The organism is Parabacteroides sp. FAFU027, assembly GCF_022808675.1.
GTDB lineage: Bacteria > Bacteroidota > Bacteroidia > Bacteroidales > UBA7332 > CAXXIC01.
Genome location: NZ_JAKZKV010000006.1, coordinates 57,672 through 115,342, shown reverse-complemented (window position 1 = coordinate 115,342; position 57,671 = coordinate 57,672). Strand labels below are relative to the sequence as shown.

At 41.5% G+C, this 57,671-nt stretch carries 42 protein-coding genes and 1 tRNA gene (2 of these 43 cut by a window edge); 4 read left to right on the top strand and 39 right to left on the bottom strand.

What is annotated here, in order from left to right; translation table 11 throughout:
• The 5 genes from pulA to MLE17_RS10755 form a co-directional block, all read right to left on the bottom strand.
• A protein-coding gene (pulA, locus tag MLE17_RS10775) for a type I pullulanase (protein WP_243348805.1) crosses the window boundary here: on the bottom strand, nucleotides 1-1,437 show its 5' portion. The gene continues 561 nt to the left of window position 1, outside the view; the window shows 1,437 of its 1,998 coding nt (coding positions 1-1,437); it begins with the start codon at nucleotides 1,435-1,437; its stop codon lies off the left edge, out of view.
• Between the two features lie 210 nt (nucleotides 1,438-1,647).
• Nucleotides 1,648-2,406, bottom strand: coding sequence for a LytR/AlgR family response regulator transcription factor (locus MLE17_RS10770; RefSeq protein WP_243348804.1), 759 nt, complete (start codon nucleotides 2,404-2,406; stop codon nucleotides 1,648-1,650).
• A gap of 10 nt (nucleotides 2,407-2,416) precedes the next feature.
• A complete protein-coding gene (locus tag MLE17_RS10765; protein ID WP_243348803.1) occupies nucleotides 2,417-3,487 on the bottom strand; it encodes a sensor histidine kinase in 1,071 nt (356 codons plus the stop codon).
• Nucleotides 3,484-3,849 (bottom strand): hypothetical protein, encoded by a 366-nt coding sequence (locus MLE17_RS10760; RefSeq protein WP_243348802.1) that lies wholly within the window; start codon nucleotides 3,847-3,849, stop codon nucleotides 3,484-3,486. Before MLE17_RS10760 ends, MLE17_RS10765 begins: the two co-directional genes overlap by 4 nt.
• 163 nt (nucleotides 3,850-4,012) lie before the next feature.
• A tRNA-Pro gene (locus MLE17_RS10755) sits at nucleotides 4,013-4,085 on the bottom strand.
• Nucleotides 4,086-4,298: 213 nt separating this feature from the next.
• Between MLE17_RS10755 and MLE17_RS10750 the strand changes: the two genes are divergently transcribed.
• The 4 genes from MLE17_RS10750 (at nucleotide 4,299) to MLE17_RS10735 (ending at nucleotide 10,251) form a co-directional block, all read left to right on the top strand.
• The gene (locus MLE17_RS10750; protein ID WP_243348801.1) at nucleotides 4,299-4,913 is read left to right on the top strand and encodes a porin family protein; all 615 of its coding nucleotides are present in this window, start codon (nucleotides 4,299-4,301) and stop codon (nucleotides 4,911-4,913) included.
• Between the two features lie 114 nt (nucleotides 4,914-5,027).
• Nucleotides 5,028-7,499 (top strand): primosomal protein N', encoded by a 2,472-nt coding sequence (gene priA / locus MLE17_RS10745; RefSeq protein WP_243348800.1) that lies wholly within the window; start codon nucleotides 5,028-5,030, stop codon nucleotides 7,497-7,499.
• A gap of 176 nt (nucleotides 7,500-7,675) precedes the next feature.
• Nucleotides 7,676-8,188 carry a low molecular weight protein-tyrosine-phosphatase gene (locus tag MLE17_RS10740; RefSeq protein ID WP_243348799.1) on the top strand — a complete coding sequence of 171 codons (513 nt, stop codon included), beginning with the start codon at nucleotides 7,676-7,678 and terminating at the stop codon, nucleotides 8,186-8,188.
• Nucleotides 8,189-8,253: 65 nt separating this feature from the next.
• Complete coding sequence (locus MLE17_RS10735) at nucleotides 8,254-10,251, top strand: HD family phosphohydrolase (protein ID WP_243349001.1); 1,998 nt, start codon at nucleotides 8,254-8,256, stop codon at nucleotides 10,249-10,251.
• A 690-nt stretch (nucleotides 10,252-10,941) separates the two neighbouring features.
• On the opposite strand, the gene MLE17_RS10730 is transcribed toward MLE17_RS10735, so the two are convergent.
• From MLE17_RS10730 to MLE17_RS10565, 34 genes are all read right to left on the bottom strand, one after another.
• Complete coding sequence (locus tag MLE17_RS10730; RefSeq protein WP_243348798.1) at nucleotides 10,942-13,653, bottom strand: autotransporter-associated beta strand repeat-containing protein; 2,712 nt, start codon at nucleotides 13,651-13,653, stop codon at nucleotides 10,942-10,944.
• A gap of 534 nt (nucleotides 13,654-14,187) precedes the next feature.
• Nucleotides 14,188-15,933, bottom strand: coding sequence for a RagB/SusD family nutrient uptake outer membrane protein (locus tag MLE17_RS10725; protein ID WP_243348797.1), 1,746 nt, complete (start codon nucleotides 15,931-15,933; stop codon nucleotides 14,188-14,190).
• A 115-nt stretch (nucleotides 15,934-16,048) separates the two neighbouring features.
• A complete protein-coding gene (locus tag MLE17_RS10720; RefSeq protein WP_243348796.1) occupies nucleotides 16,049-19,189 on the bottom strand; it encodes a SusC/RagA family TonB-linked outer membrane protein in 3,141 nt (1,046 codons plus the stop codon).
• A gap of 21 nt (nucleotides 19,190-19,210) precedes the next feature.
• Nucleotides 19,211-20,908 carry a fasciclin domain-containing protein gene (locus MLE17_RS10715; protein WP_243348795.1) on the bottom strand — a complete coding sequence of 566 codons (1,698 nt, stop codon included), beginning with the start codon at nucleotides 20,906-20,908 and terminating at the stop codon, nucleotides 19,211-19,213.
• Nucleotides 20,909-20,944: 36 nt separating this feature from the next.
• Nucleotides 20,945-22,762 (bottom strand): fasciclin domain-containing protein, encoded by a 1,818-nt coding sequence (locus MLE17_RS10710; RefSeq protein WP_243348794.1) that lies wholly within the window; start codon nucleotides 22,760-22,762, stop codon nucleotides 20,945-20,947.
• A gap of 90 nt (nucleotides 22,763-22,852) precedes the next feature.
• The gene (locus MLE17_RS10705) at nucleotides 22,853-24,460 is read right to left on the bottom strand and encodes a RagB/SusD family nutrient uptake outer membrane protein (protein WP_243348793.1); all 1,608 of its coding nucleotides are present in this window, start codon (nucleotides 24,458-24,460) and stop codon (nucleotides 22,853-22,855) included.
• A 12-nt stretch (nucleotides 24,461-24,472) separates the two neighbouring features.
• Nucleotides 24,473-27,775 carry a SusC/RagA family TonB-linked outer membrane protein gene (locus MLE17_RS10700; protein ID WP_243348792.1) on the bottom strand — a complete coding sequence of 1,101 codons (3,303 nt, stop codon included), beginning with the start codon at nucleotides 27,773-27,775 and terminating at the stop codon, nucleotides 24,473-24,475.
• Nucleotides 27,776-27,794: 19 nt separating this feature from the next.
• Complete coding sequence (locus MLE17_RS10695) at nucleotides 27,795-30,224, bottom strand: fasciclin domain-containing protein (RefSeq protein ID WP_243348791.1); 2,430 nt, start codon at nucleotides 30,222-30,224, stop codon at nucleotides 27,795-27,797.
• 1,497 nt (nucleotides 30,225-31,721) lie between these two features.
• Nucleotides 31,722-34,934, bottom strand: a complete 3,213-nt coding sequence (carB, locus tag MLE17_RS10690; protein WP_243348790.1) for a carbamoyl-phosphate synthase (glutamine-hydrolyzing) large subunit — start codon at nucleotides 34,932-34,934, stop codon at nucleotides 31,722-31,724.
• Nucleotides 34,935-35,201: 267 nt separating this feature from the next.
• Complete coding sequence (gene carA, locus MLE17_RS10685; protein ID WP_243348789.1) at nucleotides 35,202-36,275, bottom strand: glutamine-hydrolyzing carbamoyl-phosphate synthase small subunit; 1,074 nt, start codon at nucleotides 36,273-36,275, stop codon at nucleotides 35,202-35,204.
• Nucleotides 36,276-36,734: 459 nt separating this feature from the next.
• Complete coding sequence (locus MLE17_RS10680) at nucleotides 36,735-38,060, bottom strand: ATP-binding protein (RefSeq protein WP_243348788.1); 1,326 nt, start codon at nucleotides 38,058-38,060, stop codon at nucleotides 36,735-36,737.
• Nucleotides 38,061-38,719: 659 nt separating this feature from the next.
• Nucleotides 38,720-39,373: an exopolysaccharide biosynthesis polyprenyl glycosylphosphotransferase gene (locus MLE17_RS10675; RefSeq protein WP_243348787.1), complete on the bottom strand. Its 654-nt coding sequence runs from the start codon at nucleotides 39,371-39,373 to the stop codon at nucleotides 38,720-38,722.
• Nucleotides 39,374-39,943: 570 nt separating this feature from the next.
• Nucleotides 39,944-40,669 carry a WecB/TagA/CpsF family glycosyltransferase gene (locus tag MLE17_RS10670; RefSeq protein ID WP_243348786.1) on the bottom strand — a complete coding sequence of 242 codons (726 nt, stop codon included), beginning with the start codon at nucleotides 40,667-40,669 and terminating at the stop codon, nucleotides 39,944-39,946.
• A 21-nt stretch (nucleotides 40,670-40,690) separates the two neighbouring features.
• The gene (locus tag MLE17_RS10665; RefSeq protein WP_243348785.1) at nucleotides 40,691-41,227 is read right to left on the bottom strand and encodes an acyltransferase; all 537 of its coding nucleotides are present in this window, start codon (nucleotides 41,225-41,227) and stop codon (nucleotides 40,691-40,693) included.
• Nucleotides 41,224-42,201: a glycosyltransferase family 2 protein gene (locus MLE17_RS10660; RefSeq protein WP_243348784.1), complete on the bottom strand. Its 978-nt coding sequence runs from the start codon at nucleotides 42,199-42,201 to the stop codon at nucleotides 41,224-41,226. The genes MLE17_RS10665 and MLE17_RS10660 overlap by 4 nt, the downstream gene beginning before the upstream one ends.
• Entirely contained in the window at nucleotides 42,198-43,037 is an 840-nt protein-coding gene (locus MLE17_RS10655) for a glycosyltransferase family 2 protein (protein WP_243348783.1), read from the bottom strand. Before MLE17_RS10655 ends, MLE17_RS10660 begins: the two co-directional genes overlap by 4 nt.
• Nucleotides 43,038-43,064: 27 nt before the next feature.
• Nucleotides 43,065-44,378: a hypothetical protein gene (locus MLE17_RS10650; protein WP_243348782.1), complete on the bottom strand. Its 1,314-nt coding sequence runs from the start codon at nucleotides 44,376-44,378 to the stop codon at nucleotides 43,065-43,067.
• Complete coding sequence (locus MLE17_RS10645) at nucleotides 44,375-45,496, bottom strand: glycosyltransferase family 4 protein (protein ID WP_243348781.1); 1,122 nt, start codon at nucleotides 45,494-45,496, stop codon at nucleotides 44,375-44,377. Before MLE17_RS10645 ends, MLE17_RS10650 begins: the two co-directional genes overlap by 4 nt.
• Nucleotides 45,489-46,172, bottom strand: coding sequence for an acyltransferase (locus MLE17_RS10640; protein ID WP_243348780.1), 684 nt, complete (start codon nucleotides 46,170-46,172; stop codon nucleotides 45,489-45,491). The genes MLE17_RS10645 and MLE17_RS10640 overlap by 8 nt, the downstream gene beginning before the upstream one ends.
• Nucleotides 46,173-46,200: 28 nt before the next feature.
• Nucleotides 46,201-47,157 (bottom strand): hypothetical protein, encoded by a 957-nt coding sequence (locus MLE17_RS10635; protein ID WP_243348779.1) that lies wholly within the window; start codon nucleotides 47,155-47,157, stop codon nucleotides 46,201-46,203.
• Nucleotides 47,158-47,182: 25 nt separating this feature from the next.
• The gene (locus tag MLE17_RS10630) at nucleotides 47,183-48,103 is read right to left on the bottom strand and encodes a glycosyltransferase (RefSeq protein WP_243348778.1); all 921 of its coding nucleotides are present in this window, start codon (nucleotides 48,101-48,103) and stop codon (nucleotides 47,183-47,185) included.
• 120 nt (nucleotides 48,104-48,223) lie between these two features.
• Nucleotides 48,224-49,708, bottom strand: coding sequence for an O-antigen translocase (locus tag MLE17_RS10625; protein WP_243348777.1), 1,485 nt, complete (start codon nucleotides 49,706-49,708; stop codon nucleotides 48,224-48,226).
• Nucleotides 49,705-50,160 (bottom strand): acyltransferase, encoded by a 456-nt coding sequence (locus MLE17_RS10620; RefSeq protein WP_243348776.1) that lies wholly within the window; start codon nucleotides 50,158-50,160, stop codon nucleotides 49,705-49,707. The genes MLE17_RS10625 and MLE17_RS10620 overlap by 4 nt, the downstream gene beginning before the upstream one ends.
• Nucleotides 50,161-50,342: 182 nt before the next feature.
• Nucleotides 50,343-51,476 (bottom strand): DegT/DnrJ/EryC1/StrS family aminotransferase, encoded by a 1,134-nt coding sequence (locus tag MLE17_RS10615; RefSeq protein ID WP_243348775.1) that lies wholly within the window; start codon nucleotides 51,474-51,476, stop codon nucleotides 50,343-50,345.
• The gene (locus MLE17_RS10610; RefSeq protein ID WP_243348774.1) at nucleotides 51,469-52,500 is read right to left on the bottom strand and encodes a 3-oxoacyl-ACP synthase III family protein; all 1,032 of its coding nucleotides are present in this window, start codon (nucleotides 52,498-52,500) and stop codon (nucleotides 51,469-51,471) included. Before MLE17_RS10610 ends, MLE17_RS10615 begins: the two co-directional genes overlap by 8 nt.
• Nucleotides 52,497-52,727, bottom strand: a complete 231-nt coding sequence (locus MLE17_RS10605) for an acyl carrier protein (RefSeq protein ID WP_243348773.1) — start codon at nucleotides 52,725-52,727, stop codon at nucleotides 52,497-52,499. The genes MLE17_RS10610 and MLE17_RS10605 overlap by 4 nt, the downstream gene beginning before the upstream one ends.
• A complete protein-coding gene (locus MLE17_RS10600; protein WP_243348772.1) occupies nucleotides 52,717-53,253 on the bottom strand; it encodes a GNAT family N-acetyltransferase in 537 nt (178 codons plus the stop codon). Before MLE17_RS10600 ends, MLE17_RS10605 begins: the two co-directional genes overlap by 11 nt.
• On the bottom strand, nucleotides 53,246-53,698 hold the full coding sequence (locus MLE17_RS10595; protein ID WP_243348771.1) for a sugar 3,4-ketoisomerase: 453 nt from the start codon (nucleotides 53,696-53,698) through the stop codon (nucleotides 53,246-53,248). The genes MLE17_RS10600 and MLE17_RS10595 overlap by 8 nt, the downstream gene beginning before the upstream one ends.
• The gene (locus MLE17_RS10590; RefSeq protein WP_243348770.1) at nucleotides 53,670-54,074 is read right to left on the bottom strand and encodes a sugar 3,4-ketoisomerase; all 405 of its coding nucleotides are present in this window, start codon (nucleotides 54,072-54,074) and stop codon (nucleotides 53,670-53,672) included. Before MLE17_RS10590 ends, MLE17_RS10595 begins: the two co-directional genes overlap by 29 nt.
• Before the next feature lie 32 nt (nucleotides 54,075-54,106).
• Nucleotides 54,107-55,498 (bottom strand): nucleotide sugar dehydrogenase, encoded by a 1,392-nt coding sequence (locus tag MLE17_RS10585; RefSeq protein WP_243348769.1) that lies wholly within the window; start codon nucleotides 55,496-55,498, stop codon nucleotides 54,107-54,109.
• Between the two features lie 206 nt (nucleotides 55,499-55,704).
• On the bottom strand, nucleotides 55,705-56,124 hold the full coding sequence (locus tag MLE17_RS10580; RefSeq protein WP_243348768.1) for a winged helix-turn-helix domain-containing protein: 420 nt from the start codon (nucleotides 56,122-56,124) through the stop codon (nucleotides 55,705-55,707).
• Nucleotides 56,125-56,372: 248 nt separating this feature from the next.
• Nucleotides 56,373-56,648 (bottom strand): winged helix-turn-helix domain-containing protein, encoded by a 276-nt coding sequence (locus MLE17_RS10575; protein ID WP_243348767.1) that lies wholly within the window; start codon nucleotides 56,646-56,648, stop codon nucleotides 56,373-56,375.
• Between the two features lie 286 nt (nucleotides 56,649-56,934).
• Nucleotides 56,935-57,111, bottom strand: a complete 177-nt coding sequence (locus MLE17_RS10570) for an HTH domain-containing protein (protein ID WP_243348766.1) — start codon at nucleotides 57,109-57,111, stop codon at nucleotides 56,935-56,937.
• A gap of 209 nt (nucleotides 57,112-57,320) precedes the next feature.
• Nucleotides 57,321-57,671, bottom strand: the 3' end of a protein-coding gene (locus tag MLE17_RS10565) for an ATP-binding protein (RefSeq protein WP_243348765.1). The gene runs 1,068 nt beyond the window's last position; 351 of the gene's 1,419 nt are visible here — the last part of the coding sequence; its start codon lies off the right edge, out of view — the gene reads right to left on this strand; the stop codon is at nucleotides 57,321-57,323.

The following is a 57,671-nucleotide window of genomic DNA, read 5'->3' as shown; positions in this document are numbered from 1 at the left end:
GCACATATCGTCGTGACAGGAGACGTAGTTGATAACCTCATCGGGATTATTGGCATAAGGGGCTTGGGAATAGTTGACGTGAGAGTAATTCACCTGCGGATGTTGCGTAGCCCCCGTGATCCCAAACTTCAGACTCTCTTCCAGTCCGGATGTCCCGCCCACAAAACCGGGAGCCTTAGCATCGTTCCAACTGCCTTTTATGGCATCACGTAAGTCATCACTGAAGACGGCGATGCGCGGAAACTGCAAGCCATTCTTCTTCACTGCACGCAAAGACTCATCCAGCGGAGAAGCTCCGGCAGTCCATCCCTCTCCATACATGTAGATGGTCGGATCAATTTTATCCAGCTCTTTGCGGATTTGGTTCATTGTTTCGATATCATGAATGCCCATCAAGTCGAAGCGGAAACCATCCACATGATACTCCTTTGCCCAATACTTCACCGATTCGATCATAAACTGGCGCATCATCGGCTGTTCGGAAGCCGTCTCATTGCCACATCCGGAGGCATTGGAATAACTGCCGTCTTTGTTTTTCCGGTAAAAGTAGCCCGGTGCAGTCAGTGTAAAATTGGATTCATCAGTCACGAAAGTATGGTTATAGACCACATCCAGGATCACCCGGATCCCATTCCGGTGAAGAGCCTGTACCATTTGCTTAAACTCACGGATACGTGTCGCAGGATCAGCGGGATGAGTCGAGTAGGAACCTTCCGGCACATTGTAGTTTTTGGGATCATAGCCCCAGTTGTAACGGTTATCGCTCAGGCGGGTCTCATCTATCGACCCAAAATCATAAGACGGAAGCAGATGCACATGGGTTATTCCCAGCTCTTTCAGGTGATCGATTCCGGTAGAGAGACCTTCCGCATTCTTTGTTCCGTTTTCGGTTAAAGCCAGAAACTTACCTTTATGCTGAATGCCCGAATTGGGTGCAACCGAGAAGTCCCGGTGGTGCATCTCATAGATTACGATGTCTGTATGGTGTGTCAGAGATGGACGGACATCATTTGTCCAACCTTCGGGATCAGTGCTTTTGAGGTCTATGACAGCGGCCCGGATGCCGTTGACACCCACCGCTTTTGCCCATATACCGGGAGTCTCTTTCAGCCATTTCCCTTTATGTTGAATCTGGAAAGTATAGTATTTGCCTTTCAAATCCCCTTTTTCCATAGCAGTCCACATCCCCTGCAGCCCTTTTTTCATGAAAATGGTCTGAATTGGACGAAGATCGGTATCGTTGTTGTAGAGATTTATTTTCACTTTAGCGGCAGTCGGAGCCCAAAGGGTAAATATTGATCCAAGGGAAGAGTAGTTCAGCTCCGAATGATGGGATAATGCCGGAGTAAATTCGTCCGGAAGAGATTTTGCCCAGATAGAAACGGTGACAAAGATGAGCAGAAAAACCAAAACGGTTTCAAGGATATAGTTTCTCATGTCAGACGCGGAATTAAGGTTAGTTTCAGGTCTGACAAATTTCTAAATCTTTATCCCTTAATCAAATGGAATAGTGATGAAGTGAAGAATTGAAAGGATGAATTGGAAATGAGCAAATGTGGGAATTGGCAGATTTGAGAATCTGAAGATCAGAAAATGAGAGGAGCAGTCTCACCTCTACTTCAATAAGCCGTAAATGTTGAAGAGAAACTACAACTCCCCTTCGAGCCACGACAGGAAAAGCGGAATCTTCACCCGGCTCACCAGTATCTGTTCGGAAGTGGGAGGATTTAGCGTCACCTTCAGGCGGCTGTTGAAATACTTGGAGACAGACTTCACCGACTGGATATTGGCAATCACCCCGCGCGTCATCCGGAAGAAATCTTTTGGGTTTAGTAACGGTTCAATGGCATCCAGCGTGAAATCGGCAATGTAACGTTTACCTTCATGAGTGACAATGAAGGTCGCTTTTTCTTCCGATTGAAAATAGGCCACTTCAGAAGCATTGATCAGCAGTATCTTGTCGCCCAGCTTGATAGTAAAGCGTTGTTTGTACTCTTTGGTGGCTTTTCCCTGAAGCAGATTTTCCAGAAGACTCAAATCGAGCGCCGGTTTCAGAGTTGCCTTTTTGGCTTTGTTGACCGCTTCGATCAGCTCGTTTTGGTCGATAGGTTTGAGCAGGTAGTCGATACTGTTTACCTTAAATGCCTTTATCGCGTATTCGTTATAAGCCGTGGTGATGATCACCGGCGCATTGACCTTCACCTGTTTGAAGATCTCGAAGCACTGACCATCAGAAAGCTCCACATCCATAAAAATGATATCCACGGAGTTGTTCTTCAACCACTCTACAGATGAAGTCACAGAATCAAGCCGGTTGACAATCTCCATTTCAGGGAAATGAGTGTTCAGCAGTCTTTCAAGCTGGATTTGAGCCGGTTTTTCGTCTTCGATAATTAATATGTTCATGGTCTATGGTTTACGATTCGCTGGCGATCAATGGTAATTTTACTTCAAAAATATCTTCGTTTTTGACAATGACAATGGGCTTCTTGAAAATGGTATCGTACTGGCCTTTAATGCTTTTCAACCCAACGCCGTTAGAGGTAACTTCCGAAATCCGGAGCTGGATGTTATTGCTTATGCAAATAAAATCTTCCGTGGTATAGATCCGGATTTTCAGAGGCTTGTCACTGCTTACGATGTTGTGTTTGGTGGCGTTTTCAATGGCAATCTGAATGCTACAGGGAATAATCAGGCTGTCGAGCGCCCAGTGATCAATCTCAAAACTGATCTGCAATCCGGTATCGAAACGCTCTTTCAGCAAATCGGCATACATCGTGGCAAAGTCAATTTCCTCTTGTACAGAAACGACAGGATCAGCCTCTTTGTTCAGCAAATAACGATACACCCCGGCTAGCTTTTTGACAAAGTTGCTGGCGCGCTGGGCATCAGTCTGCACCAGATAATCCAGGACATTGAGGCTGTTAAAGAGGAAATGCGGATTAAGCTGCCGTTTGAGCTGGTCGTATTGGAAGCTGGCTTTTTTTCGCTTCTGAATCTCAGCGTCCAATGCCTTTTTGTGCGATTTCCTGTAGTAGAATATAATGTCGCATACTCCGATAATCACCGCGTTGACCATCAATGCCACAAAGAAAATAGCCCCCACATAGCCGCTGACAAACAGGTCATTCACGGAGAAATTCTTCCTCAACTGTAATCCGCAAAGAAACAGGGTTGCCATCGAGGAGAGAACGACTACGGCAAGCAGCGTCATCACGATCCGCTTCACCGTATTTTCTCCATAGCTGTAGCGTTTCCCGATATATTGGACCGCCAGGAAATCAGCGCCCACCATCAGCAGCGTTAATGGGTATTCTTTAAATATGGAGTTGAGCAAATCGCCGATATTATAGTGATAGTCGGCCTGCAGATAGGAAACTATTTCCACATACAATATCCGGAAAAGCAGTACCACGCCGGCCAGAATAGCCAGCTCCTTCCAGGTAGTGCGAGACTTTGTACTTGCTGCCGAACGTTCTTCTTTCATTTTGATTTGCTTTTTCTGACTATTAGAAAGGTAAGCCATCCCAGAATCTCTGTAACCAGCAACGTGGTAATGACCTGAGAGAGAACTACAGAATGAGGTAGGAGCACCAGCATAACATCTGCTCCCAGCGTTCCCAGATAAAATCCGGCCAGACAACTAATCAAAGCTATGGCAGCAGTAACATCAAGCGGAGTATCATTGATACGGGTAAGCATGACGATCATCAGGATGGTGAGAATACTCAACAGCCAGCCCGGATCAGCACTAAATGTACGGAACAAAGCAGTGGAAAGCACATGGGCGGCGGCGAATCCATGGATAATCAGATTTGCCCACTGTTGCTGGGAAAATGAGATCTTCATTATACAGAATTAAGGTTTTCAGATCGTGCGATTTTAGAAACGCACATGTGACGGTAAAAGTAATATTTTTCCCGATATAAATAATTGATTGGAAAGAATCTGTTTGAAGAAATCCCGGTGAGATGAAAAACAAAAAGCCGGTTCATAAAGAACCGGCTTACTGTCGGGGTGACAAGATTCGAACTTGCGACCTCGTCGTCCCGAACGACGCACGCTACCAACTGCGCTACACCCCGCTTGCATACAGTATTGCAAATCTATAAATAATTCGTGAAAATGAAATTGATTTGCCAAAAAAAGTTCTCAACCCTTTTGCCTGTACCTTTATCCAAAAGAAATTCAAACCATTGAATGAGTAAAATTGGGTTAATCATTTTCCGAAAATGCAGCACATTCCTTTTACTTTGTATCTTCAATTCTGTTAGAATAACCCTCAAAGTACACAGTTTATGAAAAAATCAATTGTATTGGCTGTCCTGGTTATCATTTCAGCCTTATCCTTATCGAGTAATGCTCAGGTCCGGTTCGGGATTAAAGCCGGATTGAACACCGGAAGCAACATTGCTGATGCGGCCAGCGATGCATCCATTTTAAGTAAAGAAGACAATTATAATGGCTTCCTCATAGGACCTACAGCCGAATTCCCCATTCCGTTGACCGGAGCGTCCATTGACCTGTCGGCGCTCTATTCGCAGAAAGGGATTGCCTTCAAGGACTTTGGCAAAGCGAGCGTCTCTTACCTCGATATTCCGGTCAACTTTAAGTACAAATTCGGCAGCCCGAAAATACTTGCCCTATATCTGGCAGCGGGTCCTTACGTGAGCTATGCGTTTTCCGGAAAATTCACCAATGATGAATTTAGCAATATTGACTACAAGAAACTGGATGTCGGAGCAAATGCCGGATTTGGAGTACAACTCCTCAACAACATCCAGGCAGGAGCCAATTACAGCTTCGGATTGGCTAAAAATGTGGCACAGGTATCAACTGATGGCGTTAACTTCAACAACGTCGATTATAAAAACGGACTTTGGTCCATCACGCTGACCTATTTCCTGAAGTAAATTTCATTTAGATAAATGACGCGTAGTAGGAGGATATTCTCCGGCTACGCGTTTTTTTGTTTGATACCGTGGCCGACTGATTTTTCGTACCTTTGTCCGGATTTAAATGAAGTTATGGATTTATCGCCACGATTTGTAGATGTAATACTCCCTTTGCCCCTGCCAAGGTACTTTTCGTACTCGTTGCCGCAGGAATTTGTCGATGCCGTGCAACCCGGTTGCCGGTTGATTGTACCGTTTGGCAAAAGGAAATTCTACACCGCCATTACCGTGCGCATCCATAACGAGGCTCCGCTGGATTACGAGACCAAAGAGGTGGTTTCCCTGCTGGACGAAAAACCGATCCTGCGCGAACCTCAACTGAAATTCTGGGAATGGATTGCCTCCTACTACCTTTGCGCTGTGGGCGACGTTTACAAAGCCGCCCTGCCTGCCGGACTGAAACTGGAGAGCGAGACCAGACTGATGCTCAATCCGGACATCGTGCCCGAATCGCTCACCCTGACCGAGAAAGAGATTCAAGTACTGGATAAACTTCCTGCCGAGGAAAAGGTGACGATTCTCGACCTGGAACGGGAGACCGGCATTCGCAACCTCACCCCTGTCCTCAAATCGCTGTTGGACAAAGAGGCGATTATCATCAGCGAAGAGCTGAAAGAGAGCTTCCGCCCCAAAACGGAGAACTTTGTGCGCCTGACCATTCCGGCTGATGACCAGGAACGTCTTCGTCCCGTTTTTGATGAACTTTCCAGGGCGCCCAAGCAGCTAAACCTGCTACTTCACTACCTCGACATTACCCATTATCTTCAGGAAAAACAGGCAATTGAGATATCGAGAAAAGATTTATTGGAAAAGGCCAATGCAACACCTTCAGTATTAAAAGCATTGACCGATAAAGGCATTTTCGAAATCTATCAAAAAGAAATCGGTCGTCTCGCCAGCTACGAGCGCGACACCGTCGATGCTTTTATCCTCAACGAAGCGCAGCAAGAGGCTTTCAACCAGATCAATCAACAATTTACCGATAAAAGCACGGTCCTGCTGCATGGAGTTACCTCCTGCGGTAAGACGGAAATCTATATTCACCTCATCGAAGCCCAGCTGCAACAGGGCAAACAGGTGCTTTACCTATTGCCTGAGATCGCCCTCACCACGCAGCTGACTGACCGGTTGAAGCGCGTGTTTGGCGATAAACTGGGCATTTACCATTCGAAATTTTCCGACAACGAGCGGGTAGAAATCTGGAATAACCTCCTCAACCGGAAAGGATATCAGGTCATTCTGGGAGTGCGTTCCTCGGTGTTTCTTCCCTTTAGTAATCTGGGGCTGATCATCGTGGACGAAGAGCACGAGAACACCTATAAACAACAAGACCCGGCACCCCGTTACCATGCCCGCAATGCAGCGATTGTATTGGCTGCAATGCACGGGGCTAAGACGCTCTTAGGTACTGCCACTCCTTCCATCGAGACTTATTTCAATGCCCAAACCGGCAAATACGGGTTGGTGGAACTATTCCAGCGCTACGAAGGGCTACAACTTCCCGCAATCGAAGCGGTGGATACAAAAGATCTGCGCCGTAAGAAGCTGATGAAATCGACCTTCTCCCCCACCCTGATTGACAAAATCAACGAGGCGTTGGAGAGAAATGAGCAGGTCATCCTGTTTCAGAACCGCCGCGGCTTTGCCCCAATGGTGGAATGTCAGCTATGCGCGTGGGTGCCCAAATGCAAACATTGTGACGTGAGCCTCACCTATCACAAACGGTTGAATCAGCTCACCTGCCACTATTGCGGATATACTTACCAAATTCCCCGCTCCTGTCCCGCTTGCGGCCACCACTCCTTAGAGATGCGCGGCTTTGGCACGGAGAAGATTGAAGATGAAATCAGGGAACTGTTTCCGCAAGCCGGAGTGGGCCGCATGGATTTTGATACCACCCGCAGCCGGAAGGCTTATGAGCAGATTATCCGCGACTTTGAGACCCGCAAAACGCATATCCTGATTGGCACACAGATGATCTCGAAAGGACTGGACTTTGATAACGTCAGCGTGGTGGGTATCCTCAGCGCCGATACCATGATGAACTTCCCCGATTTCCGTTCGCACGAGCGGGCTTACCAGCTCATGACACAGGTCAGCGGCCGCGCCGGTAGGAAAAATAAGCGAGGATTGGTGATTCTGCAAAGTTCGGAACCCGGCCATCCGGTCATTCGCCAGGTGATTGACGGGAATTATCGTGCCATGTACGAAACCCAACTGGCCGAGCGCCATCTGTTTCGTTATCCGCCCTTCTTCCGGCTGATATACATTTACCTGAAACATAAAAATGAAACCCTCCTTTCGGAAATGGCGTCCGAAATGGGTGAACGCCTGCGCGCTGTATTCGGGCCACGCGTATTGGGGCCGGATTCTCCTCCTGTAGCGCGGATTCAGACCTTCTACATTCGTAAGATTATATTGAAAATTGAGAATCAGGCCAACCTTCAGCGGGTCAAAGATCACCTTCAACACATTCGGACAGAAATGACCTCAGATGAGCGTTTCAAGTCCCTGATGGTCTATTATGATGTGGACCCGATGTAATCATTTTATCAAAACTCTATCCTTTTCTGTCAATCCCCTCTTCAATATTTGATCAAAACGATAGTTATTCGCCTGAAAATTATATTTTTGCAGACTTTTATCGCTATTTCAGACCTTTGATTCAACATTAAACTTAATAGGTGTTTAGGTTGTTTTAGAATTACAACTCGCTATAAATGAACAAGAAAGCGTTTAACGAAACTATTGATATAGAGCCAATAAGAATCCTGTTTGTCTGTCTGGGAAATATCTGCCGCTCTCCCGCTGCCGACGGCATTATGCAAAAACTGGTGGAAGATGCAGGACTGGACAATCTCATCACGATCGACTCTGCCGGAACCTATGGCGGTCATGCCGGTGATCTTCCCGATGCACGTATGCGCCATCACGCCCGCCGACGCGGTTATGAACTGCACCACCGCTCCCGCAAGGTAAGATCTGATGACTTCGAAGATTTTGACCTTATTCTCGCTATGGATGATGCCAATTACGACAATCTCTTCCGGATGGCTCCAAGCCCTGAAGCACGACAGAAAATCCGCCGCATGACTGACTTTTCCCAAAGACTACTGGTGGATCATGTGCCGGATCCTTATTACGAAGGCGCTAATGGTTTCGAACGGGTGCTTGACATTCTCGAAGATGCCTGCTCAGGGCTGCTGAGCGCTATTAAAGACTCCAAACTATGACACGTTCCGAAACTGCCATTTATACCAGAAGACAGAAGATTAAACTCATCGCAGTCAGACTCATCATGTTCCTGACTGCCGTACTGGTTATAGCCTACTTCTTTCCCCGGGAAGGGAAATTCAAATATCAGTTTCAGGCCGGTAAACCGTGGAAATATGGTTTGCTGACAGCCTCCTTTACTTTTCCCGTTTACAAAACCGACGAACAGGTAAAACGGGAACAGGACAGCCTGTTAAAGGATTTTCGGCCTTACTACAAAGTAAACATGACGACCTCCGATGCCGAGAAGTCAAGGCTTTTCAATGATTATAACACGACCCTGAACACCAAAATCAACAGCGCCCACCTGAAATACATTGAAAATGCGCTGATTCACATTTACATGACAGGAGTGGTTTCTGCCAATGACCTGAACAGGCTTCAGTCGGAGAATATCACAGAGATTCGTGCCGTGGAAAGCAATACGAGCAAGGAACGGGCTCTTTCCACCCTCTTTACGGTAAAAACGGCTTACGAATATATCATCAACAATGCACCGGGCTATCTGGATAAGACTTCCCTTCAGGAGTGCGGCCTCAACAACTACCTGATTGAGAACCTGACCTATGATGAAAAGACCTCGGAACGGGTAAAAAAAGAGATGATCAGCACCCTCTCGCTTACTTCGGGCGTTGTGCAAGCCGGAGAACGAATCATCGACCGCGGTGAAATCATCAGCGACCATACCTACAACATCCTGCGCTCGCTCAAAATAGAATACGAACAGCGTTCGGGTACCGTACAACAAACCAGTTGGGAAATCATCGGTGAAGTGATCCTGATCTCCAGCCTCTTTACCTTCATGTTTCTTTATCTGTTTTTGTTCCGTTACCAGACCTTCGAAAAGCTGCGACTGCTGTTCTTTATCTTACTGATGATAACCGGCATGGCAATCATCACAGCGCTGAATGCCCAATACAAGCTATTTAGCATTTATGTGATTCCGTTTGCCATAGTACCAATCATTGTCCGTACCTTCTTCGATTCACGGACGGCTTTGTTCACCCACTTCATTACAGTGTTGATCTGTGCCTTTATGGCGCCTTTTCCGTTTGAATTCATGCTGTTGCAGATCACAGTGGGTATGACTGCCGTCTCCACATTGAAAGACCTTACACAACGCTCTCAGCTGGTCCAAAGCTCGGTATTGACCACTCTCACCTATCTTTTGATCTATCTGGGATATGCACTGATCCAGGAAGGTAACTGGGAGAAGCTGAACTGGCACATGTTTATCTACTTTCTGGTAAATGGACTGTTGCTGCTGTTTGCTTACCTGTTGATTTACATTTTTGAGAAAATATTCGGATTCGTATCACACGTGACGTTGGTGGAGTTATCCAATATCAATTCGCCGTTCCTGCGCAAGTTTTCGGAAGAGTGCCCCGGCACATTCCACCACTCGCTTCAGGTCTCCAATCTGGCCGTGGAAGCAGCTATGAGGGTAAATGCCAACACTCAGCTTATCCGTACCGCCGCTCTCTATCATGATATTGGGAAAATGGAGAATCCCGTCTTCTTCACCGAAAACCAGACGGGGGTAAACCCGCACGACAAACTGGAAATCGAGCAAAGTGTACAGATCATCATCAATCACGTGAAAGATGGTGCCCGTACAGCTCAAAAGCTGGGACTGCCGGAGCAGATTATAGACTTTATCTACACTCACCATGGGACAAGCCGAGCGAAGTATTTCTATAATTCGTTTAAGAACAAATACCCCGACCGCGAGATTGACGAGTCGCTCTTTACCTATCCAGGACCGAATCCGTTTAGCAAGGAGACAGCCATCCTGATGATGGCCGATGCCGTCGAGGCCTCTACCCGAAGCATCACTGAGTTTACGGAAGAAACTATTACCTGCATGGTGGAAAAGGTCATCAACAGTCAGATTCAGGACGGTTTGTTCAAGAATGCACCAATCACCTTGCGTGACATCGAGACCATCAAGCAGCTCTTTATCGAAAAGCTACAGACCTATTACCACACCCGGATCAGTTACCCGGATTTGAAGAAAGAGTAAAAGAACTCTATTTATATACACGACAGGCTCGGCTCTATTGAAAGAACCGGGCCTGTTTGTTTTAATCTATTTTGAAGAAGATCTCCCTGCGCGCCTTGTCCACAAACTTCCTGAGAAACGAATCTGTTACAAGACGTTTTTTAGCGCTTCCCTGCACTTTTATATCAATATAACACTGACTCTCGTTTCCGGCCTGATCGCTTCATATATCGCAAAGAAATGACATCTCGGCTAATGCTCAGGTTAAACATAAATGCCCGCATTCGTATAACCAAAGTCAGTCGCCTAATATTGACAAACTATATTCGGGGATTGAATGCCCTTCCAGTAATATTGAATTTCCTTCCTGGTGTATTGAATATATTTCCAGTAATATTGATATATTATCCTGATATATTGAAATAGCTTCCTGTAATATTGAATATAATATCACGTGAATTAAAATATATTCTTGTTATATCGAATATCTATCTTGATATATTGAAATTTACTACATATGAATTGAATGCCTTTCTAATGGAATTGAATGCCTTTCTAAGGGAATTGAATGCCGTTCTAAAGGAATTGAATGCCTTTCCAGAAATATTGATTTTCTGTTAAGCTACGGATCAAATTAAAAAAGGGATGCCGCATACACGACATCCCTTGATTTATTATTAGAATCTAACTCTATGTAGTCAATTCAGTAGATTAAAAGTTAGCCACTTTCAATTTAACGTTACCTTTAGCAGTCTTCACAACTACCATGTATAGGCCTTGTGGCAATTTAACTGAAGAACTTACCTGAACACCTGAAGTATTGAATACTTTGTAAGTGTCACCAGCTTGCAATCCTGAGATTTGCAACATACCTTCAGTGAAGTAAGCTTTGATTGAAGTAGCCTGGATATCTTTAACTGCAGATGTTCCCGCCGTTTTTGCTACCACATATCCTGCTACACCATCAGCATTGGCATCAGTAAATAGCTCAGAAATATCCCATTTTGACTCATCAATACTAAAATTACCCACGAAAGTGGTAGCATAGTTTACTATATCTTCTGATGGGAATACAGCAAATTTATCTCCTACATTATAAGATCCTTTTGGTGCAATTTCAAGTGTAGCTCCAGGCTCAGCTGACAATACATTGACTTTAAGTGCAGCATCAGTTGCATTGGTGACCTTAGCAACTAGTTTTCCTGTACCTTGAATCAACATTTGGAGAGGACAGTTAAATGCTGCTACATCTACTTCCAAAACTCCGCTTACATGAGCATCACCTTGTGACATACCAGAAACATATTGCATAACGCCTAACTCATCAAGTTGTTTTGCACCTGCTATAACCGCTTTTGCACCTTCTGCGATAATCAACGTGTCTGATGATTGAGTCATTTTTCCCTTCATAATCAATGTACCAGCAGATACACGGGTATTACCTTTGTATGTCAGATTTCCAGATAAGGTCAATGTACCGGTTCCAACTTTCTCAACATGTACTGAGTCCAATGTTGAAGCGTTCTGATACTGGCTTTCATTAATAGTACCTTGAAATTCAGTATCATTATTTAAGCCCCCTATTTTCCAATAAGTTGCAGATTTAACAGTACTTATAGTGTTAGTCAATGCACCCAGAACGGCTTTTTTATGTCCGGATAATGCTCCAATAACACCTGATGTTGTGCTAGTACTGGTACCATTCACCTGCACAAGGCTATCAATAACCAGTTCTCTGGTTGCAAGTGCGGTTAAACCGGTTCCATAAACCTGCATCAACTGGTTAGAAGTCATACCGGACTGAGCTACCATAGTAATCTTTTGACCTGTCCATTCACTCAAATCAGCATTAAACTCGTTACGAGGACCGTAAGCAATCAGTTTCAACTCACCGGCACCGGTTACTTTACCACCGATACCCTGATAGTTAAGGTTGGTACCTGCAACAGACAAAGTCATGCCATCGGCAATATTTACCTCATTGTTCAATTTATTAGAAGCACCTGGTAGCGCAATAATTGCATTATTCTGAATAAATACTTTTGCAGAACCAAATCCACCTGAAGCCAGTCTTGTATAACCACCTTTCACATATACATTACCTGACAAAAGGTTCGCATTCTGAATCTGAATAGAGTCAGTTGAAGCAAGGTTCAGGTTAAGATTACCGGTTGTTTTTACCGATCCAACACCTGTAAACACAACACGACCATTATTGATGGTCCAGTTTTTGTCCATCATGTTGATTACAGTAGCAATTTGAACTGTCTGAGTAGTATCGGCGCCGTTGAAGATTACATCACGGCCATTCTGATAAGCAGTTGTAGCATTTGTTGAAGTTACAAAGTTTGCATCTGTTTCATTCCAGCTTGCAGTTTTTGATTTAGCAGCCCAGGTCAATGGACCATCATAAGATGGAGATTTTTTAAAGTGCAAATTAATTGAAGATCCGCCTGCTGCACAGATCGTTGACAATGATGTAGTATTGGCAGCATCATATACATAATATGATCCGTTTGCATCAAAACTCACGAAATCTTCAGCAGCTGCTGTATAACTCTGTCCGATCGGCAAAGATACTTGTCTTGTCTTTACAACATTACCATCCGCATCTACAGCATTTACATTTACGTTAGCATCTCCGATATAAGGTTTAACCTGAGTAATAGCAATATCATCCAGGAATCCCCAGATATAGCTTGTTGAAAACGTACCACCTGATGATCCGATAGTATTAATCAACCATGAAAAGTCTGATGCTGTTCCATCAATAAAAGGCTTACTACTTACAACAGCGGCAGCAGTCCCCGGAACAAAGTCAGGTGTAGCACCCGGAGTATAAGTTCCTTTTACAGCATTTACTGTGTAAGTCTTGGTATCAAAGTGGAGAACAACATCGATTTTAAACGCACCTTCTGTAGTAGATAATACCAATACATTGGCAGTCGGGATCGAGAAGTTTTTAGTAGAGTCACCCAACGTAACAAATTTCAAAGGCATTACCGGTCTCCATTGGCTACTTGTACGGTCACCTCCAACTCCGAAAATCGGTTTTTTATTGGAATCACAGAAATACAAATAAGTACCTGTTGAAGTTACAGTTCCCTGGTTCTTGTAAATAAACGAAATCGCAATACTGTCAGGTGAAGTAATAGGAGTCGTTACTACTTGTTTGTACATGGTACGACCCGCATTCTTGGCAATACTGGTGTTACCACCGCGTAACTCAAGGTTTTGATTGGTAGCGTTGACATTGAAACCGCCGGGATATGCAGCAGCGCCTGTAGCATCTACAGTGCCCCAATCGCCAGCCGCAACTGTCGAGAAATTCTGAGAGTAATGGTTAAACAGGAAGGTTCCCTGTGCCATTGCCATTCCCACAGAGATGGCTGAAGCCATCAGAAAAGTAATCATCTTTTTCATAGGAAATTGTTTTTGATTGATATAGTTTGGTTTATAAAAGATTGTTTTAATGGGTATTTACAGACACCTTTGCCCGTTGATTTTTGAGGTTCTGTTCTTCATCCGTATTAGCGCTTAGAGTAAGGGGCCTTGTATACTCTGTATGGAAATAACCAACTTGACCTGAAATCCACAAGAGATTACTAAGCTCTTTTTTAAAACTAAGAGTTCAACTCTTTGGCGAAAATAATACATCCCGGCGCCCTAACGAATGTCTTTTTGTACATATACATAGATTACAATACAGGAACCGTAATTTTCTCCCGAAAAGAACTATCCAACATTCAACCAGCTATTCACACCGGCATTTTAAGATGAAAATTCCCTCTTATATGCGGGTAATAGCTGCATTACATGAGAATATATCCAATAAAAAAGGACATCTTTCCAATGTTGCATCCGAAAGTGTCCATATAGAAATAGGGAATGACTGGAATGAGCCCGAACAAAATTTCAGGGCAGTGTCAGGGGATTTACCTGACACTGCCTGATCATTTATTTAAATGAATAGGGTAAATACCATTTATCTTCCGAAGAATAATCAGGTGCAGCACCTTTGTACTTCTTGTTCAACATCGTTTGAAGATAAGCTGTACCATCTTCACCATTCCGGTTCATGCGGCGGGCCACACGGGTCAGATCACTCCAGCGGGAACCTTCATAAGCACACTCCAGTGCATATTCGTCAACGATTACTTTCTCCATAAACTTAACAGAGTCAGCTGCGCTGGTCAGTCCTGTCGGAAACGATTTTGTCTTCAAAGCAGCACGTCCGCGGATACCGTTAAAATCACGCCATGGGTCACGGATATAGGGTACATCCATCATTCTGGCAGCAAAATAGAAAGGTTCCGGATAGTAGTTGTCAGGTCCCCAACCGGTACGTCTGTTTTTCTGGTTCCATACATTTTCAGGAATATCAGTCGGACGGGTCCATGAGTAGATAGAGAAACCTGTATTTACAATGGCATAGGCCAGTTTAGGATATCCGGCGCGGTTGGCTGCTTCGGCGTATCTCAGTAAAAGCTCTCCGGCACGATACAACCACCATCTTCCTGATTGCACATAAGGCTTGGTGGCGTCATAGCTGTACAAATACTTCTGCACTACGGTATCTCCGTTTACAACAGCGTAAGAAGATTCCGGTCCGCGTGAATCGTATGGGAAAGAGTTGCTTTGAACTTCACTGTTCCATTTACCAATAGAGGCAGAAGATGGCTTAAGCAAATACTGACCTTTACCCTGGTTGCCAAAGAGACGGATAAACGGATAGGTTGGCTGGAAACTTTCGTCATAACTTACGGTCCAGATCAACTCGTTAGCAGCATCACGATCTTCAGCTGTACGGGAGAACATCTCTTTCCAGCGGTTCAGCAGTGAATTTGCATCATCCGGGTGATTGTCCTGATAGAATATCTGGAAACGGAACACCGATGATGTTGCCCAGGTACTACAACGATATTTCACGTTATCACCTGTCGATTCGTTAGTAGCCAGTACTTCACGGTAGTGAGTCGCAGCCTTCACGTAGTCACCCTGGGATTCACCTCTCCACATATACAGGTCACCCAGAATCAGGTGTTTCTTTGCAAAGAAGTTATTCAGGTTATAACCATCCAGGGTGTATTTTACCAAATCAGAATTTACATAGTCTTCTTTTGTAGGTAAGCTTTCCATTTCGGTAATGAGTGAATCCAGCAAATTATCGAATGAGGTTAGTTCCATCGACTGAGCCTTTTTTACATCATCGAGAGTAATGGTCGGATCAGTGATATAAGGCACATTACCATACTGGATTCCCAGTTGAAGATAAAGCCAGCAACGCAGTGCATCCACATCGGAATAAAGCTCGTTAAACTGATCTTTGGTCAGCTTGCTATCCTTTTGCATGATCTTGAAGTTAGCCAGAGCATCGTTACAGTTCTGAATCACTTTGTAGAAAGCAGTCGGATCAGCATAAGTGTTGCTTTTGGAAGGCGTATTAGAATTGATCTCCTGAAGGTCTTTGTTTGAATTAGGGGTAAGATCAACCAGATCACCACGCAACTCATTCAATACAACGACCTGCTCAGCCAGTCCCATAAATTGTCCGTAGATACCTAAGACAGCATTATTCGCGTCAGCGACAGTTTTGTAGTGATTTTTGTATTCTAATGTTTCTTCCAGCTCGGTATCGACACACGAAGTAAAACCAAGAGCAAGAAGCAGAATACCCGGAAGGATATATTTTTTTAGTTTCATACGTCAGTATTTATTTTGTTTTGGCTACATATGGAACTCGCATACAATGTCATACTCTTTGATGAACATTTGTTCATGCTCGTTTCATACCAAATATTCGATTTTAGTTATAACATTATAATCCGATCTTAACACCTACGTAGAATGATCTGGCCAAAGGAGTATTGAAGCAGTCAACTCCATAACCGAGCGGGTTTCCTGAGAGGCTGAACTCCGGATCATAACCTTTGTATTTGGTAATAGTGCAAAGATTCTCAACTACAGCGTACACCTGCAATCCGTCAAGGAAAGAGAGCTTCTTCACCGGAACGTCATAACTGAATGTTACGTTTTTAAGTTTCACATAAGAACCATCTTCAACGAAACGGTCAGAGAATCGACTGTTCTGCATGGGATCGCCATATACTGCTTTTGGCATATCAGTTACCTGTCCTTCTACTTTCCAACGGTTCAATACCGCCTGAGTCTGATTATCAAATGTCTTTATAGATTCAAGCACCTGGCGGGTATAGTTGTAAACCTCATTGCCCAATGAATAGGTAAATAGTGCCGATACATTGAATTTTTTCCACTTAACGCTGGTATTTAAACCTCCATAAATATCCGGATTAGGATCACCAATCACAGTCATGTCATTTGCGTCGATAAGATTATCGCTTCCGCTCAGATTCTTGAATCTCACATCTCCGGCAGTGAATGGAGTCTTCACCGCACCTACCATAGTATATAACTGATTAGCTGAAGCCTGAGCTGACGTAGCATAAACTCCTTCGGTCTTATATCCGTAGAAAACACCCAGAGGTTGTCCTACTTTTGTCTGGACATAACCGGCTCCCACTGATGTCAGGTAAGCATCTCCGTCCAGTTTGGTAATCTTATTTTTATAGTGAGAAACAGTCAGTCCCATATCCCATTTCACAGGACCATTCAACAGACGACCGTTAAATGTAAGATCAATACCGCGATTGGTCATCTCGCCACCATTTGAGATATAGGTCTGGAATCCTGCTAAAGGTGAAAGTTTAGAATTTGTAATCATGTCGCTTACACGGGTGTGATACAAATCGACACTCATGCTTGCTCGTTCGTTCAACACAGCAAGGTCAAAACCTAAAGCGAATTTGTTATGACGCTCCGGACGCAAATTAGTATTGATGATATTACCACGAACAAGACCATAATTACCAAGCATATTTTGAGGAACGTAATAATAGCGGGCTGTATAGTTGCCGATATCATCATTACCTGAAGCATAATATCCGGCACGCAACTTCATCATATCCACAGCCGAAGCATCTTTCATGAATCCTTCAGAAGAGATCAACCACGCTCCGGATACCGATGGGTAAACCTGATATTGTCCGACACCTGATCCATATCTTGAAGAAGCGTCAGCAGAAGCCGTAGCATTCAGGAAATAGCGGTCTTTGATTGAATAATCCGCTGAAGCGAAGTAAGATAACCAGTTCCAGGTTCCCAAAGAACCACCTACCTGACGCAATGCGCTCAAACCGTAACTGATTGATCGATAGTAGTTGCTTGAAGAGTTGTAGCCTTTACCCCAGTCATCTTCCGCTTTGCTGGTCATGTATCTGAAACCGGCATTAACGTTCAGATTCTGATCCTCTTTAACATTGGTATTAAAGTTCAATTTGGTTTCATTGGTAAGGCTGAATAGTCTCTCTACGCGGTGTTGTTGTTTGTTGGTAACAACCGAAATCGGAAGCTCTTCATATACGATACCTTCTGATGGAAGGAAAACGCGTTCACGGTCTTTGTTGTAGTTAAGACCCGACATAGATGAAAATTTGAGACTCTTCAGGATCTGATAATCGATAGTAAAGTTACCAAGGAATCCGTAGTTAGAGTTGATCTGTGTAGCGTCCTGCATTTTTACAGGATTTGAATTTCCGAACATATCCACATCCTCGGTATTCGGAGAACGCAAACCTTCCTGGTTATAAACATAAGGAGAAGTAAACGGAGACTTAACCAAAGAGGTATAAATCGGATTCACCGTACTTACTGCGCCCTGAGATGCCAGATTCTTTGATCCATATACAAAACTCATTCCGGTACGTACCTTCAGGTCTTTGGTAAATTTGATCTCACTGTTTACACGGGCGTTAAAGCGCGAGTAATCCGTACCTTTTACCAGACCTTCATTTAATAAATACCCCAGAGAGATTGCGTAGATCGCAGTTTCGTCACCTCCGGTAACATTCATGGTGTATTTATTCTTGATTCCTTGCTGGAAAAGTTCTTTCTGCCAGTTTGTATTCTGGTTGTATTTGTAATAATCCTCATTACCTTCATATCCCCAGTTGTAAAGTACCGGTTTGGTCTGGTTTACAAAGGCCAGGTTTTGAATGTCTGTTGCACTGTATTTACCGGTGCTTTTGTACATATCGATCAGATAACTTTTCTGCTGGGCAGCCGAAAGCAGCGGCAACTCAGTCGGTCTGAGGTTGATGCCTGTTTGAGCCTGCATTTTAATCTGAGTGGCCTGATCTTTAGAGCGAAGGGTCTCAATCAGGATAACACCATTCGCACCTTTTACTCCATAAATGGTGGTTGCATCTTTGATTACGGAAATACGTTGGATATCACGTACATCAATCGTTCCCATAGGAGTAGCAATGTAACCGTCAATCAAAGAGATTCCGTTTGAATGGTTCTCTACCACCATACCGTCCACCACTAAAAGCGGTTGGTTATTGGTATAGATAGAATTAAATCCCTGCAGGAAGAAATTCAACCCTGCACCTTCCATTCCGGAACGGGTTAAACCGTTGAGCCCGGCAACATTTCCCTGTAGTAGTTGATCAGCCGAAGAGACCGGTCTGAGCGAGAAATCCTGATCAAGGGTCTTTACCGCCGAAGTGAGTCTGCTATTGTTGACTTCTCCCATTGGAGTGAGTGCATTTTTAAATACAGAGGCATATCCTTCCTCGAAGAGCGCCACATTTACATTCTTGTTGCCTTTCAAAGCCAATCTTTTACCCTGATAAGCAGGACGTGTGATGGTCAGTTCATCAAAACAACTCTTGACTTTGACAACAAACAAGCCGGAATCATTGGTCATAGCAGCGCTATATCCCTCGACTGAGACATTAGCTCCAGCCAACGGAGTTCCGGTAGAAGCATCAGTAATCTTACCCGTTATCTTCAACTCTCCTTTCTGAGCCCGGACCGGCATTATTGCTACAAACATAGCAGCAACAAGCGTAAGCAATATATGAGGTAGTTTCATCATATTTATCTGAATTATTTTCTATTAATCGTTTACGTCAACCTTTGGTACAAAGCGGATATAGTCCAGGAACATCAATCCACCGGTATCGGTACCAGATACCATTCCGGTTGCAGTGTTGGTCACAAAGAATGTTGCCAAACCGGCTCTAGGGCATTCGATTATACCGTCATAGTTCGCCACGGAAGTACTGATATATTGTGTTGCGGCATCTGTAAGCATACGGTACTTGCGAAGTTTAGTTTCGTACGGTTTTCCGGTAGCCGGATTAATCTTACCGGCAACGGTCATTCCATACAGGCAACATTCACCGGCAAACTGGTTATTTACCCCCAGTGTATTATTTTTAATCTCACCGTTGCTTGCTCTGTATAAGGACGGATATGACGGATATGAAACGTACATTTTTTGCTCTACATGAAGCGAGTCGTTGCTCATGCCCGGATAGACGCCTATATGAGATGAATAATCACTGTGAGCAACCCAGTACACATCATAGTTTGCCGAATAAAGTCTGGCTTTGTACTCCAGATAGAAGTTGGTTGCAGTAGAAACGGTTGCACTACTGTTGGTACGCAATCCCGGGTAATAGAAGTTCCATGAAGTAGAAACACCGGTACCATTAACCACTCCGGTAATGGCTTGTGTGGTGCGGCTTGAAACCATCACATCCTTACCTCCGCTTGCCCATGGACGTGAGCGTACTGAAACATAACTGAGGTTGTATGTACCAGAGTAATCTTCGCCCTGAACGGTAAACTCTTTGATTTTGTTGTTGTAGATTTTAATATCAACCCCTTTCATCACACGAACCGTACCATTAGATGCTTTATACTCAGAAACAACAGAAGCCTTTGAAAAGTCAACATTTACACCCGAAACGGCTTTCGACACAGCATTGGTAGGATCATTTCCTTTGAAGATAAGATCGGAGTAGATCTCATCGAAAACCAGTGAGTCGGTTTCAGTTTCAGTCTTTTGCTGCATATATTTCGCGTACTTCTGTGATAATTGGTTATAATTATCGGCAGTCAGTACGACCAATGTATAAGAAGAATCTTCATTCTGAATCTTCACACGGTCCAACAGGTGATTTTGAGTTACCCATACCGTATCATAGACCGGCTTATTATTTTTGTAGCCTGTCTGAATACTGCGATCCATATCCATCACTTTTTTAGTCTGGCCCATTATTGAATCCACCTGAGGGTATGTGCCTTTCTGCAAAGAGCTGACATACTCAAATAGATTCAGGGTTGACTGCACGGCATTATCCACTTTATGAAGGATGCCGTTATCACACAACAGGTCTCGAACGGTTGCATCGATATTAACAACTTTAAGATCCAGCTTTTTGCCATTCAACATGGTTACATTATCCATTTTGGATAATTCGGCAGAGCTGTAACTGTAAAACGCGATATGGTTCTTTACCAACGACTTCTTTTCTTCAGGAGTAGCATTGGCATAGGATGCCAACGCTTCATTCGAAGGAGCTAAAACGGTTACCTCAACCGCTCCGGTCAAAATGGTATCGTAGCCGGTAGCTACGACCATTTGATAAAATGTGGATAAATCAGCTCTGTTTTTCAAAGCGCTTAATACAGAACCTTCCAGTCTTGTACCCTTGGATTCCAGATGATCATCCCATACATTACATGAGGCAAGAATCATCGCAAGAAACGCCAGAGGAAAAATTATTTTATTGAATACCTTATTCATAATGTCCGTAATAATATTTATTAGCAATCAGGAATATCAGGGAGCAGGTGTCTCTACGGGAGCAGGCTCTGCTTCGTAAGGATAAATCTGCCAGTACGGGGTATCTTTGTTTACAAGTGTACCGTCGGCTGAAATCATTGGCCATACCTGATCTTCATCTTCCGGAATCAGCTGAATCATATCAAAGTAGTTACCGTCACCTTTACTTGTTGTCAACGCATCCAGACGCAATGTATGACGACCGGTAGATGTTACTTTGATCGTTCCGAGAAGCTTGCTACAGAATACGCTGGTAGTATATTTCGGAGTATAGGTTTTCCAGCCCTGCTGCACCTGTTTGTCAAAGTCCAGTTTACCGTTTGTTGTATTTTTTCCTTCTGCATTTGATCCATCGGTAGTTGGCATTGGCATATAATCCTCCAGGTTAAATACGGTTGGTAGAACCTGGTCATCCTCACCGTCCTGTTTGAATGTTGTACGGAAAGTACCCGGATTGGCACGACGCCAGCAGAACCATACTTTGTATTTACCGGTAATAAGCAATGGGAGTTTGATCTCCATCCAGCTCAATACGCCCGGGTCAAGACGGAATGTCAACTGGTCTCCGTTTACCCACTGACCTTTAACGCCACCCCAGCCGCCTACATAGTAGGTTACTTTTGGAGCGCCTTTTCCACCCCATCTCATTTCACTCAGTTCACCATCGGAAAATGGCACGGAAGTACCTACCTTACGATATCCTTTCAGCGCTTTGATCTCAGGCTGATCGGCAAAGTCCCAATACACGCGGTATGGCTTGCGTTTTTTCACCTCAAGCTGACCTAAAGCTTCCTGTACAACACCATTTGAGCACAATACATCGGTACAAACACCGGTTCTGTCCAACTGAATTCCTTTTTCATTCAACTGACCGATAATGAATTCATTGATCAGGATTGAATCCTTACTCATCTTAAATGATAATACCTGTTTAGGAGCCATTGTCGATAAAGCAGATGATATCAGGAAGTCGCGGATATATGTACGCTGTGGAATACAGTGATACTGAATAAATTGTAACAACAAACTGTCTGTATTGGTGATTTCCGGAGTATTCTTACGAAGACGGTTGATCAAAGAGTCTTTTGAATTGATTCCTAATGCTGCAAATACACTATTCTTCTGCATGATAAAAGTGTATTTATTGGAATCGTTAGCCAATACCTGATCGAAGTGGGTATCTTTTACCAATTGCTTCATGAACGAATAATCGGCATCCGGCAATGCATCGATTGTACCTGCAACGGTAGTATTAGGTTTAATCAATACCTTATCCAATGTATGAAGGATACCATTTCCGAGGCGTTCATCTCTGTCAATAATGGTTGCAGAACGGTTCACCAGGTATGAGATATTGCCATTAGTTTGAGTCGTAGTATGAGTCAGCAGATATTCTTTTTGAATATTCTGTGCGCTCAGACGACCTTCGGCAAAATCAGAGGTTGAAATTGTATCGTTTACCACATGGTAACCCACAATAGCAGCCGCCTCTTGTTTGGTGAGGTTCTCTAATGTTTTGCCGGTTTTCTGGAGGTAATCCTGTACTGCACTATTATCAGGTGCAAATACAGTATATGTACCATAGGCGTGCAACATACCTCTGTAGTCTGCTTTATCGACAATTTTCAGGAAATCAGTCAGATTATTGTTGGCATCAGCCATATACTCATCCAACATCTGCGTATCGGCTGTTCGGAATGTCTTATTATCCATTGGATTGGTACATGCCGCAAATGCAAGCAATATACCAAATGACAGAAGCGAAATGAAGCTTCGGGTAATTGATTTATTTATTGGTGTTCTCATAGCTTTCATACGTCATTATTTATTTTGTTTTTGCTACGTATGGAACTCGCATGCAATGTCATACTCTTTGATGAATATTTGTTCATGCTCGTTTCATTTTCATTTACTTGATTTTCCATCATCATAGAATGCATTTTGAACTAACTTCGGATTGGTCTCCAACTCACCCGAATAGATTGGCAAATAATGGCTGAGCTTATTTTTGTATTTAGTCTGCAAGGTGACCACCTTTTCTGACGGAGCGCTGTATTGAGCAAGCTCTGTCAGATAATCGAGGTGTTTGTAACTGTTTCGTTTTGCATTACGAAGAACATCAAACCAGCGTTTCCCTTCATAAGCCAGTTCGCGGGCTTTTTCATTCATCACAAATCGCTCAAGTGTAGCGCCATCAATTGATGAAGCGCCGGCAAGCAAATCTGTTCCGTCAGTCGCATTGGCTCTGTCACGAACAATTTTCAGAGCGTCATAGGCCTCTTTCAGTTTATCCTGGTCATTGGTATTTATCCCGATTTGAGTCAATGCCTCAGCTTTCATCAGATAAATTTCAGGAAGTCGGTATAAGATATAGTGATTCGTCATTTCTGACTGGATACGCTCTGTACCGTTAATTCTGGCTTTACCCATGTATTTCCAGATGTAACCTTTGCTTTGCGCCATCGACTCACGAATATCCGAGAAGTTATGATTGATCTGGCTTGGAGTATAGATCATTTCTGACAGGACATCTGTCTTTGCAGCGACATACCCTACCGCCTGGCTCATCATCGCGTAAAACGGATTGTAAGCCTGGTCGTTAAATTGCAGTTCGAAAATACTTTCTGAACTGTTTCCGTTAACATATACTGACTGGAACATCGCTGAAGCGTCATTTTCACTGGCAATGTAAATGGTATCATTTAGCTCAGGTGTTGTACCTTCGATAACGACCTCTTCACGGCCTACAGGATACAGGCTAAACTGTCCCGAATTGATTACTTCATCACAAAGTGCATTACATTCGGCGTATTGCTCATTCCATAAGTAGATATCAGCCAGGAGCGATTCTGCCATCCAACGGGTAACTTTACCTTTATTCAAAGCCTGATTGGTATTTGAATATTTGTAAGGCACATTATCCATTACCGCATTCAGGTCTTTGATAAGCTCGGGAATGATCTCCTCCTGAGTATTTTTAGCAACACTCATTGTTTTGGAGTTATCCACATAAGCATCTCTGATAAAAGGCACATCACCGAAAGTGCGTACAAGATAGAAGTACATCAGTGAACGGATCACTACTGCCTGCGCTTCATACTCTTTCAGCATTTGCGGGGTGAATGATTCGTCATTTACCTGTGCATCAGGAGCAAACTTCAGCAATGTATTACACTGGTTGATTGTTTTGTAGAATGATGACCACTTACAAAGCGGATTAGCGGCAGAAATCTCACCATCCATAATCTGATCCAGGTTAATAAGGCTTACACGGGGACTTGATGTGATCATGTCTGCTCTCATCTCGCCCCACAAAAACATTTTACTAACCAGATCCGTATTCAACATGGAAGAATAAATACCGGTCATAAATGATGATACATCCTCTTTGGTTTTCCAGTAATCCTGACGGGGTACACCGTCAGTCGGTTTGAGATCTAACCAGTCGCTACATCCGGGGGTAGCGATCAGGGTCAAAAGCAGTAAACAATATATATAAATTTTGTTCCTCATAATATGCTATTCTTAGAATGAAACGTTAACACCTAAAGTGAAATTCTTTGTACGCGGAGTACGTGAAGTATCATAACCCAACTTGAACGGATCACTTCCGCCGACTGATACCTCCGGATCCATACCTGTGTAGTTAGTCCAGGTGTAGAGGTTCTGAACTGTCAACCATAAATTACAGTCACTGATAAATGTTCTTTTCAGCACTTTCTTATCTAAGTTATATTTTACGGTCAATGATTTCCAGCGCAGGAATGATCCATCCTCTACGTATCGGTCAGAACCAAGATAGTTGTATCCACCTTTATAGTAAGCTCTTGGCAAAAGGTCAGCCGGTGCATCTGATTCATTCTCATACGAGTGTCTCCAGCGTTTAAGAGTCGCAGTACTCTGATTATCGAATCCGTTCATACTCTCCAGAGACATCTTGGTTGAGTTAACCACGTCGTTTCCATATCTGAAGTTGAAGAATGCATTTACAGTCAGATTCTTATACCGGATACCGGGACCGAAACCTCCGGTCAACAACGGGTTGGCATTTCCCAGATACACAATATCCTGATAGTCAATATTACCATCGTGGTTGATATCCCCATATTTAGCATCCCCCGGTTGGAACTGATAACCGATAGAAGGATATGCAAATCTCATCTGCACAGGCACCCGGTTACCATTGTTGTCATAGGTATAAATCTTATTACCGTTAGCATCACGTGCAATGGTCTGGTCCTGATTCAGGTAAACACCTTTATAACGGTAACCGTAGAAAGAACCCAGAGGCTGGTTGATCTCAAGTCTCTGCAAATAGTTCCCATTATTGGTACTGGTTCCGCTCTCCATAGGATATTGCTCGGAAATACTACGGATATAGTTCATATTTCGGGCCACGTTGAAGTTCATCGAAATAGAGAGATCTTTTGTTTTATAAGGTATAGTGTTGATTGACAACTCCCATCCCTGGTTATCCATCACCCCGGCATTCATATCCACAGAAGAGAAACCGGTAGAAGTCGGGATATCCAGTCCGTAGAAGAATAAATCGCTGGTACGTTTCTTATAAAGCTCAAGGTCAATATTGATACGATTCTGGAACGCGGCAAAGTTTAACCCCACGTTTTTCTGGATCGATTTCTCCCAGCGAAGGTTAACCAACTCAAGGCTTCCCGGGTAAGTACCTTGTTCTCCGAGGTAGGAGTAGTTATACAGGTTGTATGCACTGATGTATGCAAAGTCATATTTGGGTTGGTTACCGTTTACACCATAACTGGCACGGAAACTTAACTCATCAAGCCATTTGCTGGACCATTTCATGAAAGGTTCGCCTGAAAAACGATAACGGACAGAGACACTTGGGAATGTTCCGAAACGGTATGCGCTACCAAACTTAGAGCTACCGTCAGTACGGATGCTACCATTAACGATATAACGGTCCAGCAGGCTATACTGAGCATTCAGGAAGATTGACGCCGATCTGTTTTCAGTAGAGCTTGAGTAAATACCAAGATTTGCATCATTGGCTACACGTGCTGCTATAGACGGGTCCTGAAGGTATGGACTTGCACCGTTACCGGTAGTCGCTTTGTAACTCTGGGCAATCTTGTCATAAGTATTGATACCCAACAGTCCCTGAAGGGTGTGCATTTTACCAATCTCAGGAGTATAGATCAACTTCTGGAATGTCTGGAGAATAAATGCCTCACTGTCAATATCATCCGAACGGTTTACACTCACCTCGTTCCATGGACGGCCAGTAGCTGTCTGAGGTAAGAATGCTTTGGTTTTGTCATTCATCACGTCCAAACCGACATCAAACTGATATCTCAGTGACTCTAAAGGAAAGTAAATCAATGAAAGGTTTGAAGTAACACGGTCACTCAGCAATTTGAATTTACCTTCGTTGGCCATTGCTACCGGGTTATAAACTCCGCCGCCTGTACTCCAGTAACCTTGCGGTGTAGTCAGTGGTGAGAAATAGTTCCCGGTCAGATTACCTACTTCATCGTATTCGTAAATACTCATGTTTGGCATTTTGGTGAATGCCATCGTACTAACGTCGGTATTACTTTTCAGATATGAAATATAATTCCGGTTATTGGTACCGTGTGTATATGACATGCTTCCCTGGAACTTGATCTTTGAGGAAACGTTGTAGTCAATATTCAAACGGGAAGAGATACGCTGATAGTCAGTTCCGATAACGGTACCGTTCTGATCGTAGTAGCCTAAGGATACACGGTATTGAGCTTTCTCGCCACCACCACTGATTGATACGTTATGATCCTGGGTTTTACCCACCTGAGTCACAGATTTATACCAATCCGTGTTTTGTCCATAGTTATAGAAATAGTACGGCTGATTTACATCATAAGCAAATTCAGGGTAGTTGATCGGGCTGTATGAAATACCGGAGTTCAGCAATTCCTCCTGGATAAGAGTAGAATACTGGTCTCCCGAAAGAGTTGGAATACCTTTCGGTCTTTCATCCAATGAACCTTTAAAAGTATAAGAGACACGTGGCTTACTGATTGCTCCGCGTTTAGTGGTAATCAAAAGCACACCGTTTGCTGCACGTGAACCGTAAATAGCGGTAGCGGCCGCATCTTTCAATACGGTAATTTCTTTGATATCGTCCGGCGCAATATTCAACATCTGAGAGTATGCCTCTTCATCGGCTGTGGCAAAGTCAAAATCGGCAGAGATCGTTGTCTCGTATGGGAATCCGTCCACAACGATCAAGGGTTGAGATGATCCGTTGATAGAGGTGGTACCACGAATACGAATCGACATACCTGCACCCGGAGTACCGGAGTTTGCCACGATATCCATACCGGCCACACGTCCCTGCAAGGCATCGTCAATCCCGGCAACGGCAAGATCTTCAAGCTCTTTAGCGTCAATCTTGGTGGCCGATACGGTAAGGTCCCGTTCCGCGATATTCATCATACCGGTATTCATCTTCTTCTTACCGACAACGACCGCTTCTTTCAACTGAACAGACTCTTCGTTAAGAGCAATATTGATCAATGTCTGCTGACCGATAGGAACTACTTTCTTCTTAAATCCTGAATATGAGACTTCAAGTGTACAGCCCGGAGTAAGATTTACCACCAAACTGTAGTTACCGTCCATATCTGTCTGGGCGCCGGAGATCAGACGTCCGTCTTTATTCTTGATAATAACATTAGCAACAGGCAGAGGCATCTTATCCTGCGCAGATGTCACTTTACCACGAAACATGGTTCGGCCCTGTGCATGTAAGACACATGGCATAAGGACTATGCTTATCAATAAGAGATACTTATATATAAAATTTCTCATGGGAAATTGTTTTCTTTAGTTACTTGACTATCTTAAACCAAGGGTAGTTATTTACAGCATGAATGACTGCACGCGGCCCCATAAAGTTGCTGTAGTAGGGTGTATTCACATTCAATCGCGTACGGTTAATGGTTACAGTCTGATCAATTTTTGTAATTCCAATGCCACCATCAACCAATGTCTTATCACCAAGAGTAATATCCTTGGGAATGAAAGTCATAGTAAGATCATCATTCTTTTTGATGGTCATATAGGTTTTCTCCTGCAACAAGCCCAGTTCAGGCGCATTAGCCCTCATCATGGTGGATAAAGTCATTTCTCTGGTATTTGCAGGAGTTGAAGGAATTATATACTTCTCTCCGTCATCCGGCAATACTGTTCCCGAAAGGAAACATGATTGAACGAATTCCTGTGCAGTACGGAAAGCGGTAGGATTAGTTGCTACAACGGAAGAGGTATCCGGAAGCACAATGCCAAACTTGTTGATAATTGCATTTTTAGCCTGGTTCAATATTGCATCGGTCGGGATAAGAATGGTATAGTAGTTTCCCTCTGGGATACCGGTTAGTTTTCCATCCGTTGTATTCAGAAGGGCTCTGGTCATATAGCTCAGGAATATTTTACCCTGACCGGTGGTTTTTACATAGCGGGCAACGAAATTATACAAAGACTCATCGTTCCAGCCTGCATTAGCTGAGGGCTGAGTGGTGCGTGGACTGTATTGCAGGAGCTTATCCCCCTTATATACGACACCATTATTAAATTCACCCACCTTGGTAAGTGTGACGAAATCTTTGTTATCGAGGAAGTTTCCTACTCCTTGTACCTGATTGTTTTTATATCGGATCACATCGCCATATTCGTTTACGGCATAACCGTAACCGTCATATTGAGTTGGGATTTTTGATGTTACAAACTCAGGCAAAGAAGTATTCAGTTCACTATTCTTAATACGACGGAAGATACCCATGCGAATGATTCGTTTCAAACGGTCTTCAGCTCCATTTGCAATGTATCTGTTACTAAACGTATTAGCCACATTGTCATAAGAAAAACCGTCTGCTTTTAGCTGGTCATCTGTAGGAAGTATAATGGTGTAGTTCTCCTCAATATATCCGGTAAGAGGCGATTTCATCAAATCCTCCATCAGGGTGCTAAAATAGAACTTTTTCATCGCATAATTCAGAAGCTGATAATTCGGGTTCAAAAGGATTTCTGAAAATACGGTCTCGAAATATTTACTTTTTACCACATCATTAGTCTGGTACAAAATACCATTACTAGCCAGGGTTGATGATACAACACCTGCCTGGTCAAAGGTTTTACCGCGGCTACCTTCTCCATTAAGGAATTCGCCATTGGCATTCTGACCTGTTGCATAACCTGATGGCCAGATCAGTTCGTCCTTCATGTGAGCTTGCAGGAAGTCTGTAATGACCTCTTTGGGCAGCTCATTCAGGGTTTTGTAACCTCTGTTCAGAATCTTAGTCGAGAAATAGTTATCGATCGCCTGTTTACTTGGCACAATCATGGTGTAACCACCCTGCTCAACGCCAAGGGTTGAACCTGAGGAACTTCCATAAAGCTCCTGGTTAGGCTGGAAAGGCAGACCGGTATAAAACTTCGCATACAGATTGGTAATATTCTTTTCAGGATACAGCTTTTTATATTCTTCAGTAAGAGTGTTGCTTTCCTGGTATTGTACGTAATAAGAAGTTCCGTCATAAGAGAAATCAAGCAAATTTTTCATGCTAGAAAATCCGTCTTTGTTTTCTTTCAACAGTTCGTCAATGTTCTTCAAAACATAAGGCACTGAATCCAATACATGGATGATACCATTTTCAGCATAGATATCTTTTTCCACAACACCGGCATTCTGAATACGGATAGAATCAAAAGAGGCATTGGGATAAAAATGCGCATAATCCGCTCTTCCATCTCCAAGGCTATTGGTTCTGAAGTATTTAGATGTCAGTACAGGAATAAAGCGGAACGGGGTCATGATATTTCCGGTAGTTGTACTTAAATCAGCCACCCAGGAATCTACTCCGTTTACTTTTTCCTGATAAATCGTTTTATAATAGGAAGTTCTTCTTTTTATGTACTCACCAGCTATTCCGCCAAGCGTATTGGAGTCGTATTTATTGTAGATCATGGTATAACCCACAATTTTTTTCAACTCATCAACAGGAATATCGGCAACTGTTGCATAATTGTTTTTCTGCATAAATGCCTTGAAGGCATTGTCATTCGGTGCAAAAACAGTGTAATTGCCGGCTCCTTTCAGAACTTTAGCGTAAGGTGTCTTGTCAATACATTCGAGATACAAAGAAAAATTGCCCTTTTCTTTCAGAATGTCATAGACAGGAGCCTCGAGCCAGTCCGGACGATCGTAATAGTCATCTTTGTTTGAGCAGGATATGGCCAACAAAGAGAGCAATACACTCATGAATAATATACATGTGTGCGATGCAATTCCTATTCGATTCTTCTTTTTAAGAAAACCGGCAGATGTGTTTTGGAAAATCTCCCTTTTCATTTTCAAAATTGGTGTAGAATAGAACATAAATAATTAAGTATATAAGTAAGGTTAAACTCTATTTTCCGGTAAGAAAACTGGAGGATAGCCATGGTTTTAGATTGAACAAGGCAAAGATAGAGTGCCACAAAAATCTGAAAATAGAAACTTATACAAATAGCTGTCTTATCGTACAACTCTGGTCCAAACCCTGAAACATCTGACAGTTACACCTCTGGATATCCATTTATTAGAGCTTGTATAAACTACCATCTCAATTTATCAGACACAGAGAAAATCGCCCGGATACGCAACAAAATCACCACAACTATTTCACCACTGAGGCCTTCAGACTTTGGCCATTTCAGCATAGCACAACTCCTACCATGCGAAAATACGACAAGCTATTCCCTTGCCCGATGTTATTTCGTACAAATACATAGAGAATCATACAAGCCTAAAACATTTCACACAACATGGTTAATTTAACAACCAGCAGGTTAAATCAACATCTTAAACAACAGGAAGCTCATAAAAGCGGTACAACGGGAAATCAGGGCTCCGCCAGGTCATTTAATAAATAAAGGGGAATAAAAAGTGGACAAAAAGACAAAGAAGAGTGGACAAAACAACAGGGCTCCCAAGCAGAGAGAATGATTTTACCTCCCGACAACATTTAGTCGGAATTCATCACCTCGACAAATACCCATAATAAAGAAAGAAGACTCTTCCTTATATAAAAATGTGTCGGTAAAGTTTAAACAGACTCTAAGCATACGAGAAGGTCTTATTGTCTGCCTCCAATAAGGATCTGGAGAAATTTTCAATTCTCAGCAGCTTAAAACGGGCAAATCAAATCAGCAGGACAACCATAACCGGTTAATTTACAAGGAAGAACTAACCCAGAAGAAAAACATTAAGAAAGGATAGGAAATGGAAGAATCCGGAGAAGCAGAACCATTTGGCGGTTCAATATTGATCCACAATAATATCTCTCCATTTATCACCACGAAGGACCCACAAAACCTAACAGGTGAGGTGTCAAAAATACAGAGCATTTATAGAGATAAATTCGTCCCTAAAATCAATACGTTAAATCCGTTCTCAAATGTTGATGTTGTCTCCCGATAGCTATCGGGACCGCACTTGATGCGGGATCTCTCAATCAGATAATGACAGTATTACGAGCAAAACGCAATATTCTGCGATTTTGAGATCCCGTGTCAGGCACGGGATGACAGTGCGAAGTTTCGTTCACTTATAGAAAATAGAACGAAGTTGTTTTTATCAACACCTTTGATTTTTGACACCTCACCTAACAGGTTTCGAAAACCTGTTAGGTTTCTCTTTACCCCGCTCCAACACCAACAAAAAAGGGTGACCGTTTGGCCACCCTTAATGTATATACCGCGTTTAAGCGCGTTTTATTTACTTGTATTCACACCAGCTCTTGATCTGGATGTCATCCATGCTCATGTTGCAGAACGCATGAATAAAGGCAGAAGCAAGGCGCGGGTTAGTGATCAACGGAATGTTAAGGTCGATCGCTGCACGACGCACTTTATAACCACGGCTAAGCTCGCGGGAAGTCAGGTTTTTAGGAACATTCACCACAAAGTCAATTTGTTTGCTTTGCAGCATATCCATTACCTGAGGATCTCCCTCCTCACCCGGCCAGTGTACCAGTTTGGATGGAACATCATTATCGGTCAGGTATTTGTGGGTACCGTTTGTTGCGTAGATTTGGTATCCTTTCTCTGCCAGTAACTTCGCACTTGGAAGCAATGAAGCTTTTTGTTGTGCATCACCAGTTGACAGAAGAACTGATTTCTCAGGAATGCGGTAACCTACTGACAACATAGATTTCAATACCGCTTCGTAAGTATCATCCCCGATACAACCTACCTCACCGGTAGAAGCCATATCCACACCCAATACCGGGTCAGCCTTTTGCAGGCGGGTGAATGAGAACTGAGAAGCCTTGATACCTACATAATCCAGGTCGAATGCACTGTGGTTAGGCGTTTCGTAAGGAATACCCATCATCACTTTGGCAGCCAGTTCGATAAAGTTATATTTCAATACCTTAGAAACGAATGGGAAGCTTCGTGAAGCACGAAGGTTACACTCGATCACTTTGATATCGTTGTCTTTTGCCAGGAACTGCATGTTGAACGGACCGGTGATATTCAGCTCTTTAGCGATCTGACGTGCAATGCGTTTGATGCGACGTACAGTTTCCACATACAATTTTTGCGGAGGGAACTGGATAGTTGCGTCACCTGAGTGAACACCGGCGTATTCCACGTGCTCTGAGATAGCGTAAAGAACCATTTCGCCTTTATCGGCTACTGCATCGATCTCGATCTCTTTCGCGTTTTCGATGAACTCACTTACCACTACCGGATGTTTCTTCGATACGTTAGCTGCCAACTGAAGGAACTGTTTCAGTTCGCTGTCGTTTGAGCAAACGTTCATCGCTGCACCTGAAAGTACGTAAGAAGGACGAACCAATACCGGATAGCCAACTTCGCTGACAAAGCTGTCAATATCATCCATGCTGCTCAGCTCTTTCCAGCGTGGCTGGTCGATACCGAGGCGGTCACACATGCTTGAGAATTTATGCCGGTCTTCAGCGTTGTCGATGCTTTGTGCAGAAGTTCCAAGGATAGGAACATTGTTTGCATCCAGACGCATAGCCAGGTTGTTAGGAATCTGTCCGCCGGTAGAAAGAATCACACCGTGTGGGTTTTCCAGTTCGATGATGTCCATCACACGCTCGTATGAAAGCTCATCGAAGTATAGGCGGTCACACATATCGTAGTCGGTCGAAACCGTCTCGGGGTTGTAGTTGATCATAACCGAACGCCAGCCTTCCTTACGGATAGTCAGCAGGGCATTTACCGAACACCAGTCAAACTCTACCGAGCTACCGATACGGTAAGCTCCCGAGCCCAATACGATTACCGAACGGTGGTCGCCCAGGTATTTCATATCGTTGGCAGTACCGTTGTAGGTCAGGTACAGGTAGTTGGTTTGTGCAGGATATTCAGCAGCCAGCGTGTCGATTTGTTTTACAACAGGAGTAATGCCCAGGCTCTTACGGTAGTCACGAACTGCATTCAATGAAACATCTTCGTCACCTTTACCTACGATCAAACGGCCGATCTGGAAGTCAGAGAACCCTTGTTGTTTAGCGTGGCGAAGCAAGTTTGCAGGAAGAGATTCGATTTTGTCAAATGTTTCCAGCTCATTGGCCGTTGTGAAGATGTTGTATAGTTTTTGCAGGAACCAACGGTCAATACGAGTCAACTCGTGGATTTGGTCGATGGTGTATCCTTTGTAGAATGCGTCAGAAATCGCGAAGATACGCTTGTCGGTCGGCTCTTTCAGCTCTTTGTCGATGTTCTCGACTTTCAGCTCTTTGTTCGCCACGAAACCGTGCATACCCTGACCGATCATACGCAGACCTTTCTGGATCGCCTCTTCGAAGGTACGGCCGATAGCCATAACCTCACCTACCGATTTCATGCTACTGCCGATCTCACGGTCAACGCCCTGGAATTTAGCAAGGTCCCAACGGGGCAGTTTACATACGATATAGTCAAGCGCAGGCTCGAAAAGTGCGGTAGTTGATTTGGTAACAGAGTTTTTCAGGTCAAACAGTCCGTACCCGAGCGCCAGTTTGGCAGCCACGAATGCGAGCGGATAACCGGTAGCTTTGGAAGCCAAGGCAGAAGAACGGCTCAGACGGGCATTTACCTCGATCACGCGATAGTCTTCTGAGTATGGATCAAATGCATACTGAACGTTACATTCGCCTACGATACCGATGTGGCGGATGATGCGAATAGCCAGTTCGCGAAGTTTGTGATATTCTGCGTTGGTTAGTGTTTGAGATGGAGCAACAACGATAGACTCACCGGTGTGGATACCGAGCGGGTCGAAGTTCTCCATGTTACAAACGGTGATACAGTTGTCGTATTTGTCACGAACCACCTCGTACTCTACCTCTTTCCAGCCTTTGAGTGATTTTTCCACTAATACCTGAGGAGAGAATGCGAATGCTTTTTCGCAGAGAACATTAAGTTCTTCTTCGTTGTCGCAGAAACCGCTACCGAGACCACCCAGTGCATAAGCGGCACGTACGATGATAGGATAACCGAGTTCTTTGGCAGCACGACGAGCGTCTTCGATGTTTTCAACCGCCTCACTTTTGATGGTCTTAACGTCGATCTGGTCCAGTTTTTTTACGAAAAGCTCACGGTCTTCCGTGTCCATGATAGCCTGTACCGGAGTACCCAGAACTTTCAGGTTGTATTTTTCGAGAATACCACTGGTGTACAGTTGCACACCACAGTTCAGCGCAGTCTGTCCACCAAAAGCGAGCAGAAGACCATCCGGATTCTCTTTCTTAATTACTTTTTCTACGAAGAAGGGAGTGACAGGTAGGAAGTAAATCTTGTCTGCAATACCTTCCGATGTTTGTACGGTTGCGATGTTCGGGTTGATCAAAACGGTGTAGATACCCTCTTCACGCAATGCCTTTAACGCCTGCGAACCAGAGTAGTCAAACTCACCGGCTTCACCGATTTTCAATGCTCCCGAACCGAGAATAAGAACTTTTTTAATCTCTTTCATTGAGTATTATATAGTGCTGTTGTTTATTCGTTTTGTTTAGTTATTCGAAAGTGAATGACAACTTTCGGCATTTAAGAGAGTACCCCAATAAACAGTCAATTTAGAAGCTTTCTTCTCTTAAGTTACAATTGCCCCAAGCCCCTAAAGGGGATGTCAGGAAGTGCAAATAAGCTCCGAAATACCACTCTTCAAAGTCCCCTTTAGGGGATTAGGGGCAGGAAGAACGATGCGACTAATTTTGAGATATCCTCCTGAGAGTTCTGATTATTATTTTATCAGATTCACGAAATCGTCGAACAGAAACTCGGTATCAGTCGGACCACTTGCTGCTTCCGGGTGGAACTGACAAGAGAAGTACGGTTTGGTTTTGTGTTTGATACCTTCGTTGGTGCCGTCGTTCATGTTGGTGAACAATGGTTCCCAGTCGCTGCCCAGTGTCGCGTTATCCACCGCGAAACCGTGGTTCTGGCTGGTTACATAGCAACGGTTGGTACCTTCCATGCGTACCGGCTGGTTGTGGCTGCGGTGACCGTATTTCAGCTTGTAAGTTTTTGCGCCGCCGGCTTTCGAAAGCAATTGGTTACCCATACAGATCCCGAAGATCGGTTTGCCGGTTTCCATAAATTTGCGGATGTTCTCAACAGTTGTGTCACAGAAGTCGGGGTTACCCGGTCCGTTAGAGACAAAGAGTCCGTCAAACTCCAGCGTATTGAAGTCATAATCCCAGGGCACGCGGATCACGGTTACATCGCGTTTCAACAGGCAGCGGATGATATTGTGTTTCACACCGCAGTCCACAAGGCAGATTTTTTTCTTGCCGTTACCGTAAGTAATCACCTCTTTGCAGCTGGTGATCGCTACCTGGTTTTCGGTATTTGGGTTGTGGAAGTCAATTTCATTTTCGTCTTCGAAAACGATTTTTCCCAACATAGCACCTTTTTCGCGAAGGATTTTGGTCAACTCGCGGGTATCAATTCCGTAGATGCCCGGTATTTTACTTTCAATCAACCATTCGCTAAGGCTTTTGGTTGCATTCCAGTGGCTGTGCTCGAAGGAATAATCAGATACAATAAATCCGCTTACATGAATCTTTTCTGATTCGTAGAAAGCGGATAAGCCATCAACAATTTGATCAGCGGGAACACCGTAATTGCCGACAAGCGGGAACGTCGAAACTAGAATTTGCCCCGAATAAGAGGGGTCGGTCAAACTTTCGGGATAACCTACCATCGCCGTGTTGAAAACAACCTCTCCGGCAACCGGTTTTTCGTATCCAAACGATTTCCCGTGGAAGACAACTCCATTCTCTAAGACTAATGAAACAGGCTTTTCTTTACGCATTTATATACTAACTTACTCTGTTATTTAAAAATCAGGCAAAGATAAGGATAATCACGCAATTATCAGAAAAGACCAAAGGGAAATTTGTGGATATTAACAACTTGCACAGAAAGAATATCACAGAAAACCCCAATAGCGATCAGCGGCTCCACGCCGCTTGACGCGTTACCAATTCAACCTGCAATTTATATCACAGAGAACAACGGAGGTTTACACAGAGAGCCACAGAGCGATAAATATTAAACCTCTGTGCCGTTCTCTGTGTATCTCTGTGGTAAGAAACAGTACGGCTCTCTGGCGATCAGCGGCTTCATGCCGCTTGACGCATTACACGAAGCTTAGGGAATATTTCTCTAAGTAACGATATTACCCATACCATTCGTTATAGAGCCATATTTGTTGTCACATTTTGCAGTTACAAACCCTGGTAAAATGATTTTCAATAAATGACACTTAACATTAGCGGCTGTGATGATACAAATTCCCTACAGCATAAAGAGGGAATACTTCTATCTTATCATAGAACGAAAAATTCTCCTGCGACACCCGAATTCCTTTTTCACTATTTTTAGAATCCATAAAAAGGTACAAACTTTGCATACTGCCTTTTGTACCGGACTTAACTTCAATGGGTAGTATTGATAAGCCAATCCGAATCAGATAATCAACTTCAGCATTACTGTTCTTTGCTTCGCGCTGCCAATAATACAAACTCTGACGCTGGTAGCACGATGCTGATTTAATCAGCTCCAGACCAACATTCAGCTCAGCAATATTTCCTTTATTGATGGATTGAAAATCATCCTTCAGTAAAATCTCAGATAGGTTTAATCCCAGTAGTCGCTGAAAAATACCGGAATCAAAAACGATGAACTTACGTTTTTTAGGATTTACTTCCGCCCCCAGGGGGATACCATTGGCCGAACTATGGGTAATCGGAATAATTAATCCTGCCATAGTTAACAATTCAAGTGCGTCCTTAACCTGCATCCGGTTTAAATCCGGAGAGGTATTGCTATATACAAATTTTTGTCCGTTCTGCTCCACCACCGACTTAAATACTTCCCGTATCACAGATGTAGAGGCCCGCTTTTTGTATTTTGCAAAATCATCTTCATACGAATAAATCAAATCATCCAAAACACGCTGACATTTTAATAAATCATGCGCCTCCAGATAAGTAGATACAATTTTAGGCATGCCACCCAAAATCAAAAATCGCTTATATAAATCGAGAGCCTTGCGATGAACTAGCTCTGATAATGGATTTTGTGGAGACGCTTCGGCAATTGCTTTGCGCAATAATCCTGCACCGGATGCTTCTATAAATTCACCAAACGAAAAAGGATATAAAAATAGAGAACTAATGCGCCCTACTCCAAATGACGGAAGTTCTGATAATGCAAACTCAAGCAGGGAACCGGCTGCAATAACATGTAGTTCAGGATATTTCTCGTAGAAAAAACGCAACGATGATATAGCAGGCAAACAACTTTGAATCTCATCAAGAAATAAAAGTGTTTCACCGGGCACTATAGGAGTATCGTATATCACCGATAGCTGCTCACAAATTCGTTGAGGATTTAAATTTCCTGCAAAAACAGTCTTTACATCCTGATCTTGCTCAAAATTTACCTCAATAAAATTTTTGAATTGAGAGCCCAAATTTCGTATCAAGGATGATTTACCAACCTGACGGGCTCCACGAACCAACAATGGATGTCTATCCGATTCGTTTTTCCAGAGATACAATTCTGTTTCTATATCACGCTTATAGTAGGCCATATCTTTTACCGGGCTTAAACTTTAGAACTGCAAAGATATTCATTTTCGTTTTTCCAAGGCAATATCGCAATTTAAAATACGTTTTTCCAAGTCAATACCACGATTAGGAATACGTTTTTCCAAGGCAATAACACCATAATTCTTATTTAAGGGGTTCTACCGGGTTTAGTGTGAGACAATACAAAGAGCATTAATGTCAAATGTATTCAATATCTCTCCGTCTCGAATTACTGCCCCTAATTATCTCCCGATGGTCAATGACCGTTGGTTCCCCTGAAGGGGACTTTACCCACAGTATGTTTTTGACTCTCTGCGGGTTAAATGGCATTTATTTAGCGACTTATTTCATTCCCGGCACTCTCTTTAAGTCCCCTTTAGGGGAATCGGTAGATCGGCGAAGCTAATTAGGGGCGGTTGTGTAGAATTATCATTTTAATAAAGCATCCCCAGTGCCCAGTTTATATCAAGTAAAATCATACACCCACTCTAAAACCAGTAGTGCCAATAAAACAAAAAGCCACAGAGCGGTAAATATCTAACCTCCGTGGCCCTCTGTGCCGTTCTCTGTGTATCTCTGTGATAAGAAAATAACTCTGGAGCAAAGTCCTACTGTGCCCTATGTGCCTATGTGGTTCAAAAAAACTCTCACTACTCACTACTCAGTAAGCCAGCTTCTCCCCCTGCACCACATTCTTGACCGTACGGTAAATAATCTTCAGATCCAGCGCCAGCGACCAGTTCTGAATATAGAAGACATCCAACCGTACCCGACCGGCCATCTGGTGCAGCTCCCGGGTCTCACCCCGAAATCCTCTCACCTGGGCCAACCCGGTAATACCCGGCTTCACTAAGTGGCGATCCATATAGTTATCGATCAGCTCCGAGTAATCTTCCGTATGCTTAATCATATGCGGACGCGGTCCTACCACCGACATATCCCCGATCAGCACATTGATAAACTGGGGAATCTCATCAATATTGGACTTGCGCAGGAAGTCACCCACTCTCGTCTTGCGGGGATCATCCTTTGTTGCCTGGAGCTTATCCGAGGCCTTATTGACTCGCATCGAGCGGAATTTATAACACCAGAACTCTTTCCCGTTCAGCCCCGTACGGAGTTGTTTAAAAAACACCGGGCCCGGCGAAGAGAGCTTAATCGCAATCGCCACTATCAAAAAGAGCAGTGGGAATATCATCAGTAATACCACCAGGGAAAACAACACATCAAAGGTGCGCTTCACGGCCTTGTTTCTCACTTCGTCCAGCACATCCCGGTTCAGTGCAATTGCTTCAGTTTTTTTCTCTGTTTCCATTCTTAGTCAGTTAACAATATATCATTGTGCAGGAGCAAATTCCTCAATACGATTACAAAAATAAGCAATTGTAAAATTTATCGCTTCATTTACTTGCAATCCCTAACGTTTTTTCTGTAGAAATGAAATTTGTGACAGTTAGCATAACTTGATTCTTTCGTCAGTCGGGATTTGCAATCCCGGCTTCTTTTATCTCCAGGATCTGTGATCCATAATCTTAATTTCTTTACTGGCGCTTACAGGGATTTACGCACAGAAATCCGACTATATCCCGAACAGACTCTCAGGAGGTTCTTCCCCCATTACCGTTTCATCCCAGGAATAATCCGGAGCGGATCATTCAACCTCTGTCAACTAAAAAGCCATAATGGTTTCATCCACTTCAGTATCCACCACTCCATTATTCCATTGATCAAACCCTCAAAATCCGCGCTTCGAACAGATTCAAATACCACAAAGAAATCTTTCCCGGCTACCATTTTAAGATAATTGATTATTTCTTCAAATTCACTATGATCCGCTAATCATAGCATTCCAACTATAAGCAATATGCTGACGGACTTCCGGATTTTATTCATCCTTATCATGAGACAAGGTCTCCCCCACCAAATGACTGACAAATAAAGCATTTCCCACCAGATACCTTTTCCATAGCCTTCCCGGCTCGGAAGAGAAACGATGCAACCACTCCAGACCGGCATTTTGCATCCATTTGGGGGCGCGATTCTTATTCCCGGCATAAAAATCAAATACCGCACCAATACACCCAATGTGTTTTACATCCAGGTATTCCATGTGCTTCAATGCCCATTTCTCCTGCTTGGGTGCGGTCATGCCAATAAAGAGCACATCCGGCTTTACCGCATTGATTGCCTCTATCATTTCCCGGTTATCGTCATCAGAAAAATCAGGTTTATAAGGGGGAGAATAGGTCTCTATCCTCACATTGGGATATTCTTTCGCTGCACGTTCCCTTATTTTATCTAACGTGGATTCGCTGCTCCCCAGAAAAAAGGAAACCCCTCCAATATTCTGCAATCGCTTCATCTCAAATCGGAAAAGATCAGCACCAGCTATGCGCTGCACCTTTCTTTTCTGTAACATCTGGATGGACCACACCACACTGGCGCCATCTGCAATCAATACATCTGACTTTTGCAGTGCCCTGGCAAATCCGGCGTCTTTCCGACTGACATTGTAAGAGTGTGCATTGATCGTCGTGATCAATAACTTCTTATTCGGCAGATGCCGTAACGCCATCCGGTTACGAAGTGGTTTTATTTTTTTGAGTCGCATAACTAACCTATTGAAAATATTTTATCTTTTCTCTGTAATTCGCAAATGTTCTTCTAGTTGCTCTTTATCATCAAATCTATCTCGAATCTTTTTTGCGGGATTCCCTCCATAAATCGAATAGGGATCAACATCCTTTGTTACTACAGAACCTGCTGCGATAATACTACCTGTCCCAATCTTAACACCACCTAAAATTATTACTCCCAGACCAATCCACACATCATCTTCTACAGTAATCAGTTGATCTAATCCCTTCCAATCGTAATTTTCATCTCTGATTTGAGGTGATAAACGAATAGGAACGCCTAATTGTTGATAATGATGATCATAACGACCTATCAAAGAAACATGATTAGCTAAAATCACATTATTACCAATAATAGCATCACATTCTATGATGGAATATTTACCGATATAAAAATTATCTCCAATTACAAGCTGTTGTTTTGCCCATAAAAAGACTCCCCGGGCAGCATGAAAATTTTTTCCAATTTGGTATTTACGCCATTTTAGATGCTTCAGATACAAATCGCGAAAATTCTTTATTGTTTGAATCATTTCCCTGCTATTTTTTTTAAGAATTCAGATAAGACTGTTTTTCTTCCATTTTTTGAAATCAACAATTTTATTCTAATCTGAATCTTATGCCTTTTTGAAAAATAGAAAATAAATTCTCGCGTTCTGTTTTGCGATGGATTAACAAAGGGAATAAAACTGTATATTGATTTTATATCCTCTTTTTGAACTGATAAGTACGGGTTTACCCCAGAACAATGAGTTCCAGTTTCATTGTATCCGATATTTTGAACTAAAGAGTAAGTTGGATACACAGAATAATTATCACTTAGAAAGTGATTAAAAGACCAACGAACATACCAAGAATCATTTTTGTTGCCGAGAGACTCTAATAGCATTTTGGATATATCTGCACCACATTCTCTTTTGAATGATTTCAATAATGACTTGTCTCTATTAATGATATCAAACAACTCTTTCTTATTGAATAGATCAACATTCCAATATTCTTTCCATGTTGCCCATCCCCAAGGAAAAGGCCTTCTTTGAAAATACACATCAGACGATTTTTCTTTAAGAGCCAACGAAAATCCATTTATTGTTTGAACCCTTGGATACGCTTCATAAAATGCTAAGGCTTGGTTCATAAAATCTAGAAAATCGGGAGTGGTTTTCAGATCATCTTCTAATACAATAACCTTACCATATTGCACGACTATTTTTGATACTCCGTCAATAATGGACATCGCCAAGCCTTTATTTACCTCCGATTCAAAAATAGTTACAGATTTAAATCCGGAAATTTGTCTTACATAATGTCTTACCTCATTTACTTTTAGCGATGCTAGCTCACTCTTAGGACCATCAGAAAAGATAAACAACTCTGATTCTGAAGCAAGATTGTTTTTTAGAAGAGCCTCAACAGTTTGTTTAGTCTCTTCTAAGCGATTATAAACAAATAAACAAACCGGACTAATCTCTTTATTTATATTTTTTCGTGATGTTTCAGTACTCATTTCTCTGCTTTTATGTACTTATTCCAGAATCTTGGGAAAATCAATCGAATATGAATCGTCAAAAAGTTGGTTATTGCTTTCTTATAGCCATAATGCCTCTTCGCGTACTCAAAAAACTGAAACGGAACTCCACCCAATGGTGTAGTAAACACACTCAGACGCTCAATAAGAGAATATTTTGGGTTAAACCATTTAGTGAGATCATTTTTTTCACAATATGCAATAGACTCAGTTGTTACATAGGATTTAATCCCTTGCTTAGATGCCCGCATACCATAATCAAAGTCTCCCAACCCATGATGAAAAATGGGATCCAAATTACCAACAACATTAAACACAGACGCAGGAACTAATACCACATTACCATTAAAATAATCACATAATTGAGGCACTCCGTTTGGTATAAGTTTTTCCTCCGTCTTTTTATTCAAGCCACTATAAGTAACCTCGCCATCAATTTTGGTTTCACAGACTCCACAAACAATTGAGCTCTCACCTACTTTGTCTAAACAGGACATTAAAATCTGAAGCGCATCTGGTTTTAATATAGTATCATCATTCAACCACAAATAATAGTCATAATTTCCTTTAGCTGCTTCACTCCATGCCAAACACATCCCCCGATTCCAGAATAATAAGCCATTTCCTTGTATTACTTTTACATCTGGAAAGCGGGATAGTACTTCAATACTTGTACCATCTATACTACCATCATCTACCAAAAAAACATCAAAAGTATTTTCATTTGGCAAATGACAATTATGCAAAGCCTCTAGACATGCAATCGTCTTTACTTTACGGTTATGACACGTCATTAGGACGGCAATATATTTCATATTTTATTATTTTCAATATTTATATAATCAACGCCATTTCAATCGTTTCGGTGATCGTAAATCTATTTTCTCAGAATCCTCATTAACAATAATTTTACTATCAAATATTCCACGTACCCAACACCTCATTTCCGAATCAGTCATATCACGAAATGATTTTGAAAAACAGAGCCCTAAGCTTAACCAAAGAAAGAAATAATTCATATCAAAATTAGTAAATTCTTCAACCCACGAATATGCCCATCGAAATGCTATAAAAATTCCAATTAGCTTGCAGAAATAATTGTTTGATTTATTAATAGCGAGATATGAAGCAAAATAATATATCAATGTGAAAGCCACGACTCCAACAACTCCCAGATTATTAAAAACATTCAATATACCCACTTCAGAACCCATCCTACCTTTAGATCCTAAAACGGTACTTGCAAAATACTCCGATATATATCCTCCTGCTGCACTTTCACCAAACAAAAAGGTATCACGTTTTATTCCTGAGCTAATAACCTCTTTATAAAGAAATGTTCGTGTATCTGCTGTAAAATTATTATCAATCTCGTCTCCATTAGCATTTTTTGCTGCCAAGGTATAATCCCCTTTTATATACTCATTCATTTTGAAGACATTAAAAGTATCAGTAACAGCCAAAATAAAAAATAAAATGGGGATTAAAAACAACAATAGACGGAATACCCTCAGCAAATATCCCCTTATAAAGAATCTGAAATAATATAACAACATGATTCCTAAAGCTATTAAAATTCGAATCATATTGGAACGGGCTCCCATATCTGAGAAAAAAGAACAAACAAGAATTAATCCTATAATTATTTTCCATTTGCATTCTATAAGTGGAAAAAAAAGAATTAGAAAATAAATGGGCGAGACAAAACGGCCGAAACCATCAGTATTTATGGAAGTCTTAGATAAAAAGAAAATCACAAAAGAAACTGGTAATAAATATCTCACAAAAGAATAAAACATAGCCTGAGCAACCTCCTTATTTGAACCAATACAACTAACAAGTGGCAACAACATGACCAAAGCTGTACTCAATAACATTTGTTTCCAATCCCAGTAGTTTTGGGCTTCAAAAAGCACACCTCTTATTATTGCAACTACACCTAAACTCAAATAAAAGAATACAATATACCGATATTCAAAGTCTTGTTTTATATACATCTTGTAAAAGAGAACACCTACAGCAATTACAAGCAAATAAGAAAGGGACGCTGAGATATACGTCATCCCCTCCCACGAAACCACAAAAGCAGCCTGTATTAATCCGATTAGAATTATCGAATACAAAATAATGGATTTAATTGTTACCTTCACTTTCATTTACTCGTATAAAGTTCTAATACCTTCAATGCATTAGTTTTCATATTAAAATTTTTATCAACGAAAGACTTTGCACTAGTCGCAATATCTATTGAAACTTGAGGTGAAGAGTCTAAAAAAACAACTTTCTCTGCGAGTACTTTATAATCTTCCGTAATCAACAGACTATTGTTGCCATTTTTATTAAAATCTCTCAAACCCGGAACATCATATAAAATAGACGGGATTCCACACCCCATTGCTTCAATTGTTGTTATAGGAATCCCCTCAAATTTACTAGGCATGATATATATATCAGAGGCAATTAAGAATTTTCTCACATCAGGTTGATTGCCATAAAATTGAATATTCTTATCAACACCTAATTCAACCGCCAAATTAACCTCCTCATACTCAGACACACCTTGCCCCAGATGAAGATACATACAATTAGGATTATGTAACAAAATTAAAGGCATAGCCTTAATAATCTCAGAATGTTGCTTAACAGGACTGCACCCACCCACAGAAACAAGTACTAAAGCATCTTTTGCAATTCCCAATTCTTGACGAACTTTATCTTTTTCGTTAACTAATACAGGAAAAAAGCGATTGCAGTTATACCAATTATAAATTTTAGTCGTATTGTTGTGATAGAAGTTTTTTTCATGATCATACACAGAATCACTAATTGTCTGAAACTTGCACTTAAAAATGCATTTCGCAGACCAACGTAAAAACAAATGATATAAATAGGTGATCTTTTTAGTTGGGAATACATTGTGAAAAGTATAAACAGATCTGAGACCAGCGATCCAGGCACAAAGCGCACCACCCCATCGCAACCTAGATGAATGAATGTGTACAACATCATACCCACCTTGCTTTAGCAATCTAACGAGCTTTATATAAAATCCAATTCGAGCAATATAATGCTTTAAACATGGTGCAGCAATATGCAAAACAGAATAGCCAGCATCTTTAAAATAGGGTGCATATTCTCCCAAATTGGGGCCAGTTGCTAACGCAGTTAATTCTACATTTTTCTCCTGGAAGAGTTTCGCTGCATCAACATACATGATTTCAGCACCTGAGAATTTTAACTCATGAAATATATGGATTACCTTCAATTTATTCATGTTCATATTTTAAAGACCATGTCACATTTTCTTTCAAACAACGTACAGGATTACCCGCAACAAGATTCTTTGAGTCTACATCATTTACAATCAAACTATTCATCCCAACAATTGCGCCATCACCAATATTCACTCCCTTTAAGATTTTCACATAGCTTCCAATCCAAACACCGTTACCAATATAAATAGGACGTTCCGGATTTATAAACCGCCCATCAGCATCATAGATCGAATGTGTATCACTAGCCCACACTTCTATATTATCTGCAAAAAGGCAATTCGTCCCAATTATCACAGAATTATTGCGACCTACATTTACGATTCGAATTTGACCAAAAGTCGTACCGGCTCCAATTTTCAAAGTACAGTTGGAGCCTCTTATTATAATATTAGCCTTACGCAATTTTACATCTTTATCAATTTGGATTACATTATTCTGCCCTTTAACAGTTATAGAAGTTTCTAATATTTCAGAATCATAAATACTTAATTTGTTATTTTTCCCTGAAAACAAAATTCGAGATTTGGAGAATCGTGATCGATAGGTATTTATTCGATTATTTTTCCCTCCAGTTATCTTTACAAAGTAGAAAAGCGATCCTTTAAATTCTCCGAAAGAAAAAAAACGAACAAAATTAGTATTAATAACCTCAATACACTTCCGAAATATCATCATAATTCAATAATAATAAGGCCAAAATTAATTACCAATAACAAGCACCTTCAACTTTACCTGCACCTTCTGGCTTTTCATTTCCACCTGGCCTGACCCAATATTCATTAAACAAATTCATATAGGGCCAAACAATAAATTGCTCCCATCTACTACCTATAATGCCGAATAACAACTGAGTTACCCCTGCTAAATGAATTGCTTTTTTACCAGATCGTTTAACATGTGCAGCTAAAGGAAAACCATAAGCACCACAACCTATAATACAAATATCATAGTCAGTCCTATCTATTTCCGCTTTCATTGACTCCAGTGCCTCAAACCAATCTGCAAATTCAGTCTTTGACCCTGCTACACTTTGCACAGCTTTAATAGTCTTCAATTCAAATTCGGGAAGTAAATTGTTCTCAAAAAGCAATTCACGCTTACAATATTGTTTTTCTATAGTTTCAGCAAATGGATGAACAACAAGTACCTTTTTACCTTCTAAAGCTTTGGTCCATGGATTAGTTGCAAAAAAAGGTTCTAGATCCTCTAGAACAATCCTCTTTGCTTTAATCAATTCGTTATTAAAATATCGCTCTTCATTCAACCATGACCCTAAAATATCGACCTGCTGAATATCCTGAAGCATCAATTCGCAAAATTGTTCAACTTTATCAATCCGCCTCGGGAAAAAGCCACTCCAAATTTGCATTTGATTTATAATTTGAGGATCCCACCACCATTGAATAGACACTCCCTTAATAAAGTCATTCCACTTTCTATTATTTTGAATGACCCCTAAGTAATTCACCAGACATGTCATTTCAGTAGAACCAAACCGCGCAATCATACAAGGTTCCTCCTTAACGAGACACCTATAAATTAGATCGTTTGCATATTCTTTGCTGGAAAACAGTTTCCAGTTACGACCTGTAATGAATTGCTCTGGACGAACTAACTTAACTATCCCCCGAAGATATTTCAGCATTACTTTATCAATCATCTTATAATTTATTTATCCCCCACAGTCAATCCTCGCCAACCATGCATCTTTTCAACTTTAAAACTGTAGACTTTAGATTTAAAAGCGACAAAACACGTGAAAGTAAGTTGTTTTTATTCCCTAACAACAAGATAACATCACAAACAACTAGATAATTCCAAAAATTAAATACAGTTACATATTCACGATGCAGTATAAGCCTCGGAATAACCTCATTTTTTATTATACTCCGATGTTCTTTATAAAATCGTTCATTAATATAATAAGAAGTATTCCTCCTAACTCCAGAGATATTATTATCATGCAATCGATATTTAACTACAAACTTATCGAGGAAATTAAAATAAAACCCCAACTCCGAGGCTTTTATCCACAAGGGTAGATCTTCAATATATTTGTATTTCTCATCAAATCCACCAATCCCAACTAATGAATTCTTATTAAAAAAGCTTGCTTGTATAGGAACCCCCGAGCCTTTTACATTTCTCAAATACTGATTTTCTTGTGATAGTTTATAAAAAGGGTTTATTTTATCCTCTGTAACAGTATCTCCTTTCCAATAGAACAATCGGCCCACTAATATTTTGCATTCTCTATCTGCTTGACAATAACTAACAAAATCCGTGATACAGTTATCCAACAAAACATCATCTCCTGCAATTAACTTTACCCACTCACCCTCAGCGGCACTAAGCCCTCTATTGCAGTTAGGCGAAATCCCCGAATTTTCCACGACAGTTACTACTTTCGTCCTAACAAATCGGTAATTATTTTCTTTGATCCAATCACGACATAATTCCACTGTATTATCACTGGAACAATCATCTGAAACTATCAATTCTATATTTTGATAAGTTTGAGATTTGGCACTCTCTAATGTTTCAATTACGTATTTAGATGAATTGTAAGTTATTACAATAATTGAAATCAAAGGTTGATTATTCATACTCTCTGCCATCCTTTTTGATTAATATATTTCTGTACGCTAATTCTACAAACATACCCCATAATTTGAATTTAGTCAAATTTGAAAATCTATAAAACCTGGAGTTGTATGTAATAATTATTATTTCAATCGTCGAATCGTATTTTTCATGATTCCGCCAAGACCTATCCGTTTATCTAATTCTCTGTAAGAGCTTATAGCCGAAAGAGTAATTAATATCAGTCCTACAACGTAGGGATATGGTTGCGGAAGATAGAACACAGATAGAAAAGCTCCGATAGCCAAAGAAAACTGAAAGATAAAAATACGGGTAAATGCAGAATTGAATAAAAAACCGAATTTCACTCTATTAATTAGATAAACCTGAATAAAAGCAAGAATGAAAGCAAGAAAAAAAGATACACCCAATCCCGTTAACCCCCAAAGCCAATATCCAGTAATATTAAAAGTTAAAGTTATCAGATTTGACGCCAGCTCACTACAGAAAAATATTTTACTTTTACCTTTTGCTAGAAACAAAAAGCCCATTGACCAAGTGACAGCTTTAAAAAACATTCCCATAGCGGCCCAATATATCATATTGTTTACAGCTAAAAACTTGGTTGAATACAACAATACAACGATCCATTGAATAAATACCAGAAAAACAAGTAAAATAGGGGCTAAAATCAATATCGCAATCTCTGCTTGCTGGTTCACAACTAGGGTAGACTGTACTTTATCATGAGCAACAGAAGACAAACGAGGATAATAATCGGTAGCCATTGCTGCAAAGATCATACCCACATAAGTATTTATAATGGCGAAACCCGCATTATAAAGACCAACATCTGCAATCCCCCCTGTATGCGAAATAAAAATGCGAACCAGATAACCTTCTGCCATGACTAATAACCCACTCATACTAACCATGACCCCCATCTTTATCATTAATTTGCTCTCATCAAGAGTTTGCTTGCGAGAAACATCGACTTTTTCAATGCTTATTTTTCTTGAAAAATAGCTTGACAAAAAAAGCGAAATCATAGAGGTTGTTATCAAAGCAGGAACTATACCTTTTATCCCCCAAACATAATATAATGGTAAAGTAAGAATAAGCCCTAATGCACTTCCAATTATATTGGATTTTGCCATAAAATGCAGCTTTCGCATCCCTTGCAACACAACATTCTGACCAACGCTCAGTTGATTAAACAAGAGTGTAACTGACATAAATACAAATCCCCATGTGTAATTATCGTTATTAAACGTAATTCGACTTAACCATGGTGACAATAACAAAGTTACAATTGATCCTAACAAACCGGTAAACCATACCAATCGTCTAAAAACTGCAACAACGGTACTTAACCTATGCTGATCGTTAGTCGAATTGGCAGAAGCCACATCTCTCACAGCACTTGTTCCAAGCCCAAAATTCGTCAAATTAGATATTATACCTATAGTTGATTGTAATAAACCAATAACACCCATTCCGGCAGGGCCTAACAATACAGCAACAAATTTGGAACGAACAATTTGAATAACAATATTAAACAACTGCACGCCTCCAAAAAGAGATGTCGCTTTCATTATCTGCCTATATGATGATTGTTGACTACTCATTCTTCAATGTGTTTTATTATCTTAGCTGGAACCCCACCAATAATAACATTTGCTGGAAATACACCAGACACTACCGCTCCTGTAGCTACTATTGAATTGTCTCCTATCATGCTGTTTTTCAATATAGTCACATTGTTTCCGATCCATACGTTCTTACCGATAATCACTTGGCCTATTTCTCCAACTAAACGTCTTTGATCCGGAGCAATACCATGGGCTTCGAAATCCATAATAGTTACATTCTGGCCTATTAGCGAATCATCTCCAATCTCAATATAATCAGAAGCGCAAATAAATATATTATTGTTTGTGGCAATATTATTGCCTATTACAATATGGGAATTTGAAGTACGAGCCTGCATTTCAATTGAACCACTATGATGAAATCCGCCAAGTTTAAATCCGAAACGACAACCTGAACCTATTAACACTTTTCCTCCACCTGTTATCAATGTCAGCTGTTGGCACACGGGAAACCCGCCACTATGCAAAACTCTTTTATGCGCAAAAGAGCGCAGATTGGGTAGTAAGTAATTGCAATACCTTGATTGAGTCTGATTCTTTATCCCAAGCAGATATCTCAACATATTATAAACCTTTCGAACTGCATTTATTATCATAAAATGCAAATATCTCAATATTCACTTAATAGATCGACAACATTCTCAATTTCAGACTCCGTCATAACTGGACTAATGGGTAAACTAAGCACCTCGTTATGAATTTTCTCAGTAATCGGAAAAACACTATCATTCAACTCTTTATAGGCAACTTGTTTGTGGGGGGGGATAGGATAATGAATCAAAGTTTGAATACCATTATCAGCTAAATATTTCTGTAAACTATTACGCTCTTCGGAGCGAATGACAAAAAGATGCCAAACGTGCGACTTCTCATGTAATAAGTCGTAAGTCACAAGTCGCGAAGACGGGAGAACTATTTTTTCGCTTTCAATATTTTCGCAATAGTATTGAGCTATTTCACGTCGACGTTGATTCTCCGCATCTATATAGCGTAGTTTTACATCGAGAATTGCAGCTTGGATTTCATCCAAACGACTATTAAGCCCTTGATACTGGTTTACATATTTTTCCTTGCTGCCATAATTACCAAGTGCACGAACTGTCGCTGCCAACTCGTCATCATTTGTCGAAACAGCTCCGGCATCTCCCAGTGCACCGAGATTCTTACCCGGATAGAAACTAAAACCTGCAGCATCTCCTAATGCACCTGATCGAACGCTGTTACCATTCAATTTTGTATAGCAACCACCTATCGCCTGAGCATTATCCTCAATCACTTTCAGGTTATACTTTCGTGCAATTTCCTCCAGGTCTTCATTCCAGCAAACCTGCCCATAAAGATGTACTACCAGCACCGCTTTTGTTCGTGGAGTTATATGTTTTTCGACTAATGAGATATCGAGGTTGTATGTTTTAAGATTCGGTTCAACCAAAACAGGCTTCAACCGATTATCACTGATGGCTAATAGAGTAGCAATATAGGTATTCGCAGGCACAATCACTTCATCACCCTCTTGCATTATGCCCATATGGATATAAGCTTTTAATATGAGACGCAATGCGTCCAAACCGTTTGCTACGCCAATAGCGTGTTTCACTCCTATATATTCAGCCAAATGGTTTTCAAAGGATTTCACCTCATTGCCCAACAGGTACCAACCACTATCTATTACTCTAGCCGTGGCTATTTTTAGCTCATCAGCATATTGTTGATTTATCTTTTGAAGATCCAGGAATTTAATCATTTTTACTCAGTTTTAAAATTGTAGCCCCCATAGATAATCCTACGCCAAATCCCGCCAATAGAACTGTACTTTTATCTGTTAGAGTCCGATCATTAATAGCACGTTTTAGTGCGATAGGAATTGTTGATGACACAGTGTTTCCTGCATCTTTAAAATTCACATAGAATTTCGCCTTTTCTATTCCGCAACGTGTTCTCACTACATTTAGCATATATTCATTTGCCTGATGAAAAATCGCAAGATCAATTGCCTCAAGATTGTAATTATTTTTCTCTAATACAGCCTTAATTAACTTTGGCACTGTAAAGGCCGTAAAATTAAAGATGGCTTTCCCATCCATGTAAAGATTACTATCGTTCCGAATAAAACTATCTTCTTCATAACAATCATGCCCTTTATCTTTTTTATGCCTGGAAGCCCCATTCTTAACAACAAGATCAAATGCCCCGCTACCATCTGTTCCATACTCAAATTCAGATATTTCGGCATTGAGTCCATCTTTCAAGAATTCCGATGTAATCAATGTTGCGGCAGCTCCATCTCCAAAAATAGTTTTATTACTTTTATCCTGAGGATGAATGTACTTAGAATACGTTTCAGCTGTTACCAATAAAACTTTATTTGCCTGACCAGACAAGATGAGACCTTTAGCCAATCCCAAGCCATAAATATACCCCGAACAACCTAAGTTAAAATCCAGTGCACCACATTTTTTTGACAGACCTAATTTATCTTGTAAAACACAAGCTGTGGTCGGAAGAAAATAATCAGGACTTTGGGTACATAGTAAGATGAAATCGACAGAAAGTTTATCAATATTATATTCAGCAAAAAGTTTTTCAGAAGCACAAATCGCTAAATCACTTGCAAATTCATCCTCATCACTTATGTGACGCTGCTCAATGCCTGTTTTTGTTGCAATTTTTTCAATTGACCACTCAGGGTGTTCTTGAGCAATCATATTATTGTCAAGAATCCTATTCGGCAAATAATAGGAAATAAATTGCAATAATGCTTTTCTCATATATTCGCTTGAATGTAATTATAAAGATCAATAGGTGTATTTAAGCCTTTAAACTTATCTTCAGTTATAATTAGCCCAAAATCATCTTGAATCATTACTAAAATAGCCATTCCTGTTAATGAGTCATACGAGTCTATATTTCGGAAAAATGTATCTTCTTCAATCTCAATCTGCTCAGCATCTATAAATTGCTCTTTAATCTTCTGGGTGAATTTTTTAATTTCCATTACCGTATATCCTTAAAAGTTTATTTTTAAATAGTTGAAACTGCTCTTTTGTCAAACGAAAATAGTAATTCAAATCATCTTCTGCCACTAAATCAGGATTAAAACGCTTATGATAAGTCAAAACCGATAAGTTATTCTTCCTGACCTCAAATCGGCAACAATTAAAGCCAAACGCCTCAAATCCAAACTCCCTGACATTTAAATCAGAAATTATAGAAACGCCATTTGGAGTACTTGGAGCAAACAACCAACTTCCCACCTCAAATGAGTCATTTTTAAAGTTATAAATCCTATTTACGCCATATCTATTACCTTCCTCATCAACTGTAATAAAATAAAATTCTAATTTCTCAGATTCTCTTTTTTTATATTCTCGAATCCAATCTATTTGTTTTTGAAGATCATTCTCTGTTTTAGACAAATAACGTGACAATCTACTATCTAATCGAAGAGAAAGTATAAACTCTGCATCACTTTCATCTACAAGTCGTTGAATGATCCCATTTTTTCTAATAAACTCACCCATTGTTATTTTTATATTTTAAATAATCAGTATATTCACGAATATAATCTTCTTCTGAATAGTTATGGGAAGCTAACACCAAACAAATTGAACCAGACGAGAATCCTAGCTCAGCTGCCCAAATTCCGGGTGGGATATGTAATCCCATATAAGGTCTGTTTAACGTGACTAAACGCTTGGTATTGCCATCATCCAAAGTAATATCGAAAGAGCCACTTGCTGCTATTAGTAACTGATGACATTCTTTGTGAGCATGTGCTCCTCTTTCTTCACCACCTGGTATATCATACAAATAAAATACTCTGGCTATATCAAAAGGGATATCTTTCCCACTATGTAGGGGAGTAATATTTCCAGCTTCATTTTCTATTTTGGGAAAATATATAATTGAACAGTCATAAACTGTTTTCGTTATACTACTATCGATTGAATTCGATAAACTCATCATAATCTCTAATATAATCTAATTCATTATAATCATCTGAAGCCAATATCATTGAAAGTGAATTGGTAGAGAAATTCTCCATTTGTCGCCATACACCCGCAGGAACAAATAAGCCGTAATAAGAACGATTTAAGTGAAATACTTTTTTTTCGTTTCCATCATCCAGCACCACATCAAAACTACCAGACAAGGCAACTATAAACTCTTGCAATGTTTTGTAGGCATGTCCACCTCTGGTTTCTCCTCCCGGAACATCGTAAATCCAATAAGTACGTTTTATTGGAAACGGAATATGATTGCTCCCTTCTATAAACGTTAGATTCCCCCTACGATCAAGTATCTTGGGAAGATTCACTATTTCTGCTTGTAATATTGACATATTATTTCTTTAATTATTCACATATATTGCAACTAACGTCCAATTCCAGTCAAACAAATGCCCTGGTCATATGCATACTGCTGATTGAGGATATTCCGTCCATCGAACACAAAACCCGGCTTCATCATTAAATCACCCAGCATCCTCCAATCGTAAGTTTCAAATTCATCCCATTCGGTCAAAATCGCTACGGCATGTGCGCCTGTTACGGCCTGTTCCACATCTACCACCTTCTTTATCAGACCTCGATTTTCTTCCGGTGAACGAGTCCCCAAGTAATCGAGGTCTTTCAGCATCTGTGCTTCCGATACCTTAGGATCATACACGTACAACTCCGCCTGCTCGTTCAACAGATAATCGGCCACATAGATAGCAGCAGACTCCCTTGTATCGTTGGTATCCTTCTTGAAGGCCCAACCCAACAGGGTAATCTTTTTACCGGAGAGTGTATTATTGAGTTTAGTAATGATATTCTGAGCAAAACGGCGTTTCTGGTAATCATTCATCAGAATCACCTGCTCCCAATAATCGGCGACCTCTGTCAGTCCGTAGGAACGGGCAATATAGACCAGATTGAGGATATCTTTCTGGAAGCAGCTACCGCCAAAGCCTACGGAGGCTTTCAGAAACTTTGGTCCGATACGGCTATCCATACCGATGGCTTTTGCAATTTCATCTACATTGGCGTCTGTCTTTTCGCAGAGGACAGAGATGGAATTGATGGAAGAAATACGCTGAGCTAAGAAAGCATTCGCAACCAGCTTAGAAAGCTCTGATGACCAAACGTTCGTTTGGAGAATCCGCTCACGGGGTACCCAATTGGCATAAATGGCGGTCAATGCCTCAATCGCCGCTAAGCCTTCAGGAGACTGCTCTCCACCGATCAATACCCTATCAGGAGCATTTAAATCCTCAATAGCCGTTCCTTCTGCCAGAAACTCGGGATTGGACAACACCTGAAAATTAGCATTCGATTGGTTGTTGGCCAGTATTTTCTTAATTGCCTCTGCTGTACGTACAGGTAGTGTCGATTTCTCAACAACGATCTTATCATCTTCGGCCACTTCTGCGATCTGACGGGTACACAGTTCGATATATTTCAGGTCAGCCGCTTGGCCCTTGCCGTTACCATAAGTTTTGGTAGGCGTATTGACCGACATAAAAATCATTTCAGATTCACGGATAGCAGCAGCAACGTCAGTGGAGAAAAAGAGGTTACGACCGCGTGCTTCCGCCACCACCTCTTTGAGCCCGGGCTCGTAAATCGGAAGGTTTTCCAATTCGGTATCATTCCAGGCTGCTATACGATCTGCGTTTACATCCACCACCGTCACTTTAATGTGCGGACATTTCTGCGCAATCACCGCCATCGTGGGACCACCTACATATCCTGCACCTATGCAACAGATTGATTTAATTGTCATCTTTATTATCTTGTCGTAATTATTTATCGTTTATATTTTTAACATTCTGCCGTTCGGCGTATGGCTCCGCCTACGTCGTGTGAAAATCAAGGCCTCCGGCCTTACCTGATTACAAATAATCAGCTTTCACCACAAAGGTAAAGCAAGAGTTTTGCTTTTACAACCAAAATAGCGAAATGCAATACCGATCTACAGAGTTAGATGTCCTATCCTATAATCTCCCAATAGCCACCTTTACTGCTACCAACACGCTTTATCAAATTTCTATTCTTTAGCTTGTTTATATTATCAAGCATCTTTCTTTTTGATATGCCCACCTGTTCCGCTAATTGGCTTAATGAAATCCGATTATTACCCATCACCAGCATTAAAACCTGGCGTTGTATATCTGTAATGTTATCGGAGACCTTATCGGGGACCTTATTGGAGACCTTATCAGTTATCAGGCTTTCTAAAGGCACTTTCACCACAAATACATCCTCTTCTACAAAAGAGATATTCTCGCTTCCGGAATAGGCCACCCCCGTCATCCCGGATTTGCAATCCGGGATTCGTGTATTATCAGGATCTGTGATCCGGCATATTCCCCGTTCTCCGTAGCCTGCCAATAACTTATGCAAGACCACAGAAACCGTAGTTTGCCGTTCGGCGTATGGCTCCGCCCTGTTCTCGGTAGACTGTCAATAACTTATGTAAAAACCACAGAAACCGTACTCTGCCGTTCGGCGTATGGCTCCGCCTACGTCGTAAGATAACCAAGGCTCCGGCCTTTCCTTATTACAAATAACCAGCTTTCATCACAAAGGTAAAGCAAGAGTTTTGCTTTTACAACCGAAATAGCAAAATGCCATACCGAGCTACAGCGTTAGATGTCCTATTCTATAATCTCCCAATAGCCACCTTTACTGCTACCAACACGCTTTATCAAATTTCTATTCTTTAGCTTGTTTATATTATCAAGCATCTTTCTTTTTGATATGCCTACCTGTTCCGCTAATTGGCTTAATGAAATCCGATTATTACCCATCACCAGCATTAAAACCTGGCGTTGTATATCTGTAATGTTATCGGGGACCTTATCGGGGACATCTTCAGTTATCAGGCTTTCTAAAGGCACTTTCACCACAAATACATCCTCTTCCCCCGTCATCCCGGATTTGCAATCCGGGATTTAAATATTATTAGGATCTGCGATCCGAATTATCATTGCCAAACAGCCGTCATCCTTCAATTCGGTGGATGATCCTATCAGGTTCGCGGATAACCAAGACCTTGTTAAGCCCCTTCCGGGCTCCAAGCTACTTTACCGTCACGCCACGGGTACTACCCAGGGTTATTGAAGTTAAAGTCTTTCAGACTTTCATTTTCCAGTACGCTCAACAAAGATCTGTGAAATCTGCGTTGCTGGCATCCGTGTTATCTGTGTGCTTAATGCACTAGTCAATGACCTCCCAGTAGCCGCCTTTATCAGAACCAATACGTTTGAGCATACCCGACATTCTCAGCTTTTCAATATCTCTTTCAATCGTTCGATTCGAAACAGATAATTGTTCTGCAATTTGAGCAGCTGATATTTGTTTATGCTGTTTAATCAAAACTAATATTTTATTCAAACGTTTATCTCCGACATGATCTCCGACATTTCCTGGAAATACTCCGGTTTTCAGGTCGGTTTTTATATCAACACCTTCTGAGCCCCCCCTTCTCCGTAGCCTGCCAATAACTTATGCAAGACCACAGAAACCGTAGTTTGCCGTTCGGCGTATGGCTCCGCCTACGTCGTTAGAAAAATCAAGTCCTCCAGCCTTACCATAAAAATAGATCAGAGATCCGGTAAATCGCCATTTATGATTTCCCAATAACCGCCTTTATCAGGGCCTACTCGTCTGATCATTCCTTTATTCCTAAGCTTATCAATATCCCGATAAATAGTCATTCTTGAAACATTTAACAGCTGACTTAAGTCATCAAATGATATTGTTGGGTTTTTCTTTAATTCTGATAGGACCTGTATCAACCTATTTTCAGTAACATTTTCAGTAACATTTTCAGTAACATTTTCAGTAACATCTACTGGTAAAACTCCGGTTTTCAAGTCAACACCTTCAGTCGTCCCAACCTTTTCCTTAAACAATACAACCATAAATCCCTGCGAGATTTCTTTAAACACCGG

What these genes read in the sequence shown, in the direction of transcription:
- MLE17_RS10770 (WP_243348804.1), bottom strand. Translation starts at nt 2,406, where the DNA reads ATGAACATATTAATTATCGAAGACGAAAAACCGGCTCAAATCCAGCTT.
- MLE17_RS10765 (WP_243348803.1), bottom strand. Translation starts at nt 3,487, where the DNA reads ATGAAAGAAGAACGTTCGGCAGCAAGTACAAAGTCTCGCACTACCTGG.
- MLE17_RS10760 (WP_243348802.1), bottom strand. Translation starts at nt 3,849, where the DNA reads ATGAAGATCTCATTTTCCCAGCAACAGTGGGCAAATCTGATTATCCAT.
- MLE17_RS10750 (WP_243348801.1), top strand. Translation starts at nt 4,299, where the DNA reads ATGAAAAAATCAATTGTATTGGCTGTCCTGGTTATCATTTCAGCCTTA.
- priA (WP_243348800.1), top strand. Translation starts at nt 5,028, where the DNA reads ATGGATTTATCGCCACGATTTGTAGATGTAATACTCCCTTTGCCCCTG.
- MLE17_RS10740 (WP_243348799.1), top strand. Translation starts at nt 7,676, where the DNA reads ATGAACAAGAAAGCGTTTAACGAAACTATTGATATAGAGCCAATAAGA.
- MLE17_RS10735 (WP_243349001.1), top strand. Translation starts at nt 8,254, where the DNA reads ATGTTCCTGACTGCCGTACTGGTTATAGCCTACTTCTTTCCCCGGGAA.
- MLE17_RS10730 (WP_243348798.1), bottom strand. Translation starts at nt 13,653, where the DNA reads ATGAAAAAGATGATTACTTTTCTGATGGCTTCAGCCATCTCTGTGGGA.
- MLE17_RS10725 (WP_243348797.1), bottom strand. Translation starts at nt 15,933, where the DNA reads ATGAAACTAAAAAAATATATCCTTCCGGGTATTCTGCTTCTTGCTCTT.
- MLE17_RS10720 (WP_243348796.1), bottom strand. Translation starts at nt 19,189, where the DNA reads ATGATGAAACTACCTCATATATTGCTTACGCTTGTTGCTGCTATGTTT.
- MLE17_RS10715 (WP_243348795.1), bottom strand. Translation starts at nt 20,908, where the DNA reads ATGAATAAGGTATTCAATAAAATAATTTTTCCTCTGGCGTTTCTTGCG.
- MLE17_RS10710 (WP_243348794.1), bottom strand. Translation starts at nt 22,762, where the DNA reads ATGAAAGCTATGAGAACACCAATAAATAAATCAATTACCCGAAGCTTC.
- MLE17_RS10705 (WP_243348793.1), bottom strand. Translation starts at nt 24,460, where the DNA reads ATGAGGAACAAAATTTATATATATTGTTTACTGCTTTTGACCCTGATC.
- MLE17_RS10700 (WP_243348792.1), bottom strand. Translation starts at nt 27,775, where the DNA reads ATGAGAAATTTTATATATAAGTATCTCTTATTGATAAGCATAGTCCTT.
- MLE17_RS10695 (WP_243348791.1), bottom strand. Translation starts at nt 30,224, where the DNA reads ATGAGTGTATTGCTCTCTTTGTTGGCCATATCCTGCTCAAACAAAGAT.
- carB (WP_243348790.1), bottom strand. Translation starts at nt 34,934, where the DNA reads ATGAAAGAGATTAAAAAAGTTCTTATTCTCGGTTCGGGAGCATTGAAA.
- carA (WP_243348789.1), bottom strand. Translation starts at nt 36,275, where the DNA reads ATGCGTAAAGAAAAGCCTGTTTCATTAGTCTTAGAGAATGGAGTTGTC.
- MLE17_RS10680 (WP_243348788.1), bottom strand. Translation starts at nt 38,060, where the DNA reads ATGGCCTACTATAAGCGTGATATAGAAACAGAATTGTATCTCTGGAAA.
- MLE17_RS10675 (WP_243348787.1), bottom strand. Translation starts at nt 39,373, where the DNA reads ATGGAAACAGAGAAAAAAACTGAAGCAATTGCACTGAACCGGGATGTG.
- MLE17_RS10670 (WP_243348786.1), bottom strand. Translation starts at nt 40,669, where the DNA reads ATGCGACTCAAAAAAATAAAACCACTTCGTAACCGGATGGCGTTACGG.
- MLE17_RS10665 (WP_243348785.1), bottom strand. Translation starts at nt 41,227, where the DNA reads ATGATTCAAACAATAAAGAATTTTCGCGATTTGTATCTGAAGCATCTA.
- MLE17_RS10660 (WP_243348784.1), bottom strand. Translation starts at nt 42,201, where the DNA reads ATGAGTACTGAAACATCACGAAAAAATATAAATAAAGAGATTAGTCCG.
- MLE17_RS10655 (WP_243348783.1), bottom strand. Translation starts at nt 43,037, where the DNA reads ATGAAATATATTGCCGTCCTAATGACGTGTCATAACCGTAAAGTAAAG.
- MLE17_RS10650 (WP_243348782.1), bottom strand. Translation starts at nt 44,378, where the DNA reads ATGAAAGTGAAGGTAACAATTAAATCCATTATTTTGTATTCGATAATT.
- MLE17_RS10645 (WP_243348781.1), bottom strand. Translation starts at nt 45,496, where the DNA reads ATGAATAAATTGAAGGTAATCCATATATTTCATGAGTTAAAATTCTCA.
- MLE17_RS10640 (WP_243348780.1), bottom strand. Translation starts at nt 46,172, where the DNA reads ATGATGATATTTCGGAAGTGTATTGAGGTTATTAATACTAATTTTGTT.
- MLE17_RS10635 (WP_243348779.1), bottom strand. Translation starts at nt 47,157, where the DNA reads ATGATTGATAAAGTAATGCTGAAATATCTTCGGGGGATAGTTAAGTTA.
- MLE17_RS10630 (WP_243348778.1), bottom strand. Translation starts at nt 48,103, where the DNA reads ATGAATAATCAACCTTTGATTTCAATTATTGTAATAACTTACAATTCA.
- MLE17_RS10625 (WP_243348777.1), bottom strand. Translation starts at nt 49,708, where the DNA reads ATGAGTAGTCAACAATCATCATATAGGCAGATAATGAAAGCGACATCT.
- MLE17_RS10615 (WP_243348775.1), bottom strand. Translation starts at nt 51,476, where the DNA reads ATGATTAAATTCCTGGATCTTCAAAAGATAAATCAACAATATGCTGAT.
- MLE17_RS10610 (WP_243348774.1), bottom strand. Translation starts at nt 52,500, where the DNA reads ATGAGAAAAGCATTATTGCAATTTATTTCCTATTATTTGCCGAATAGG.
- MLE17_RS10605 (WP_243348773.1), bottom strand. Translation starts at nt 52,727, where the DNA reads ATGGAAATTAAAAAATTCACCCAGAAGATTAAAGAGCAATTTATAGAT.
- MLE17_RS10600 (WP_243348772.1), bottom strand. Translation starts at nt 53,253, where the DNA reads ATGGGTGAGTTTATTAGAAAAAATGGGATCATTCAACGACTTGTAGAT.
- MLE17_RS10595 (WP_243348771.1), bottom strand. Translation starts at nt 53,698, where the DNA reads ATGATGAGTTTATCGAATTCAATCGATAGTAGTATAACGAAAACAGTT.
- MLE17_RS10590 (WP_243348770.1), bottom strand. Translation starts at nt 54,074, where the DNA reads ATGTCAATATTACAAGCAGAAATAGTGAATCTTCCCAAGATACTTGAT.
- MLE17_RS10585 (WP_243348769.1), bottom strand. Translation starts at nt 55,498, where the DNA reads ATGACAATTAAATCAATCTGTTGCATAGGTGCAGGATATGTAGGTGGT.
- MLE17_RS10575 (WP_243348767.1), bottom strand. Translation starts at nt 56,648, where the DNA reads ATGACGGGGGAAGAGGATGTATTTGTGGTGAAAGTGCCTTTAGAAAGC.